The organism is Neorhizobium sp. DAR64862/K0K3, from assembly GCF_050500185.1.
GTDB classification, from domain to species: Bacteria; Pseudomonadota; Alphaproteobacteria; order Rhizobiales; family Rhizobiaceae; genus Neorhizobium; species Neorhizobium soli.
In genome coordinates, this window is record NZ_CP191450.1 from 65,001 (window position 1) to 122,671 (window position 57,671).

Annotated in this window: 50 protein-coding genes, 1 tRNA gene, 2 rRNA genes and 2 pseudogenes (2 of these 55 cut by a window edge); 32 read left to right on the forward strand and 23 right to left on the reverse strand. The window is 55.6% G+C overall.

Features of this window, described 5'->3' with window-relative positions:
- The 3 genes from ACQY1L_RS17240 to ACQY1L_RS17250 form a co-directional block, all read left to right on the forward strand.
- Positions 1 to 1,600, forward strand: a 23S ribosomal RNA gene (locus tag ACQY1L_RS17240); it begins 1,365 nt to the left of the window's first position.
- Positions 1,601 to 1,855: 255 nt separating this feature from the next.
- A 5S ribosomal RNA gene (rrf, locus tag ACQY1L_RS17245) occupies positions 1,856 to 1,970 on the forward strand.
- Positions 1,971 to 2,231: 261 nt separating this feature from the next.
- Positions 2,232 to 2,308: transfer RNA gene (locus ACQY1L_RS17250), tRNA-Met, on the forward strand.
- Here ACQY1L_RS17250 and ACQY1L_RS17255 read toward each other — a convergent pair.
- The 6 genes from ACQY1L_RS17255 to ACQY1L_RS17280 all read right to left on the reverse strand — a co-directional run bounded on the left by ACQY1L_RS17255 (position 2,265) and on the right by ACQY1L_RS17280 (position 10,280).
- A complete protein-coding gene (locus tag ACQY1L_RS17255) occupies positions 2,265 to 4,100 on the reverse strand; it encodes a recombinase family protein (protein ID WP_430262126.1) in 1,836 nt (611 codons plus the stop codon). The genes ACQY1L_RS17250 and ACQY1L_RS17255 overlap by 44 nt on opposite strands.
- Before the next feature lie 177 nt (positions 4,101 to 4,277).
- The gene (locus ACQY1L_RS17260; RefSeq protein WP_156466551.1) at positions 4,278 to 4,649 is read right to left on the reverse strand and encodes a hypothetical protein; all 372 of its coding nucleotides are present in this window, start codon (positions 4,647 to 4,649) and stop codon (positions 4,278 to 4,280) included.
- Between the two features lie 180 nt (positions 4,650 to 4,829).
- A complete protein-coding gene (locus tag ACQY1L_RS17265) occupies positions 4,830 to 5,543 on the reverse strand; it encodes a hypothetical protein (RefSeq protein ID WP_430245033.1) in 714 nt (237 codons plus the stop codon).
- 647 nt (positions 5,544 to 6,190) lie between these two features.
- Positions 6,191 to 8,146: an AAA family ATPase gene (locus ACQY1L_RS17270; protein ID WP_430245035.1), complete on the reverse strand. Its 1,956-nt coding sequence runs from the start codon at positions 8,144 to 8,146 to the stop codon at positions 6,191 to 6,193.
- Between the two features lie 175 nt (positions 8,147 to 8,321).
- Positions 8,322 to 9,224 carry a hypothetical protein gene (locus ACQY1L_RS17275; RefSeq protein ID WP_430245037.1) on the reverse strand — a complete coding sequence of 301 codons (903 nt, stop codon included), beginning with the start codon at positions 9,222 to 9,224 and terminating at the stop codon, positions 8,322 to 8,324.
- A gap of 489 nt (positions 9,225 to 9,713) precedes the next feature.
- Positions 9,714 to 10,280 carry a hypothetical protein gene (locus ACQY1L_RS17280; protein WP_430245039.1) on the reverse strand — a complete coding sequence of 189 codons (567 nt, stop codon included), beginning with the start codon at positions 10,278 to 10,280 and terminating at the stop codon, positions 9,714 to 9,716.
- A gap of 528 nt (positions 10,281 to 10,808) precedes the next feature.
- On the opposite strand from ACQY1L_RS17280, the gene ACQY1L_RS17285 reads away from it, so the two are divergent.
- The 8 genes and pseudogenes from ACQY1L_RS17285 to ACQY1L_RS17320 all read left to right on the forward strand — a co-directional run bounded on the left by ACQY1L_RS17285 (position 10,809) and on the right by ACQY1L_RS17320 (position 20,286).
- Complete coding sequence (locus ACQY1L_RS17285; protein ID WP_430245041.1) at positions 10,809 to 11,225, forward strand: hypothetical protein; 417 nt, start codon at positions 10,809 to 10,811, stop codon at positions 11,223 to 11,225.
- Between the two features lie 79 nt (positions 11,226 to 11,304).
- Complete coding sequence (locus tag ACQY1L_RS17290; protein ID WP_430245043.1) at positions 11,305 to 11,892, forward strand: hypothetical protein; 588 nt, start codon at positions 11,305 to 11,307, stop codon at positions 11,890 to 11,892.
- A 90-nt stretch (positions 11,893 to 11,982) separates the two neighbouring features.
- Positions 11,983 to 12,660 carry a hypothetical protein gene (locus ACQY1L_RS17295; RefSeq protein ID WP_430245045.1) on the forward strand — a complete coding sequence of 226 codons (678 nt, stop codon included), beginning with the start codon at positions 11,983 to 11,985 and terminating at the stop codon, positions 12,658 to 12,660.
- 248 nt (positions 12,661 to 12,908) lie between these two features.
- The gene (locus tag ACQY1L_RS17300; protein ID WP_430246045.1) at positions 12,909 to 14,048 is read left to right on the forward strand and encodes an RHE_PE00001 family protein; all 1,140 of its coding nucleotides are present in this window, start codon (positions 12,909 to 12,911) and stop codon (positions 14,046 to 14,048) included.
- 210 nt (positions 14,049 to 14,258) lie between these two features.
- Entirely contained in the window at positions 14,259 to 17,858 is a 3,600-nt protein-coding gene (locus ACQY1L_RS17305) for a P-loop NTPase fold protein (RefSeq protein WP_430262082.1), read from the forward strand.
- A gap of 284 nt (positions 17,859 to 18,142) precedes the next feature.
- Positions 18,143 to 18,967, forward strand: a pseudogene (locus ACQY1L_RS17310) (IS66 family transposase); the annotation flags it as partial.
- A gap of 258 nt (positions 18,968 to 19,225) precedes the next feature.
- On the forward strand, positions 19,226 to 19,558 hold the full coding sequence (locus ACQY1L_RS17315; protein WP_430245050.1) for a hypothetical protein: 333 nt from the start codon (positions 19,226 to 19,228) through the stop codon (positions 19,556 to 19,558).
- A 95-nt stretch (positions 19,559 to 19,653) separates the two neighbouring features.
- The gene (locus tag ACQY1L_RS17320) at positions 19,654 to 20,286 is read left to right on the forward strand and encodes a LysE family translocator (protein WP_430241037.1); all 633 of its coding nucleotides are present in this window, start codon (positions 19,654 to 19,656) and stop codon (positions 20,284 to 20,286) included.
- A gap of 104 nt (positions 20,287 to 20,390) precedes the next feature.
- Here ACQY1L_RS17320 and tnpC read toward each other — a convergent pair whose 3' ends face one another.
- From tnpC to tnpA, 3 genes are all read right to left on the reverse strand, one after another.
- Positions 20,391 to 21,947, reverse strand: a complete 1,557-nt coding sequence (gene tnpC / locus ACQY1L_RS17325) for an IS66 family transposase (protein ID WP_430241036.1) — start codon at positions 21,945 to 21,947, stop codon at positions 20,391 to 20,393.
- Between the two features lie 68 nt (positions 21,948 to 22,015).
- Positions 22,016 to 22,369, reverse strand: coding sequence for an IS66 family insertion sequence element accessory protein TnpB (tnpB, locus tag ACQY1L_RS17330; protein WP_430241035.1), 354 nt, complete (start codon positions 22,367 to 22,369; stop codon positions 22,016 to 22,018).
- Positions 22,366 to 22,755 (reverse strand): IS66-like element accessory protein TnpA, encoded by a 390-nt coding sequence (gene tnpA, locus ACQY1L_RS17335; protein WP_430241034.1) that lies wholly within the window; start codon positions 22,753 to 22,755, stop codon positions 22,366 to 22,368. Before tnpA ends, tnpB begins: the two co-directional genes overlap by 4 nt.
- An 11-nt stretch (positions 22,756 to 22,766) precedes the next feature.
- Here tnpA and ACQY1L_RS17340 point away from each other — a divergent pair, with 11 nt between their 5' ends.
- Positions 22,767 to 23,006, forward strand: a complete 240-nt coding sequence (locus tag ACQY1L_RS17340; RefSeq protein ID WP_430245052.1) for a hypothetical protein — start codon at positions 22,767 to 22,769, stop codon at positions 23,004 to 23,006.
- Between the two features lie 7 nt (positions 23,007 to 23,013).
- On the opposite strand, the gene ACQY1L_RS17345 is transcribed toward ACQY1L_RS17340, so the two are convergent.
- Both ACQY1L_RS17345 and ACQY1L_RS17350 read right to left on the reverse strand, forming a co-directional pair.
- Positions 23,014 to 24,501: a cobaltochelatase CobT-related protein gene (locus ACQY1L_RS17345; protein ID WP_430245055.1), complete on the reverse strand. Its 1,488-nt coding sequence runs from the start codon at positions 24,499 to 24,501 to the stop codon at positions 23,014 to 23,016.
- Between the two features lie 64 nt (positions 24,502 to 24,565).
- Positions 24,566 to 26,266, reverse strand: coding sequence for a GmrSD restriction endonuclease domain-containing protein (locus tag ACQY1L_RS17350; RefSeq protein ID WP_430245057.1), 1,701 nt, complete (start codon positions 26,264 to 26,266; stop codon positions 24,566 to 24,568).
- A gap of 343 nt (positions 26,267 to 26,609) precedes the next feature.
- On the opposite strand from ACQY1L_RS17350, the gene ACQY1L_RS17355 reads away from it, so the two are divergent.
- Positions 26,610 to 27,638: a hypothetical protein gene (locus ACQY1L_RS17355; RefSeq protein WP_430245059.1), complete on the forward strand. Its 1,029-nt coding sequence runs from the start codon at positions 26,610 to 26,612 to the stop codon at positions 27,636 to 27,638.
- A gap of 56 nt (positions 27,639 to 27,694) precedes the next feature.
- Entirely contained in the window at positions 27,695 to 28,447 is a 753-nt protein-coding gene (locus ACQY1L_RS17360; RefSeq protein WP_430245061.1) for a hypothetical protein, read from the forward strand.
- A gap of 205 nt (positions 28,448 to 28,652) precedes the next feature.
- Here the strand turns inward: ACQY1L_RS17360 and ACQY1L_RS17365 are convergent, their stop codons facing one another.
- The 6 genes from ACQY1L_RS17365 to ACQY1L_RS17390 all read right to left on the reverse strand — a co-directional run bounded on the left by ACQY1L_RS17365 (position 28,653) and on the right by ACQY1L_RS17390 (position 32,960).
- Positions 28,653 to 29,705 carry a metallophosphoesterase family protein gene (locus ACQY1L_RS17365; RefSeq protein ID WP_430245063.1) on the reverse strand — a complete coding sequence of 351 codons (1,053 nt, stop codon included), beginning with the start codon at positions 29,703 to 29,705 and terminating at the stop codon, positions 28,653 to 28,655.
- A gap of 591 nt (positions 29,706 to 30,296) precedes the next feature.
- Positions 30,297 to 31,280 (reverse strand): caspase family protein, encoded by a 984-nt coding sequence (locus tag ACQY1L_RS17370; protein WP_430245065.1) that lies wholly within the window; start codon positions 31,278 to 31,280, stop codon positions 30,297 to 30,299.
- A gap of 22 nt (positions 31,281 to 31,302) precedes the next feature.
- Positions 31,303 to 31,674: a TIR domain-containing protein gene (locus ACQY1L_RS17375; RefSeq protein WP_430245067.1), complete on the reverse strand. Its 372-nt coding sequence runs from the start codon at positions 31,672 to 31,674 to the stop codon at positions 31,303 to 31,305.
- 68 nt (positions 31,675 to 31,742) lie between these two features.
- Positions 31,743 to 32,093: a VOC family protein gene (locus tag ACQY1L_RS17380; protein ID WP_430262084.1), complete on the reverse strand. Its 351-nt coding sequence runs from the start codon at positions 32,091 to 32,093 to the stop codon at positions 31,743 to 31,745.
- Between the two features lie 4 nt (positions 32,094 to 32,097).
- Entirely contained in the window at positions 32,098 to 32,613 is a 516-nt protein-coding gene (locus tag ACQY1L_RS17385; protein ID WP_430245071.1) for an XRE family transcriptional regulator, read from the reverse strand.
- A complete protein-coding gene (locus ACQY1L_RS17390; RefSeq protein ID WP_430245073.1) occupies positions 32,610 to 32,960 on the reverse strand; it encodes a hypothetical protein in 351 nt (116 codons plus the stop codon). Before ACQY1L_RS17390 ends, ACQY1L_RS17385 begins: the two co-directional genes overlap by 4 nt.
- Positions 32,961 to 33,358: 398 nt before the next feature.
- Here ACQY1L_RS17390 and ACQY1L_RS17395 point away from each other — a divergent pair.
- From ACQY1L_RS17395 to ACQY1L_RS17425, 7 genes and pseudogenes are all read left to right on the forward strand, one after another.
- Positions 33,359 to 33,586: pseudogene (locus ACQY1L_RS17395) on the forward strand (transposase); the annotation flags it as partial.
- 617 nt (positions 33,587 to 34,203) lie between these two features.
- Positions 34,204 to 35,670, forward strand: a complete 1,467-nt coding sequence (locus ACQY1L_RS17400) for an aldehyde dehydrogenase (RefSeq protein WP_430245076.1) — start codon at positions 34,204 to 34,206, stop codon at positions 35,668 to 35,670.
- 203 nt (positions 35,671 to 35,873) lie between these two features.
- Positions 35,874 to 37,421: a GMC family oxidoreductase gene (locus ACQY1L_RS17405; RefSeq protein ID WP_430245078.1), complete on the forward strand. Its 1,548-nt coding sequence runs from the start codon at positions 35,874 to 35,876 to the stop codon at positions 37,419 to 37,421.
- Between the two features lie 294 nt (positions 37,422 to 37,715).
- Complete coding sequence (locus tag ACQY1L_RS17410; protein WP_430262128.1) at positions 37,716 to 37,979, forward strand: helix-turn-helix domain-containing protein; 264 nt, start codon at positions 37,716 to 37,718, stop codon at positions 37,977 to 37,979.
- A 154-nt stretch (positions 37,980 to 38,133) separates the two neighbouring features.
- Positions 38,134 to 38,415 carry a DUF1127 domain-containing protein gene (locus tag ACQY1L_RS17415; protein ID WP_430245082.1) on the forward strand — a complete coding sequence of 94 codons (282 nt, stop codon included), beginning with the start codon at positions 38,134 to 38,136 and terminating at the stop codon, positions 38,413 to 38,415.
- A gap of 237 nt (positions 38,416 to 38,652) precedes the next feature.
- Positions 38,653 to 39,528 carry an alpha/beta fold hydrolase gene (locus ACQY1L_RS17420; protein WP_430245085.1) on the forward strand — a complete coding sequence of 292 codons (876 nt, stop codon included), beginning with the start codon at positions 38,653 to 38,655 and terminating at the stop codon, positions 39,526 to 39,528.
- Between the two features lie 75 nt (positions 39,529 to 39,603).
- Positions 39,604 to 40,353, forward strand: coding sequence for an SDR family oxidoreductase (locus ACQY1L_RS17425; RefSeq protein WP_430246047.1), 750 nt, complete (start codon positions 39,604 to 39,606; stop codon positions 40,351 to 40,353).
- A gap of 91 nt (positions 40,354 to 40,444) precedes the next feature.
- Here the strand turns inward: ACQY1L_RS17425 and ACQY1L_RS17430 are convergent, their stop codons facing one another.
- The gene (locus ACQY1L_RS17430) at positions 40,445 to 41,419 is read right to left on the reverse strand and encodes a LysR family transcriptional regulator (protein ID WP_430245087.1); all 975 of its coding nucleotides are present in this window, start codon (positions 41,417 to 41,419) and stop codon (positions 40,445 to 40,447) included.
- Positions 41,420 to 41,565: 146 nt separating this feature from the next.
- Here ACQY1L_RS17430 and ACQY1L_RS17435 point away from each other — a divergent pair, with 146 nt between their 5' ends.
- The 7 genes from ACQY1L_RS17435 to ACQY1L_RS17465 all read left to right on the forward strand — a co-directional run bounded on the left by ACQY1L_RS17435 (position 41,566) and on the right by ACQY1L_RS17465 (position 48,427).
- Positions 41,566 to 42,321: an alpha/beta fold hydrolase gene (locus ACQY1L_RS17435; protein ID WP_430245089.1), complete on the forward strand. Its 756-nt coding sequence runs from the start codon at positions 41,566 to 41,568 to the stop codon at positions 42,319 to 42,321.
- Between the two features lie 121 nt (positions 42,322 to 42,442).
- Positions 42,443 to 43,078 carry an NADPH-dependent F420 reductase gene (locus ACQY1L_RS17440; protein ID WP_430245091.1) on the forward strand — a complete coding sequence of 212 codons (636 nt, stop codon included), beginning with the start codon at positions 42,443 to 42,445 and terminating at the stop codon, positions 43,076 to 43,078.
- A gap of 782 nt (positions 43,079 to 43,860) precedes the next feature.
- The gene (locus ACQY1L_RS17445; protein ID WP_430245093.1) at positions 43,861 to 44,739 is read left to right on the forward strand and encodes an MBL fold metallo-hydrolase; all 879 of its coding nucleotides are present in this window, start codon (positions 43,861 to 43,863) and stop codon (positions 44,737 to 44,739) included.
- A 596-nt stretch (positions 44,740 to 45,335) separates the two neighbouring features.
- Positions 45,336 to 46,244, forward strand: a complete 909-nt coding sequence (locus tag ACQY1L_RS17450) for a helix-turn-helix domain-containing protein (RefSeq protein ID WP_430245095.1) — start codon at positions 45,336 to 45,338, stop codon at positions 46,242 to 46,244.
- Between the two features lie 151 nt (positions 46,245 to 46,395).
- Positions 46,396 to 46,791 carry a hypothetical protein gene (locus ACQY1L_RS17455; protein WP_430245097.1) on the forward strand — a complete coding sequence of 132 codons (396 nt, stop codon included), beginning with the start codon at positions 46,396 to 46,398 and terminating at the stop codon, positions 46,789 to 46,791.
- Positions 46,792 to 46,857: 66 nt separating this feature from the next.
- Positions 46,858 to 47,373: a cupin domain-containing protein gene (locus tag ACQY1L_RS17460; protein WP_430245099.1), complete on the forward strand. Its 516-nt coding sequence runs from the start codon at positions 46,858 to 46,860 to the stop codon at positions 47,371 to 47,373.
- A 571-nt stretch (positions 47,374 to 47,944) separates the two neighbouring features.
- A complete protein-coding gene (locus ACQY1L_RS17465) occupies positions 47,945 to 48,427 on the forward strand; it encodes a MucR family transcriptional regulator (protein WP_430245101.1) in 483 nt (160 codons plus the stop codon).
- A 108-nt stretch (positions 48,428 to 48,535) separates the two neighbouring features.
- Here the strand turns inward: ACQY1L_RS17465 and ACQY1L_RS17470 are convergent, their stop codons facing one another.
- The 5 genes from ACQY1L_RS17470 to ACQY1L_RS17490 all read right to left on the reverse strand — a co-directional run bounded on the left by ACQY1L_RS17470 (position 48,536) and on the right by ACQY1L_RS17490 (position 53,803).
- On the reverse strand, positions 48,536 to 49,603 hold the full coding sequence (locus ACQY1L_RS17470; RefSeq protein WP_430245103.1) for a restriction endonuclease: 1,068 nt from the start codon (positions 49,601 to 49,603) through the stop codon (positions 48,536 to 48,538).
- Between the two features lie 287 nt (positions 49,604 to 49,890).
- The gene (locus ACQY1L_RS17475; protein ID WP_430245105.1) at positions 49,891 to 50,643 is read right to left on the reverse strand and encodes a GntR family transcriptional regulator; all 753 of its coding nucleotides are present in this window, start codon (positions 50,641 to 50,643) and stop codon (positions 49,891 to 49,893) included.
- Positions 50,644 to 50,788: 145 nt separating this feature from the next.
- Positions 50,789 to 51,919 (reverse strand): sugar phosphate isomerase/epimerase family protein, encoded by a 1,131-nt coding sequence (locus ACQY1L_RS17480; protein ID WP_430245107.1) that lies wholly within the window; start codon positions 51,917 to 51,919, stop codon positions 50,789 to 50,791.
- A gap of 78 nt (positions 51,920 to 51,997) precedes the next feature.
- Positions 51,998 to 52,870 carry an amino acid ABC transporter permease gene (locus ACQY1L_RS17485; RefSeq protein ID WP_430245109.1) on the reverse strand — a complete coding sequence of 291 codons (873 nt, stop codon included), beginning with the start codon at positions 52,868 to 52,870 and terminating at the stop codon, positions 51,998 to 52,000.
- 3 nt (positions 52,871 to 52,873) lie between these two features.
- The gene (locus ACQY1L_RS17490) at positions 52,874 to 53,803 is read right to left on the reverse strand and encodes an ABC transporter substrate-binding protein (protein WP_430245111.1); all 930 of its coding nucleotides are present in this window, start codon (positions 53,801 to 53,803) and stop codon (positions 52,874 to 52,876) included.
- A 621-nt stretch (positions 53,804 to 54,424) separates the two neighbouring features.
- On the opposite strand from ACQY1L_RS17490, the gene ACQY1L_RS17495 reads away from it, so the two are divergent.
- The 4 genes in view from ACQY1L_RS17495 to ACQY1L_RS17510 are tightly spaced (at most 20 nt apart) and all read left to right on the forward strand, a layout consistent with a single transcriptional unit that may run on beyond the window.
- Positions 54,425 to 55,540, forward strand: coding sequence for an ABC transporter ATP-binding protein (locus tag ACQY1L_RS17495; RefSeq protein WP_430245113.1), 1,116 nt, complete (start codon positions 54,425 to 54,427; stop codon positions 55,538 to 55,540).
- 20 nt (positions 55,541 to 55,560) lie between these two features.
- A complete protein-coding gene (locus ACQY1L_RS17500; RefSeq protein ID WP_430246049.1) occupies positions 55,561 to 56,601 on the forward strand; it encodes an extracellular solute-binding protein in 1,041 nt (346 codons plus the stop codon).
- 10 nt (positions 56,602 to 56,611) lie between these two features.
- Complete coding sequence (locus ACQY1L_RS17505) at positions 56,612 to 57,439, forward strand: ABC transporter permease (protein WP_430245115.1); 828 nt, start codon at positions 56,612 to 56,614, stop codon at positions 57,437 to 57,439.
- On the forward strand, positions 57,432 to 57,671 hold the start of the coding sequence (locus ACQY1L_RS17510) for an ABC transporter permease (protein WP_430245117.1). The gene runs 582 nt beyond the window's last position; only the first 240 of its 822 coding nucleotides appear in the window; it begins with the start codon at positions 57,432 to 57,434; its stop codon lies off the right edge, out of view. Before ACQY1L_RS17505 ends, ACQY1L_RS17510 begins: the two co-directional genes overlap by 8 nt.

Sequence of the window (57,671 nt, forward strand, 5' to 3'; positions counted from 1 at the left end):
TGAGGATATGCACGCAAGTGTATGTGGTAGCGGAGCGTTCCGTAAGTCTGTGAAGGAGGACCCGTGAGGGCCTCTGGAGATATCGGAAGTGCGAATGTTGACATGAGTAACGATAAAGGGGGTGAGAGACCCCCTCGCCGAAAGACCAAGGGTTCCTGCTTAAAGTTAATCTGAGCAGGGTTAGCCGGCCCCTAAGGCGAGGCAGAAATGCGTAGTCGATGGGAACCACGTTAATATTCGTGGGCCTGGTGGTAGTGACGGATCGCGTAAGTTGTACTTCCTTATTGGATTGGATGTGCAGCGGGGCGGTTCCAGGAAATAGCTCCACCGTATAGACCGTACCCGAAACCGACACAGGTGGTCAGGTAGAGCATACCAAGGCGCTTGAGAGAACTATGTTGAAGGAACTCGGCAAATTGCACGCGTAACTTCGGAAGAAGCGTGACCCCTTTTTACGCAAGTGGAAAGGGGTGGCACAGACCAGGGGGTAGCGACTGTTTATCAAAAACACAGGGCTCTGCGAAGTCGAAAGACGACGTATAGGGCCTGACGCCTGCCCGGTGCTGGAAGGTTAAAGGGAGAGGTGCAAGCTTTGAACTGAAGCCCCAGTAAACGGCGGCCGTAACTATAACGGTCCTAAGGTAGCGAAATTCCTTGTCGGGTAAGTTCCGACCTGCACGAATGGCGTAACGACTTCCCCGCTGTCTCCAACATAGACTCAGTGAAATTGAATTCCCCGTGAAGATGCGGGGTTCCTGCGGTTAGACGGAAAGACCCCGTGCACCTTTACTATAGCTTTACACTGGCATTCGTGTCGGCATGTGTAGGATAGGTGGTAGGCTTTGAAGCGGGGACGCCAGTTCTCGTGGAGCCATCCTTGAAATACCACCCTTATCGTCATGGATGTCTAACCGCGGTCCGTTATCCGGATCCGGGACAGTGTATGGTGGGTAGTTTGACTGGGGCGGTCGCCTCCGAAAGAGTAACGGAGGCGCGCGATGGTGGGCTCAGACCGGTCGGAAATCGGTCGTCGAGTGCAATGGCATAAGCCCGCCTGACTGCGAGACTGACAAGTCGAGCAGAGACGAAAGTCGGTCATAGTGATCCGGTGGTCCCGCGTGGAAGGGCCATCGCTCAACGGATAAAAGGTACGCCGGGGATAACAGGCTGATGACCCCCAAGAGTCCATATCGACGGGGTTGTTTGGCACCTCGATGTCGGCTCATCGCATCCTGGGGCTGGAGCAGGTCCCAAGGGTTTGGCTGTTCGCCAATTAAAGCGGTACGTGAGCTGGGTTCAGAACGTCGTGAGACAGTTCGGTCCCTATCTGCCGTGGGTGTAGGAATATTGACAGGATCTGTCCCTAGTACGAGAGGACCGGGATGGACATATCTCTGGTGGACCTGTTGTCGTGCCAACGGCATAGCAGGGTAGCTATATATGGAAGGGATAACCGCTGAAGGCATCTAAGCGGGAAACCCACCTGAAAACGAGTATTCCCTATCAGGGCCGTGGAAGACGACCACGTTGATAGGAGGCGTGTGGACGTGCAGTAATGCATGAAGCTTAGCCTTACTAATAGCCCGATTGGCTTCATCGTTCTCATTGACTATGCTCATCAAGGTGCTGCGCACCTCGATGATGACATCTGTTTTGTCCTGACGCGTGAAAAAACGCTCCGGACGGGCCGTGACACTGGTCACGACGGCCTCTGGCCTTGCGGAGCTGCGCTCCGACAAACCAGACGGCAAACAAGACGTGTTCAACTAAGACAAATGGGGGTTCGCCTCCGCCAGCTTCTCGACATAACGTTGCAATGGTCGCCCATTGCCACGCATACATTGCCCTTAATCGACCTGGTGGTCATTGCGGGGTGGCTGCACCCGTTCCCTTTCCGAACACGGCCGTGAAACACCCCTGCGCCAATGGTACTCCGTCTTAAGACGCGGGAGAGTAGGTCGCTGCCAGGTCTATTAAAGGCAATGCCATCCATAAGGATGGAACAAACAATCTTCTCATACACGAAAACAACCGGCCCCTGGCCAAACCAAGGGCCGCTCCCAAAGCGGCCTTTTGTCGTTGCCGGGGTTTAGAATTGCCGAAGGGACGTCTGGCTCGTAGTCGGTGCGTCCCTCACAGGAGACAAATCCTTCGCATTTGCTCCGGCACTACACGTAAACCGCAACGCGGTTTACGCAGACGCGAAATTTGGCAAAGCCAAATTCGCTTGGCGCGGGGTGGAGCAGCCCGGTAGCTCGTCAGGCTCATAACCTGAAGGCCGCAGGTTCAAATCCTGCCCCCGCAACCACCGAGACTTGTAACAGCATCCATTGCTGCTCACGCTCGGCCAGCAAGGCTTCGCAGCGGTGCAGGAATTTTGTTCTGTCGGCAAGTGACTTGAACTCTCCAGCAAAACGTATGCGGGCGAACTGCGAAGATTGTTGATGCCGCAGGTCACACGAGACCTCACGCCAGGCTTCCTGGGCGGCCAGAATCGCGGCGAGGCGACCGTGAATGGTCAGTTCCGCCGTCTTGCCACCCGACGATGGCGCGATGACCACCTTTTGCACGAGCTGGCGGGTTATCGATATCCAGGTCTCCTCGACACCGTTCTCTCGGGTTGACAGCATGGTCTTGACGGCGGCTATCGCGCCTTTGAGCAAGCCAGCATTGAGGGGTGGGCTCACGGCAGGCGTGGATGTGGTCGGTGCGGAAGTCAACTTCGCGGCCAATGACAGTCGCTGCTGTTCCAGTTCATCGAGCATATGATCAAGTGCGGGGATAGCAGCGTGCCCTGCCATCAGACGTTCCGCGATCTTCTCGCCGATTGCCTTTTGCTTCGTTTCAATCGTTTTGATCTCGCCACGGAGATGTTCAGGCTCCACCAGTGCCCGTTGCTGTCCGCGTTCGACGGCCGCCTTGATGTTGCGGTTGATCCGGTCGAGATTGTCGGCACCCAGCAAATTGTCCGGCACGGCGGACACGACCCGCTCTTCCAGTTCGAAGCGGCTGATGGTCTTGCTGTTGGTGCAGACAATTCCGCCGAGATGGTCGATCGGCAGCTTCTTCTGCCGGTTTGTACACCCATATCGATCCTTCGCCATAATGGCATAGGGCCCGAAACAGTGAGCGCATTCGAGGATGCCGCTCAGCAGATATTGCGGCCGGTGAGCCTTGTTCAGGCGGTTTGTTGTCGTATGGGAAAAGCTTTGCTCGACTTCCATCTGCCGCTTTTTGACCGCGGACCAGAGCGCATCGGAGACAATGCGCAGCTCGGGTTGTCCGCTTACGACCCATTCATCTTGATTGTTCGGGCGCGCAACCCGCCTCTCGCTATCGGGATTCTTGCGGTATTCGCGCCGGTTCCAGACCACTCTGCCGATGTAGAGTTCGTTGTTCAGGATCCCGGTACCGCGGCTGACATGTCCGCGAATGGCCGTGTCGCGCCATTTGGCTCCGCGTGGTCCAGGTACGGCCGGGACACGGCTGTTGAGTTCGACAGCAATGTCTTTTGGCGAACGGCCCTTGGCGTATTCCTCGAAAATCCAGATGATGATACGGGCTTCGGCGTCGGCGACCTCGCGCAGACCTGGAATGCGGTCTCCGCGTTCGTCATAGGCCTGCTTTACGCGGTATCCATAGGCAATGCCGCCGGCAGCCTTACCCTTCTGAACGGTGGTCCTCATACCTTCGCGCGTACGGTAACGTCCTTGCTCAACGGTCTCTTGACTGAGGACCGCGCTGAGGTGCATCTCGATATCGGATATGCGGGCGTTGGCTCTTGCGGTCCAAATCTCGACATCGTGATAGCTCAGCTTTTTGCCGATCTGCGCGCCGTGGGCAACGTCACGCGAGAGCCGGTCGACCGACAGGCAAAGCACGATGTCAGTGCCGCCGCGTTCTACACGCCGCAGCACCTGCTGGATGCCGGGCCTGCGCTTGTAGCTCGTGCCACTGACGGCGCTGTCGTGAAGGGTGTCGACGAGACGCCAGTCGTGCTGGGCAATGGTTGCCTGACACCGTTCAAGCTGCGTCTCGATCGACTGATCGTCCTGGCGATCGGTCGAATAGCGTGCGTAAACTAGGACATTCTTGGTCATGGAGCCCCCTTATCAGGTGGTACCTAGGGAGAAGCCAGGCCCGATACAAGCGATGGGCTCCGGTGGCGGGCGTAGATACTAAAGGCCTCGCCGATACAATCGCAAACGCCGTTAAATGAAGTAACGGGGGGAGATATCCCACTTGCCTGAAAACGACGTTTGTGAGAGTCCCCTAGGTCAAATGGTTCCATCCTTCGGTGCATCGGTGTCGCCGTCGTTGATGTGATTGCCTGCCCAAAGATGTGGTTTGCGGTGGAAATCCCAGCCGCCATCGACATAGCGGTCGATGAGATCCCCTAGCGCCCGGTCTGACGCCGCCGGATCAAATCCTTGCTCGACCAGTTTCTCTAAAATCGCTACCTCGACTTTGTTCATCCGGGCCGGATTTCCTTCCCGCTCGGCGAGCTTCGATGTGTTGACAATCAACCACTGCAGCGCGATCCGAGCGATATCGTCGCGGCCGGGGCGTCGTTGCATCTTCTGCTCATCGCGATATTCCTGTTGCCTCGCTCTCTGCTCTCGCAGTCGTGTCGCCTTGGATTTAGCCATCATCGCCTCCCGCAAACGCCGTTCGCCCGAGAATCGAATCTATCGTTCGTTGAATCGATGACTGTCGATGTTGAGACGAAAAAGATTGCGCATGGAGCACGGCAGACAATCGGGTCGGAGCATGGCCGCTAAGGGAGGCTGCCGCATACCGGATGAAGTCGATGGCCTGATTGGTCATTGTCATGGCCATTCAACTCCGTTCAAATGGTCAACAAAGGCGATGTCAGGAAATCCCTGGCGGAGCACCTTGATCATCCAGTCACAGGTGTCCATCTCGGAAAAGCGTCCAGGCTCATAGGGAACGAAGATCCCTGGAAGATATCTCGCCTGGTGGACTGACATCCAGCAGAAGCCCTCAAAACAAACAGCGTCATTCTCACTACGCGGATCTGATCGGATGAACGCTGCGGTCGCGTCCCGCGTTATCGTCTGTACTGCTTTGGCCGTATTTTTTTTGACGGAGACGACGAAGCGGGGGGTGCGCCCGTAGTCCTCCTCAAAAATCTGCATCTGATACGAATAATCGAAAATGCATCCGTCATCGATGGACACCAGTGTTCTGTAGATGTCGATGTACCCGGCAAGGTCCGGATGGGGCTGCACTAACTTACCCAGAAGTCGCACCGAGCCCGCCTTGAAGCGGCTCAAGGTCTTTGTCGCAAGGCTCTGGAGCGCGGCTTCGTGTTCCCTAGACAGCGTGGATACCCAGTCGCGGTCAAATGCGTCGCCGGTGCAGGCATTCTCCTTGATGTCAGTCGACGTCAAGGTCAAAGTGATGTCCGTGCCGACGGGCACCGGCTGGCTGCCGTAGATGACAGCATCGTCACTTAGAAATGGCTGGATTTGGCCAAACGAGTTTGACTTGTTGGTGTTGAGATCGTGCCTCAGCTCCATGGTGTGAGTTCCATGCTGACCAGTGGATAGAGTTCGGTAGTTCTCATCGAAAAGGAATACGAAATCGTATATATGCGCGCGGGCGCGACTGAGGTTAAGCGCTTGTTCATTTGGGGAGATCTGTGTTGAAACCTTAATTAGGCTGTGGCCAATCCGTAAGTCTGTCAAGTGTAAGAAAATCTTCTGGTAGCTTCTCCCAACCAAGGACTGGTTTGGATACCTTGTGTCTGGGCGACCGGGCTCACCTTTCCCTGGGGGAAGACAATAAAAGCCTCCAAACAGGTCTCGAACACATGGTGGGTTGAATCTGCGGCAAACGCGGTTACCGTTTGAATCGACTATATCCAATACGGAATCAGTAAAGTCGAAGCCGGTGTTTGACCGAGAAGCGCCGACGAATATATTTGAATCGCGTACTGCCCGCCTCGAATCGGAAGTATCAGGCTTTGAATCGACGGTGTGCAAAGTATTTTAACGTAAGTTAACGTGTCCTGATCTGCTCGTGCGGTAGCGCACGGTATCTTACGTTCGGATGCGTGCAATACGTTGGCAAGACCCATAAAATTGCTGCGTCTTACCCAGTACGGGGCCAAAGTCAGCGCCGCAAAGTTGCCCCCCGGACATTCGCGTCCGGGGTGTCGAAGCTGTCAGGCTTCGCGCTTCGTTTTATGCATTGTTGAGCGTATCGCACTGAGATGTGCCTGGCTCCGCAGTTCAGCTTCGATTGCTGAAACCCGTTCGGGCGACAGTCTGCCGGTAACAATCAGTTCCTCAATCAATCGGTCGATCAACAACCGTTCCTCCGAGAGGATCGCGCTGGCGCGTCGCAGTTCCATCTTCAACACGTGATCAACGCGAGCGCGAAGGTGGGGGTCGTTCCGCCGCAGACGCTCGAGATCGTCGTCATCGGCTACTTTGCTAAAAAGCAGCCTCTCACCCATTCCGAACTGCGTCTCCGCAAGCGTTGCCAATCGTGTCGCCATGCCGAGATCAGAGCGATCATCGCCGCCCGCGCCGTCTCCAGTCGTTCCGAGTATCAGTTGCTCTGCCGCGATGCCTGCGAGGCAGACAGCTATTTGATTGAGATAAAATTTTTGATCGCGGCGTTGAAAAGGGGTCATTTCGAAGACCGCTTGCCCGCCGGTCGATATCGACCGACCCGCCAGGACGCGATCCGCAAGCTCCGTTCCGAGATATATGCCGTGGTTGAGACGCAGCCCAACAATCGTGTGCCCGACCTCGTGAATTGCATTGGCTCGCAGGTACGCTTGGTCGAGTCGAACAACTTCCGGCAGTGCGGCGGCGACATCACCCAACAGGACATCCCTTCCCGCGCGCCGGGCAATCCGCTTGGCGTCGCGTACAGCCTTTGCGAGATCCGCTCCGGACATGCCCTCGGTGCATGCGGCCAGCGCCGAAAGATCGCCAACCGAAATTGTCTGATTCAGTTGCTGATTAAGGAGAGCGATCCGATCCGACGCATCGGGCAGGGGGACCTCGACATGCTTGTCCAGCCGTCCCGCCCTGACGATCGCGGGATCGATACGCCCTGGATTGTTAGTCGCGCCGACCACGATAACGCCCTCGCGACCCTCTATCCCATCAAGGCATTCGAGTAGCGCATTGATAACTTGAACGGAGTAGTCGCGACGATCATGCGTGAAGCTGTTTCGGTCGCCGAAACTATCCGCCTCATCAATGAAAAGGATCGAAGGCGCTTCATCCTTTGCACGCGCAAAATCCCTGCGCATGGCCTTGAGCAGGTCGCCGAGATGACCGCATGCTTGCCACTGCCCGAGAGACGCCGCGATCAGATTGGCGTTGCATTCCTTTGCCAGTGCTTTGGCGAAGATTGTCTTTCCGACGCCGGGCGGCCCGGAGAGGATAATCCCGCGATCGACTTCCGACCATGGCAGTTCACCTGCCGACCATGCCTGGAGATCCTTAGCGAGATTGAGGCCCCATTGTTTGGCAGCGCCGTAACCGAACATCCGGCCAAGCCGCAAGGTGTCAGAATCGGATCTTGCCTTCGGCATTTGGTTGGCGGCGCTCTCAAGGCGCACGAGCACATCCCGCGCCTGGCGGCGCGGTCGCAGTGTCGCCCAGACCAGCTCTAACGGATGGGCGAGGATTTGTGCTGCCTCGTCCAGACTCATCTCGACGCTATTGACCACACGCAAAGCAGCCTGCAGGTCGCGGGCAGAGATTTGAGGCAGATCGAGGATCGCGTCGGCGGCGAGCCGCAAGGGCGCGGGTATGGCTGCATGGCTCTCCGCAAAGGCAAGCAGGCGCTCCTTCGACTGATACTGCTCGGCAAAATCCGACAGGATCGTGCTTTCCTTGCGCTCTGTCCGGATTGAGAAATAGTCGAGGTTGTCACGGGCGTAGCGTTCTTGACCGCTGTGGAGAGCATCGATCGCACTGCACTTGTAGTAGCCGGTATCATACCCCTCTGGGACGATGAGAATGACAAAGCCCTGAGACCCCCGCAGGAAAGCACGGTTCTGCCTGAGTGTCCGGATGAGGCTACAATAGAGCGCATAATCTTTGACCGAAGTCATGCGGCGTGGGCGGCGATTGTGGCGAGGCATCTTTTTTTGCATGTTTAGTTCCTGTCTGCGGCAAGCGGCCACGATGACATGCCTCCTCGGCGAGCGAGGGTGCGACGCTCGGTACGACGGGAGAACGTGCTGGGATGTCGGAAAGATAGCCGAGGGCGCGCCGGAGCGGCGGCTCCGGACGCAGTCGGGTCAATGATCAATGACGGATTGAGGCGGTTTAGTGGATCGCGCTTGGGCCCGGTCGATAGAGCCCGACCGTGACCGTCCGTATCGGGGTCGTCGTCTTGCGTGGCCTCCCGCGTGGTCGTTTAGCCTGCGGTCCGGTCACAGGGGCTGGCTCCGCCTTAGCCGCGTTGCCCACGATAATATTCCCAGCACGTCCTACCGCATGCCGGATTGCCCTGGACCACAGCTCCGAGATCCCGCGCCGATATGCGGCGATGGCCGATTGCGCGATGACCCCTGCACCGGGCACCCCGGTCAGTTCATCGAGGCGAACCAGGGACCAGATCCCTTCGGTCACGTCGCTGTCCGTTCGTGACCCATCAATGATCGCCACGGAAACATGCTTGACCGCAAGGCGCTGGTGATCGCGCCACAGGATATCTGGCAGCACGAGACCTGCTGCCTGCATCCTGTTCTTGAGTTCGCTGAGCTTGGAGCCACCGAAATAGCCCCCGAGGCTTCGTTTGACGTCGATGACGATGGCTTCGGCCGTTCGACGGTTGGCCAGCACAAGATCGGGATGGTAGTGACGCCGCGATCGTCCCTCTGGATCCAGCGATAGTGAGCTAATGGTCCCTTCATCCGAATTGCGCTCGATCAGTGCCAATGCCGCATCGGACACCGGCAACTTCAATCCGCTGAGGACGACGAGATCACCATTGCGCCGCGCGAGAGCGATAACAATGCTCTCAAGGAGGCGGCCTTCATCGACGGTAATGCTGCGACCCAGTGCTGCCAAGCCTTCGGAATTTCCGGAAACCGCTTGTCGAGTGGCTTCTTGATGCATGGTGCGTTCCAGTGCTTCCTGCATCAGTTGATAAATATCGCCCGGGATAGGGGTACTTGCTGACGCGTTGCAGCATTCGGCCACAAGGCCGGTCAAAATGTTTGTCATGGAAAATCCTTGCCTGAAACTCAGTGAGCGACGCTCGAACGCGCAGATCCCGAAACGGTCGCGCAAGACATTGCGTCTGGCACGTCAGCCGATTGAGGCATGGACAGCGTTGTGGAGAACGAGATCGCTGATGCTTTCCTGCGAACAAAACTAGAGGTAAGGGTCATGTAGCCCGATTCCTTCTAACCAAGGGTAAGGGTAAGGCTCTCGTTCGGTGTTACTAGCACCGGCGAGAGCCGCTATTACGAAAGCCATGTTGCTCGCGCCGGGTACCTATAGATTCGAATTGTCGAGCTGGCAATTCTGCGGCATAACTTCCATATGGTATGGTTAATTTTTGGCTGGACGGTTCGCGAGAAGGATAGAGGCGAGGACGTTTTGCTCTCGGCTACTCCAGACTGTTCGTCGGCCTTAACGCGTCCGGGTTCGGCTCCAATATGGCTGCCCGGTCGATTTGCTGGCGCAGTGCGGGTCCGGGCCACTTCCATTTTACATCGAGGGCTGTTCGCGAAACTTGCTTATCGCCTCGAGCGTGAAACGCAGGCACCGCTCCTCCGTTGGTCCATCCTCTAAATCTTCACCCGCACCCTCGCGGCCAGTCTCTGCGTGGAGCCAGGCGCCAGATTGCTGGCCGCGCTGAATGATGAATGTTAGCAGCCCTGCTTCCAACAGCAAACGCCAACGATACCCATCGACCGTGCCCGAACCCAGTAGCTGCTCCGCTTCCACATCCAATGCTTCGACGTCAAATCGCTGTGTGGCCTCAAGGCGCTCCAGACATTCATTGCTGATGTCGTAGTCGTCAAAATCGTTGAGCCTGGGAAACCCGGCTTGCTCATTTGGCACCCACAACCACGTCATAACATAAGCGCCATTGCGCGTCCGCTCGATCGGTGCGTCATCATGCACATGAACGAAATCGCTGAAGCAGTCGGCGGCCCTCCGGAACGCGGCAGCATCGGCAAGCGGAAGGGCTTTCAGCTTTCCCACAATCGAACGGTGATCCACCCTGTCCAAAACGCCTGCGACTTCTTCTTTGTCTAGCTCTACCCACATTGTTGCGTTCCGTTGCGATGTCCACAGACAGGCTCACCCAATATTCTGTCGGTCGCAACAGCCTTTTTGAATGAGTTCGAGGCCGGCCTTATTGACGAGGCATGCCGTGGGAGGTGGATAGAGGTCGTCCCATTTATCGTTCGAGGCAGACTATGATGGCCTGGAGAAGGTCTAGGTTCCATGTTCACGTCCGGCGGACAGGCGGCACGTTGGACTGTCGACAGGTTGAATGTGATATAAGTAAGATTGTATGGAGTTGGCCGATGCTCCTTGGGAAAGAGTAAGGGAAGTTGATCGCGCTCATAAAAAATAAATTAACAATATCATTTACTTGATATTTCGACCGCTGGGATCCTCAATTTGGTGATTGACGGGCAGAGAAATTGGCCGAACACTTTTAAGTATTGCCACTCCCGGAAATTCAATATGCCTCGTCATCCTCTGAACGCATCCATCAATTAACGCATGGAGCGAGATCCCAAAACTCTTATTATTGTCGATGCTCTCGTGAACCAAAGATTATCTCCAGTGATAGACATTTATGATCTCGCGGAACATACCGGATTAAACTTCGACGACAGATATCAGGCTCTGGCTTATATGCGGCATGCTTGCCGGATTATCGTCGACCGCGAAAAGTTCAGTTTGCTGCTCATCACCTGTGACAGCCAGGTCTGCCTTGGACAGGTCGATCGATCACGCGGCGAAACCGAAGATGAATGCGGCGTTGCGCTTTCTAAAATTGCAGCCGATTACGTCAGGCAGTGCGCGGCAAAAAATACCGAGATCGAGTCTCTCGACATCATCGCGATGCCGCTGGGCCAATATCAGGCTGAGCATGGTATGGTCGCCGACCAATATGGCGTCTCGCTTGGATCTTATCCCTCCGACTACCTCGAGGATATGCAAGCCGCATTCAGCCTGTTGCTGCCTGACGCGGCATAGATCCGACTCCCAGTCACCTTCCAATCCTTATCGAACAAATTAGTCGGATCTGCCTGCCCGGTGGTCCGCAGGAGAACCTATGTCTGCATATCTCAATCTAGTCCTGAACAAAAAAATCCTCGCAACGACGAAAGTCGGCGATGGCACTCATGATGCTCTTGAGCAAGCCGAACGCATGATCAGCAATCTGGATCACTTCATCAACATCGAAGAAGGGCGACACGAGATCATTGATCTGCCTGCGCCAGTTGATCGTGAATCGGTGCCCGAATGGATCACTCCTTTGAGGCTTGTGACAACAGCCGAGCCGCCACGAGGCCGAAAGATCAAGGATAAACGCCGGGTTGCGCCCGATCGCTGGATTGGCATTCGTGACCATTACATTCTCATAGACAGGTTTACCCGGCCGTTCGCCGAGACGCTTAACAATGCCTTTGTAGAAGGTCGCGATGTTTACAACGACAGCACCATTAACGAGTTGCTCGCGGCCAGCTTCGACGCATTCGTCGAGCACTGGAATCTGCCGGTTGCCGAACTGGTCAAGGCGTTCGTCCTTCCAGCCCCTTATGCTTGGAGGCTTGAGAAAAACAGCATTCGCATTGTGCGGGAAAGCGAGGGGTCGCTTCATCTAGCGTCGGATACCACCCCTTCTGTCACGCTGCACTAGAGAGCTGGCCGGTCTTTGCGGAGGCCACGTCTTCTGCAAAGCGGCGGCAAAATTGCTCGTCTTTTTCAAACTCCAAAAAGGAAATACGCCATGTTAACCGATCACCATGTTCATGACCTGCCGCTCCTAAGCCTTATGTCCTCCGAACTCGGGCGTGGATCGAGTCTCCAGATGATGCCAAGCCTGCCTGACAGTCGCATGACGATCACCAGTACCTCAGACGCACGCTGGTATGCGATCGATCCAGACCTTAAGCGCGCTAATGAGATGTTCCTGCGGAAGCAGCGCCTCTTTTTTGACGAGTTTGCAGAGAGTTGCCTGAGAGGCTTCCGGCGCATCTTCCCCCGTGTGGCACGAACATCAATAATTTCTACCGCAGGTCAGCTTGTCGTCACCGGCGACCACGTCGAATATGCCGGTGACATCATCATGATCGGCTATCGCGACGGCTCTCGGCAGTATTTACCATACCGGCATCCGTTCGGTGTCACGCGCCGCCAGGAGACTTGGAATATGGTGTCCAGAGACATAGAGAGCCATGGCATAACAGGCCACGATGCGTTGATGTCACTCGTTGATGCGGCTTCGCACTGGGCGGCAAGTCGGGATAAAAAATGGCGACTGAGCTTCTTTGATCCCACCGGCTTCTGCTGGACCGGCACAATCTGCCCATTCGCACTCGATGAGGACCCGGACCACACACTGTATGCTCTCCCAACCAAAGACACCGGAGGTGGGATGCTGGACCCCTTCGCCTCGGTGTATTGATCTGTGGCGAGCGCCCGTCAGTATACGTCAGTCGCCGCAGGAATATGCTTATAATTGTGTAATGAGCTTATGTAAAAAGCTACGAATTACATTTCTCACAATATAATCAACAATTGCTGTTCATTATTTTACTTTTTGGTATGACCATCGATAAGAGATACTTATCGATGGTTAGCGAACTAACACGCAATCATGCCATGTGAGGAACTATAATTTTCTTATAGCGTTCGTTTAGGAACTCATTTACCATAATTTCAATGGCTTACGATCTCGCAAAAATCAGCATGACGACATTGATGTGGCCTGCGTTCGACGCCGGCGTCGCGTTGACCCGTCTCGACGAGCGCATTGCCCGCTCGCCGGTCGGCGTGGGCTTGATCGAGCGGCAAAACTTTGCCGATGCCTGTGCCTCGCTGTGGATCGACGGCGAACTCGTTCACCTTGAAGACCTCGTCCTCCATGACGCTACCCGCGATATTCGCACGCCCACCCATGAGCTTACAATCGCCCGCGATGTCTTGCGCACCCGCCGGCGCATTTCTGGCCAGTCACCCGGCTGGGCACTTTCGGCCGACGGCATTCGATCACTGAGACAGACGTCAGAAGTCATGGCGACCACAGCAGACTCGGAGGACGTGCTAGGCTCCACCAGACGTGTGATTGCGACCGATCCAGAAGGGGATGGGGAAGATGTCGATGACATCGAGAACCTTCCTGGCGTCGACTATGCCGCAATCGATGCGGTGCTCGCCCGATCGGAGGCTGCAATCGAATACGCAACGCGGCCCGGCCGTGGCGGCGCGGCAGACAGAGACGAACTGGTCTATGATCTCGACTGGGACGAGGATGCCCGGCTGGAGGAATGGCGCGGCGTGCTGCGACAGGTCGAAAACTTGCCGGCGGTGCTGCAGGCCATTGTCGCCCTCGACGCCTGGAACGAGCTGGCCGTCCTGCAGCACGCGCCGTGGCTCGGCCGGCTGTTGTGCGCCTCGATCCTGCGTCAGGCCGGCGTCACCACCGGCGGCCATCTCGCCGCCATCAATCTCGGACTGAAAACCATTCCCGTCGATCGGCGCCGGCATCGCGATCGGGAGACCCGGCTGCTTGCCATCGCTCACGGCCTGATCGCAGCCGCCGAGCTCGGTCTGAAAGAGCACGACCGGCTTGCGTTGGCGCGCAAGATGTTCGAGCGAAAGCTGGAAGGACGCCGGACGTCTTCAAAGCTGCCGGAGCTGGTCGAGCTGGTTATGGCGAAGCCACTGGTATCGGCCGGGATGGTAGCCAAGGAGCTTGGCGTCACGCCGCAGGCGGCGCGGCGGATCGTTTTGGAGATGGGCTTGAGGGAGATGACGGGCAGGGGGAGGTTTCGGGCATGGGGGATTATTTGAAAGGTGCCCTTGCTGCGTTGGAACCGTTAGCTGCATTCTTGAGGATTTTTCGTATCCGTTGCTCGGACGCCGTCAAACTCAGAGGGCCATCAACAAGAATCGCATCACTTGGAAAAATCCCGTTTTGCCCGCAACTTTAAATAAGTTATCGGTAGTCATTCGCGCGTCATCCTGCGAATAGGGTCTTTGAGAACTTGGAGCCTTAAGAGCTTGGTTGGTTACCTTTTAAAATTTGCAAGGACACTTGCTGCGATCACATCAAGATTTACTCGACGCCGTAACGACGAAGGTGACATATCACGGTTCGTTGACCTTGCTCCAACCGATAAAGCAGATCCGGCCGGTGTATATTCAAGCGCTTTGATTGAGGCGACTGAGAATCCTCGTGTGATGAATATCGCTCTCACCGGACCGTACGGGTCCGGGAAGAGTAGCATAATTAAGTCGTTTCTAAAGCTCTACAGGCGCCCGGTTCTACAGATCTCGCTCGCGGCGTTTCTGCCTGAAGCCGTAACCCCGGGCGGCGGAGTGAGCAAACAGGAGATTGAGCGAAGCATACTCCAACAAATGCTCTACGGCGCCGACGCGAACCGGCTGCCGCTCTCTAGGTTCAAGCGTATCCAGTCGCCTGGCCGGTGGTCGGTTGTTGCTTCATTTTTTATTGTCATAGGCGTGTTCGCCTGCTGGCACCTGATACAGAAGCGCGACGCGATTATAGCCGGCGACTACTTCCGTCCGTTCGACTTGACTAACTGGTTTAATCTGGCCGCCTTTGCGGTTGGTGGAGCGTTTGTATGGCTTGTCTTCCACCATATCTACGTCACAAGTTTTGGGATTTCGTTCAAAAGCATCTCGCTCAAGGATATCGAAATCACTCCTAAGGCGGCGAGTGAGGAATCAATCCTAAATCGTCACATGGACGAGATCATATACTTCTTCCAGTCAACGAAATATGACCTCGTGGTCATCGAAGATCTGGATAGATTTAACAACGCCGAGATTTTCGTTACTCTTCGTGAGATCAACAGCCTGGTAAATGCCAATTTAGGCAAGAAGAGAACAGTCCGTTTCCTTTACGCTCTTCGCGATGACATATTTGTAAATACGGATAGAACGAAGTTCTTCGAATTCATAATTCCTGTCATACCTATCATCAACAGTTCAAATTCTATCGATATGGTATTGGAGCAGGGCAAGCGGCTGTCACTCGACAGCAGGCTAGACAAACAATTTCTGCGGGAGGTTTCGAGATACCTAGATGACCTGAGATTAATTCAAAATATATTCAACGAATATACAATATACGCTGCTAGCCTCGAGACAGATGACGAAATCAATTTAAACGCGAATAAGCTGCTGGGAATCTTGATTTACAAGAACGTTTTCCCCAGTGACTTTGAGAAGCTCCACCGCGGCCAAGGCAATCTTGCACAAGTTCTCCGTAGTCACGACCGCTACGTCGCCGCTAGCGAAGCCCGCTACGCCGCTAAGATCTCCGAGATTGAGAAGTTCGTGGACCTTAGCGAAAAACAACTGCCGACCGACCTGAACGAATTACGCAGAATCTATGCGATGGCTCTAATCGAGCAGCTTCCCGCGAATTATGGAAGTATCTCGTCAGATCAAAGCAACTACATTCCAGTGGCTGATTTGGTTAAACACGAGCGATTCGAGGATTTCCTTAATGCGAGCCAAGTTTACGTCAGAAATCCAAATGGATACCAGCAGCAAGTATCGCTCTCTGGTTTCCAGAAAAAGGTTAACTCGAATAGGACTTTTCAGCAACGCAAAGAAGATGTCGAAAATAAAGGCACGTCATTTAGGAACGCGGCATCCAAGAAAGTTCAGGAGATAAGAGGCAAGCTTTCTAATGTCCGGATGGCGAAATTTAATGAAATAGTTCGAGACGGCTTGGACGAACTGGATGACATTTTCGACGCTTTTGGGGACCGCGCCGAATTGGCTCGGTTTCTCGTCCTAGAGGGATTCTTGGACGATACCTACTATCAGTATACTTCGTTATTCCATTCGGGACGCCTGTCGCCAAGCGATAACAAGTTTCTGATCCAGATTCGCAGCTTCAGCAATCCGGGTCCAGATTTTCAGATCGACAACCCGAAGGAAGTCGTTGCCGCAATGCGCGACGAGGACTTCAGCCGGAACTACGTGCTCAACGTAGAGATCGTCGACTGCCTACTTTCTGATCCATTGTTGTACGCGGCGCAGACAAAAAAGCTGCTCGAATTCATCGCATCCGATTTTGACGACTGCGCGGATTTTTTTGCAACCTACTACGTCCGTGGGCGCGGGGTGCCAACGCTGATCACGAGGCTGACTCGATCGTGGCCGGGTTTCGTGACGGCTGCGATAGAGAGCTCCGCCAACCTTACACATGTGGCCCGCATCATAACCCATCTGCCTGAAACCAACTTGAAGAGTGTCGCCGGCAAAAATCCAGCGCTGGCTGAATTTGTGTCTGAGAAGCTACCCGACATTCTGGCTCTCGGGATCGACTTCCCCCCAGAACGGTTAGAACTTCTCGGGATTGAAGCCACCGATCTGTCTGCGATAGAACGCCATCCCGGTTTCATACGCGTGATATTCGACCGAGGGCTCTACGAGCTTTCGATCGAAAACCTTGCTTTCATATTCCGAACCGTCCTTGATATTAACGCGGGCGCCAGGCCACGGGAGCAGAGTTACACTGTGATGCTGGAGGCAAACAGTGCGCCGCTTCTAGCCAAGGTAAACGACCATTTCGGTAACTATCTGGAAAACGTCCTCCTCCGTCTGCCGGACAATCGCTTTGAAAGCATTCCTGCCATTCTAAGTGTCCTCGGTCGGGGAGATGTTGATCTCGAGCAGGTGGTAGCCTTCCTTGAAAAGCAGACGATTTTGTTACCGACCTTGGATCAGGTTCCCCAGAACCTCCATGCGGCGCTTTTCAGGACCGAGAAGATCGAGCCGACTTGGGATAATTGCTTGTCTTTCCTCGGCAGCGAAAGATCCGACGCAGATATCCTCACGCAATTCTTAAACAGACCCGCTACATTGGCCGCGCTTGCGGATCACTGGGTTCCAGATGGGGACCAGGCACGCTCGTTGCGCAACTTCATCATCGAGAATGATCAATTGAGCGCACAAGCCTATGCCACTTATGTCAAGGTACTTCCGAGGCCCTTCAAAGCATTCCCAAAAGGCCTCGGCTCTGAAAAGACCGGAATCTTGGTTGATTGCAACCGGGTAAGCTTTTCAGCGGCGAATCTTTCCCATCTTGGCAACGACCTTCCTTTGGCCGTCAAATTCGTGGCGAAGAACATCGACGAATACTTCAAGGTCGAGGGGGAGTGCGAACTGGACGACGATTTCCGAGAAGCGCTGCTGGAATCGAATATATCCGACGAAAATCGACTGAAAATAATGCGCGCGATGGACCTGAGCTTGCTGGAGGGAATGCCAGCCCGCGCAGCGATTATTGGAAGGATTTTTTCTCGCACTGGCGTCGTGACCGAGAACTTAGGGGTGGGCGCCGCCCGCGCGGTAATCCTGAAATCTCGCCCGTTCGATACGCAGATACAGTTGTTCAACTTGGTTCATGAGAAATTCGAAGACGACCAGGTGCGGGAGATATTGCAAGCACTTCCGGCGCCACTGCCCGATATCAAGCCGGGATGGCTTACGCCGAAGCTTGAAGGCAACGAGGCAAACCTGAAATTCGTTACGTGGTTAAAAAGTCGAGGGTTCATTTCGTCTTGGAAGCAGGGCGGACTGTTAGACAACGACATACGCATGAACCTATTCAGAAAGTGAGGCGTCCGCATGACGCCAGCCTCGCGATTTGATAGGCGGCAGGCAGGCCGAGCCAATTTTTCAAGGAGAAGTGAGGAACTTGGACATTTCCTGTCTCATCCCGTGCGATTTTTCGAGATGCGTGAAGTGTGGGGACGTTCCGCCTGCGTAAGCACGCTCTCGACACCGACGAACTCGGAGGTTTGCAGCCATCATAGTTCTCGCGGAGCTGGTCGACGCTCACGCCCTTCTTCCTGAACCAGAATTCGCGCTGAGCGGAGCTGCTGGAAAAGATGATGTGGACGCTTCCGCTCTTTCGGCAGGAGGCAATCTGTGCCCGCGATCAGGTCGAGCTTGACCGCAAGCTGATGGCCCAATGGATGGGCAAGCTCGGCTACGAGCTGGATATTCTGGCCGACCACATCCTCGCCGAGATCAAGACTGCTGAGCGTATCTTCGCTGATGAGACAACGTTGCCCACATTCGCGTCCGGATCCGGATCGGCCAACAGGGCCTGGCTATGGGCTTATCCACGAGATGACAGACCCTTCGGTGGCAGTGGCCCGCCGATGGTCGCCTATCGCTTCGAAGATAGCCGCGCTGGCGATCGGGTCGCCCGGCATCTGAGTGGCTATCGCGGTATTTTCAGGTTGACGGCCATGGTGCCTATAACAAGCTTGCCAGATCTGACGGCGGCAATGACGGCGTGATACTGGCCGGCCGTGTCGCGGCGCGCCGGGCGACATCTGTTGCGGTTGTCACGGAGCTCTTCACCCTGTGGCAGAAAACCCTGCCGTGGATCTCCGGCAAGTCGAAGCTGGCCGAGGCTATCCGCTATGCCACCTAGCGTCGCTCCATCTTTGAACGCTTTCTCACCGACGGCCGCATCGAGCTTGACAACACTAGTTGAGCGCGCAATCAGGCCTCAGACGATCACGAGAAAGAACAGTCTCTTCGCCGGCAGCGATGTCGGCGGATGAACTTGGGCGACGATCGCTACGCTGCTTGAGACGGCGAAGATGAACAAAGGCGATCCGCAGGCTTGGCTCACCCAGACCCGCGAGCGCATCGCCAAAGGCTGGCCCAGCATCGATTTCGATGCACTTATGCCCTGGAATTACGAGCGCTGAACGGTTTCAGCTTGCCGCTTACTGATCATGATTGTCTCCCTCAGCTTGATCACCAAAATCCCCCTTCCGACCATCGGAAGGAGTATCGGCGATGACGCCCCGCAAGACCGGCGGCCGCAGCACGTGGGGAAGATGCAAACGGCACTATTGGGGAGTATTGCTCCGATACTGACACCGCGAACGCGTCGGATGGGCCTTAACCTTCGTAGCCGCAGCCTATGATCTGGTGCGGTTGCCGAAGCTGATGGCGGTGTCGCCATGAGCGCCGCTTCCAACTGTCACCTGATCGGTCGCTGGCGGATCGTCGAGGCCGATCTGTGGGATCGCGGTTATCTCGACCTGGTCGATCCCGCCACGATCAAGATCGGAGCCAACGGACATGGCGAAATCGCATTCGGGGCAATGCAGGCCGGCTTCGATCTTGGCTACAGCGTAAGCGCTGTGTCGCTCGCACTTTGTCCACCATGCTTTGTCTTTTCGAAGGCTTGCACCATGAGGAGGCGGCAAGTTCGCGCCAATGGGAAGATTTTGGCTTCCGCAAAACTCCCTGATGTCCGACGCCGCAACAGTCGGCCAAACAAGTGTCGCTAGGTTAGGGATTTTCGCGATAGTCGCTCCAAGAAAGTTGCTATTAAGCGTGGCGATGATAAACAGGAATTCCGGCTCCATTCAAAAAGGAAGATGTTATGCCGGATTTTTCCACTTTCATGCTGTTTGCCGCTGCGTCACTTGTGCTGACTGCCACACCCGGACCAGACATGTTGCTCATCGCCTCTCGTAGCGTGAGCCAAGGACGCTCTGCCGGGTTCCTCACATATGCAGGAATAGCTGTCGGCACATACTGCCACGCTATCGCTGCGGGGCTTGGTCTGTCACAGCTCTTTCTTGCAGTTCCCATTGCCTATGAAGTCGTTCGATGGGCGGGCTGCATCTACCTCATTTATCTTGCCTATAAGACCGTTCGTTCGGAAGGAGCAGCTTTCGCACCATCTTCCGCGCTCAAACGCCTCTCAAACAGGCGGATATTCACGGAAGGTCTCGCTACAAATATTCTCAATCCGAAGATGGCGCTGTTTGTGCTGGCACTCTTCCCGCAATTCGTTGCCCCTTCGGGCGGCTCGATGCTCGTGCAAATGGTCCTACTCGCCACTGTCTTGAACGCCGTTGGCTTCCTTGTGAATGGCACGGTAATACTTTTGGGAGGCCACATCCGGAATCGACTTTCCGCCATGCGCCGCTTTCCCAAGCTTCCTCAGTTTCTGCTTGCAACCGTATTCGCTGGATTGGCGTGCCGGTTGGCCCTCAGCACCCGACCTTGACCTGTTGAACGAAGGCCGGTCTGTAGCGACAATCGAAGTTTCTCGCCCGAGTTTTGCAAGGATATGATGTCCACCTCAGGTCGGATAAATTTTTGGGCCGGTTGTTATCCTGCCTGATAGTTCCACGGTAGGAGGACATCAATCTGCCTCTGTTTGTGGCCATTGACGATGGCGGTGAGAGTGCTGGCCAGGTAGGCCATCGGATCGACGGCATTGAGTTTGCACGTTTCAATGAGTGACGCGATGGTCGCCCAGTTCTCCGCTCCCGCGTCGTGCCCGGCGAAGAGAGCATTCTTTCGATTCAAAGCAATCGGCCGGATGGTTCGCTCGACGCTGTTGTTGTCGATCTCGATCCGGCCGTCGGTCAGGAAGAGCTTCAAACCATCCCAGTATTTGGTGATGTAGGCCAGAGCCTCGCCGAGTTGGGATTTCGTCGCAACACGGGCACGGTGATGAACGAGCCACGTCTGCATGTCGGCGACCAGCGGCGCTGATCTTTCCTGCCGTCCAGCAAGGCGAGCTTCCGGGTCAAGGCCGCGCAATTCGGCCTCGATCCGATAGAGTTCACCGATCCATTTAACGCCGTCTTCTGCAATTGGTGCTGTTCCGTTGCGAGTAATCTCGACCAGCTTGCGACGGGCGTGTGCCCAGCAGTAGGCAAGCTGAATGTCCGGGCCGATGCGGTTTGGGGCGATCAGCCTGTTGTATCCGGCATAGCCGTCAACTTGCAGGATGCCGGAGAAGCCCTGCAATATCCGTTCGGCATAAATGCCCCCGCGACCGGGAGCATAGGTGAAGGCCACCCCTGGCGGAGCACCGCCGCCCCACGGCCGGTCATCCCGCGCGAGCGCCCAGAAGTAACCTGTCTTGGTCTTGCGGGAGCCAGGATCGAGCACCGGAGCACAGGTCTCGTCCATGAACAGCTTGGTCGAGTGCTTCAGGTCGGCAATCAGCGCATCAAAGACGGGACGCAGTTCGAACGCCGCCCGACCGACCCAGTCAGCCAGCGTGGAACGGTCGATATCGATACCCTGACGGCTCATGATCTGGGCCTGCCGATAGAGCGGAAGGTGATCGGCATATTTGGAGACCAGCACATGGGCGACGGTGGCTTCCGTCGGAAGCCCTGCCTGGATCAGCCGTGCTGGAGCTGGGGCCTGAACAACACCGTCGGTACAGGCGCGGCACGCATATTTGGGGCGACGGGTGACGATCACGCGGAACTGTGCCGGGACCACGTCCAGCCGCTCGGAAACATCCTCGCCAATGCAATGCATGCATCCGCCGCAGGCGCAGACCAGGCTTTCCGGCTCGATGATCTCTTCCACACGGGGAAGATGCTTTGGAAGGGAACCGCGATTGATCGCGCGTGGCTTGGCGGTCCTGTTCCCGACAGGAACGTCCGCTTCATCCTCGGCATGGATCGCGGCCATGGCCATTTCCAGGTCTTCCAGAGCCAGATCGAACTGGTCGGGATCGGTCTTCTCGGACTTGCGCCCAAAGGCTGCGTGTTTGAAAGCCGCGACCAGCTTCTCAAGCCGTTCGATCCGCTCGTCCTTGCGAGTGATCTGCGCGTCTTTGCCTGCCTCGCGCGCCTGTGCGGCAATCAGCATTGCCTTCAGGGCGGCAACATCATCGGGAAGATCGGCGGCATCAAGCATGGCCAGAACCTACCAAAATCCCGCTCGTTTGCCTTCGGAATCCGTCGCCCTGAGTCATCATGCCGCAGCTATTCGATAGCCTCCGGCGTTCTCGTCTGGACGGCATGAACCCGCCGCCAATCGAGGCCCGCAAACAGGGCCTCAAACTGGGCGTGGGTCAGCGTCATCAATCCATCCTTGATACCGGGCCAGGTGAAGCTGTGCTCTTCCAGCCTCTTGTAGGCCAGGACGATACCGGAGCCGTCCCAGTAGATCAGCTTCAGCCGGTCTGCCTTGCGCGACCGGAACACAAAGACCGTTCCGGTGAACGGGTCCTTGTGCAGCTCGTTCTTCACAAGCGCCGCCAGTCCGTCATGCCCCTTGCGGAAGTCGACTGGTTTGGTCGCTACCATGATCCGAACGCGGTTCGATGGAAAGATCATGTCGCCGCCGCCAAGGCACGCGCGATGGCGGCGATCCGGGCAACAGACGCACCTTCCTCAAGACGGATGGTGACAGGGCCGACGAGAATCTCGGCGCGGGAGACTGCTTTGGCAGCAGGCGGCTCCGGTGCGGGCATCTCGACAACCATGGCCGCGAATTCGACTGCGTCTTCCGGCTCCGGTAAAACCAGCTTGCCCTGCCGCGCCAGCGTTCGCCAGGACGACAGATGATTGGCTTTCAGCCCGTGACGTTCCGCGACCTCGTTCACCGTCATGCCCGGACGCAAGCTCTCTGAAACGATCCGTGCCTTGATGTCGTCTGGCCATTGGCGGTGAACCTCCCGTCGGCTCCGTCGCTTCGTGAGAACCTCCAACGTAGTCTCCATGGAGAAACTCCTTGTCGCTCATCCATGGAATGTCGATCACAGATCAGGCGGCTGCAGGCAATGTGGGGGCAGAACAGCGGTTACGCTACAGCCAAGGCCCTGTCCACTTCAGGTGGGCTGGATTTGATGAAATGGGCGAAGTCTCCGGCGACGGACACGCCGAACTGCTCGATGATGGCGTGATCGAGATCGTGCTCGCCTGTTACAACGGCGAAGAGGCCGTCCTCAAGGCCGAAAAGAGACTTCCTTAACAGCCTGCTAGTCGGCTTCGGACAGCCACATCGGAAGTTCTTTTAGAAGAGCTACCCCGAGGGCTTTCGCGGTCGTCTTGGGTATGCCATCTGCATAGTATCGGCTCGTGTCGAACTCTAGACCGACGCCGTAAAGGCGAAGCGCGGGGATTCCGCTCATCCATTTAATCGTCGAAAGAAGATGTTTTTCCAACATGTAGCCAGGATTGACAGACAACGTGGAGTCATCGACCGGTGCGCCGTCACTGATCATGATGATGATGGTTCTTGATTGCCCTATTTCCCGCGAGCGGTCGTAAGCCCAAAGAAGCGCTTCGCCATCTATATTTTCCTTCAGTAGGCGGCCAGAGGCCATGAGACCGAGGTTAGCATGCGTGTCCGTTGCTCCGCGCTCCGCACCTTTATAGATGATATGTCGCAGATCGTTCAAACGGCCCGGCTCGCTCGGTCTTCCATTCGCTAGCCATTTCTCCCGAGATTCTCCCCCTTTCCAAGCCCTGGTTGTGAAGCCGAGTATTTCACTTGGGATCGCTGCTTCCTCAAGAACCTCAACTATGACCTGAAGCCACGCGGCTACCAGGGGGATTCGGTCTTCTTCTCTCAGGCTTCCAGAGTTATCTACCAAGAAGATAACGACCGGCGGATTGGTGATAGCAAGGGATTTCAACGTCGATCTTGCTTCCAAGATGGGTCCGCTGTGGCCCTTCTTAAGAGCTCTTGTTTTCCGGGAGATCAGAGCTCGATGTTTAATCTCGCTGTCGTTGTCAATTAATTCCTCTGCACCGATGATCTCGTCGTGGGCCTTGGTGTAGGCGTAATAGGCAGAACGAATAGAAGACGGTTTTCTGGTTCCGCCTGGTGTTAACATCTCAGGGATCTCCGGAGAGTAGTCAGTCATATCAAGAGAGTAGGAAGTTTCGGGCGGCGGCGTTGGAGGCGTCGGCTGCTTATGCTGTTCGTCCGACGCTCGAATTTCCGATTCCAGCGACTTCATACTTGTTTTTATAGTCCGGGCCATCTGCGCGATTGACTGCTCAACCTCTGGAGCTTCGATGGGAGTGAAACGCAGGCTTCTCCAGTCAGCCCAATTCCGTTGCAAGAGGATGGCAGCGATACCATCAGGATTCTCGGCTCCAGCCTCGTTGATCTCATCAGACTCGAGGTAATAGATCGGAAGGATCAGCGTGTCTTTTCCGAGCTGCTTCTCTCTTATTGCAAATTTTTCGAACTCGTCTCGGCACGCTGAGCTGCGAAAATAGCTGGGAGTGATAATCGGGATCAGGAAGGTCACATTAAACAGCTCGGAATCCAGCCGCTCGCGCCACTGCTGGCCCCAGAGTACGTCCTTTTTATCTTGGAAGATCGCAAACGGGCGTCCCGTCTGCATGCGTACCTCGCCCTCCAAGCGCATACGAAGCGCTGTGATCCTCCCGCGCTCGTGATCGTCGTCGGCTCTGACATAGCTAAGAAAAGCAATAGGATCGGTGTCGTTCACTGATGGCCTTTATTGAGCGGAGGAAAGTTCGCGTTTGAGATGGCGACTGATTCAGTCATTTTGTTCAAACTATTGTCTCGTCCTCATCATCAGCGGATTCAAAGAGTTTGAGTGAGAGTTTCGTGCGTCTTTGCAGCCTGTTGACAATCTTTTCGCCGCGGTCGTTTAGAAATTGCTGGAACCTGCGGTAATCAAGCATGCTCCGTTCGATCAATGCCTCTTCTAGCAGAGCGTCATCAACTGGCTTGAGGAACTCGCGGGGATGCTTGTCGCTCTTATTTCGATTGATCCCGCGAGGAAGAAACCAGAAATTGGCGAGGTCGTCGATTTTTGCCCAATCGACGTTCTTCTCACTTAAAGTCCCTTTGGGGAAGATATGGTCGATTTCTGGAATGTTCCCGGAAAACGCAACCGTACCCCCCGCGTAGTTCTGCAAGAGTGCAAGAGCCAGTTCCCGGTTGCTGCCAAAAAACTGGCGGTCGGGGGACCACATGTTCGTTTTCCATCCAACGTGCTGAATACTCTTTTTCAGCGGAAATTTCCTCCCAGCTTTGATATCTGCGGTGTCGAATACCTCCCGAACGTACGCCGCAGTCCGACTTTCAACATGCTGCGAGAACACCTTTGAGAAGGCAAATAGGTAGATAGCCCGCGTAAGGTCCGTTTTTGCCGTGAGCGGAACAACGTTGCTTGGCGAGTGGAAGATATAATAGACCACGGGGACGAGAGTGCTAATGCCGCCTAGATACTTGATGTTGTCAATTTTACATTCTTGGCGAACGAAATCCCTCGATGAGCGTATCGCGTCGAAGCACCGAGCATAACTACTCCGAATTTTTTCGATGTTACCCCTGTCGCGCAACAGGTCGAAGTCAAGCCGCGTCCCCAGGCCCGCCACGCAAAACATGCATCGGATGACGAAGTCGTTGTCGAAAGACAGCCCACTTTTTGCGTTCAGCTCTGCAAGAAAGTTCGGGATCAATTCGCTCGCGTCCGGCCAATACAGACGCAACATGCTTACAATGAGATCCGAACGCTTGAGTGGGACGCCCTGGCGGTTCACCCGCACGAAAATCTCTAGAATATCGAATACGGTCTTTCGTTGGGTGCTTTCTACGGGAAGGTTCGCATCGATTATTTGTGTTTTCAGCAACTCCGTATTGTCGGAGAGGGCATACTTTGCTGTGGCAAGGTTGACCTCCACACGGAGCTTCTCCTCCTCGCCAAGTCCAAGAAACTCAGCAACTGACGCCCGCAATCGAGCTACCTCCATGGGGTTTAACGCGAGAATTTCTGAAAGCAGGAGCCAGTGTGATGCGGAAGCAGCACCGGTGTGTTCAGCCTCGTTTTCTGCTTTTGCCCGTTGACGATCAAAAAACTTAAACCGGTACTTCTGCTCGGAATAATCGTCAGAGTGCCTTCCACTGAGGATGTCGAAATAGAGCGCTCGCCCGCTGTAAGTGCCCTTCAGCGCCACATAGAGCGAGTTCAACCGCTGCTGCCCATCGAGGACCATTCGGATACGAGTTCCGTTGGGATTGTCGCTGAACTTGTGAACGGCGTCGACGTGATGATCCCTGACGAACCGACGGATTTGGATCGGCGAGTACGTCTCCCACAGAAGCGCGATTCCAACCGGATATCCCCTGAACAGAGAATCCAAAAGAACGGCGACTTGCTCTTCGCCCCAAACGAAATTTCGCTGTATCGCGGGTAAAACGATGTCGCCGTTATCAATTTCCTGAACGAGCTGCGTGACTGACAACAACTTCTCCTCTCGGTGATTCCCGTAGGATGTTAGCAACTTTGGGTGGAAGCCTGAAGCAGTAACAGGCTGGATTGTTGGGAAAGGTGAAGGCCGCCGAAACGGTAGTGGAGAAAGCGTGCGGAAGCCCGATTGACTGCCCTCACACGAGTTCTTGAGAGAGCGGCCGAAATCGTAAATGGCGCAGACCTCTCGGTCTGTAAAAAGGGAACGTATTCATCTGAAAATAAGATCGGGTTGCGGGCAACTCATCGCTGGATGCGACACAACTTGGCTAAGCAAGCATGGGGCTCGTCGCCAACTGCCTAAATCCTGTGGGCAGAGGGGCGAGAGCTGTGGCATCATGCAGATCGCGGCTGATTTCCGACTGAACTCGTGCAAAATCGTTATGAGAACGAAAGCGTCGCCCGGCGAAGGTCATTGCCGCGTGATCATTTTTAGATTGCTGGGCCACATGTACAATTTGCTGATGAGCGGGCTTGATACGGCGTTTGACGGAACAACCTGGGAGATTGAGCGCGGGCGTTTGGGCGAATACACAGACGCTGAAGTCGTTGAACGGTTTGAACGTCTCGATGAAGATGCCCTAAGCCTACTGAAATCCTTACCGACGCTTTTTTGGTATGAGCGATCAAACGAAAAGGGAGCACGTCTCGGTTGGCTTGACGAGGTTCGCCGCGTCGGTGGAAACCTTTTCGTCCAATTTTCGTTCGACCCTTTCGTTCAAGAGATTCCATTTGCAAATATAATTGACCTTGCCCCCGCGCTCGATATCCGGCTCGGGTCCCGCCAGCTTGAGGGGCATCGGACACACTGGGCCGTAAAGAACGTCGATCTGTTGAACGTTCTAGATCGCTCGAAGCTTATGAAGAGGACTAGCGTCAGTCCATACGCACCATATGTTGTGTCTCAGACGAGGCATCAAAATCCGGGGATCTTGGTGCGGCCCCAGTTTTTTGAAATACCGGCCCAGCCGATTAATAATAAGCTGGTATCAGTCATGATGCCGTTCAAATCACCATTTGATCCGGTGTACTCCGCGATCACTGACGCCGCAAATAAGGCCGGGATGCATACACAGAGGGCTGACAACATCTGGGAGCATTCGGTGTTAATGCAAGATTTGTTCAGTCTGATTTACCGCTCACACGTCGTGGTATGTGATTTCAGCGAAAAGAATCCGAACGTCTTCTACGAGGCCGGTATCGCTCACATGTTGGGCCGCCATGTGGTGCCGATAACTCAGTCTCATGATGACGTTCCATTCGATCTAAGGCAACATCGGTATCTTCACTACCTGAACAACGGGGAAGGGTTGGCCGGGCTAACGGGTCAGCTGACGGCGAGACTAACGACCTTAGCGAGAAGCTAAGGTCTTCGTCATTCCAGGGCCGTTCATCCTCAAACCTCTGACACAGCGAGTATTCGATGTACGTAGATGCCAGTATGCGACGCGCGCTTTTACCTTTGAAGGATAAGATAGCCGCTACATTCTCGGAGTCGAACTGGATCGAACTCGCAACGCTAACGGACACGTACAGTCTGGTTCGGCATCATCCCAGGCTGCTCAGAAGCCTCTCCTTTGGCGACGATGACTATGCAGGCAATGTCCTCTCGGTTCTCAATGCCATCATCGAGAAAGATGCTGCGAATTTTGGCGAGATCCAAAGATATGTCGATAGCCTCGAGGGGGGTGGAACGCTTCTTTCGAGTACCGCTACCGAGGGGCCACGCTACTATATCCAACCAACAGTTTTCAAAATACCCAAGGAAAGTCAGGATCCGAATTTGGTTTCAGTGATGATGCCTTTTTCGCCTCAATTTGCCCGGGTCTTCGACGCCATAAAAAACGCCGCTCGTTCCGCGGGTCTGCAATGCTTGCGGGTTGACGACATCTGGCAAGATTCAGTTCTCGTGCAAGATATTTTCAGCTTGATCGTCAGATCGCGCATTGTCGTCTGTGATTTTTCGGGCAAAAACCCCAACGTTTTTTATGAGGCCGGGATTGCGCACACTCTGGGAAAACTCGTGGTCCCCATAACGCAAAGTGGCGGGGACGTACCTGCCGATCTCCGGCATCACCGGTATCTTGAATATTTAAACAATGGCGAGGGCTTGGCGGATCTAGAGAAGCAATTATCCACGCGGCTGACGGGCGTTCGAAGTCAGTGGACGAATTAACAAGATTGCGAAGATGGAGCGCACAATTGGGAATTCGGCTTTAGCCGCGCGGTTTCGCATTCTTGCTGACCTGCGCAAAATCATTTCAGCGCGCCTTTTGGGGCATCAGGCACGTTCACCCGGAGCATGTCGCCTTGCAGCCCGCTTCGCTCCGGGCACACGAATTCCGGGGGTCTAAATTCGTCAAGATGTCGATGCCGCCAAACTAATCCAGCGTCTCCGCGTATATTGTTTTGCGGCCTTTCGAACCGATTTCAAAATACTCGGCTCGACACGTTTCGCCTGCGAGAGAGAGCAGGGAGTACCCGTGTTTCCATAACCGAGGACCAGTCCCCATCTTTGTCCCGTCGATCAACGCTGGTACGTCGTCAAGTTCATCCACGACTTTGTAGACGTCGTCGTTATTTGGGACCGGAATGGCACCATGCCCAATGCATCGGCCCCGCTGAATTCCGTTGAATGGCTGATAGATGCTCAGGGTGTGCTCATGGCCCCAGAACCAAGCCGAAATTTTGCCAAGCGCCGCCATGGTCTGAAACGCCTTAATGAGATGCGGATTGGCCGCAGCTTTCTTGCCCTGAGGGGAGGTTGGCCCGATCTGTGCAAAGGCTGAAAATGGTTGGTGGTGTGAAAGTAGGATCGTTTTGCCTTTGAACTCTCGAACTCGGTCGCAATGCCAGGCCAGTTCGTCCTCCTCGATCCACGTCAAGGCGTCCGAGACGGCGTAGGGGCTATTGTCGTGGAGACCCGTGTCGATTCCCAGGAACTGCCAAGCTTCGTCCTCCGACCGCAGGCAAAAGAAGCTTCCTCGCTGGGCAACGGGCTCTGGATTCATTTGCTTTATCAGCTCAAAGAAGCCTAGGCCGCCGCAGTACATGTCATGATTGCCGGGGATCACGTAGACCGGTTTCTGCCGACCCTTGCGGTAGAGCTTATCAATAGGGTCAAGAAAGTTGGCTTGGCATTCCTCTGGCGTACCGGAGTAATAGATATCGCCAAGATGGAGCAAGATCGTCGGATCGAATTTGGCGATATCGATCAGGACCTCTTGCGCAGGTCCAGCACCGGTGCCCCAGTCGGCCACTAATCCAAGTGTAGCGTCGGGTGGAATTGCGATCACTTGCGGACCGACATCCGCCGCTCGGATATATGGAATGGCTGCTTTGTCGCCCGATATGCCGAAATAGCGGTGATACTCTTTAAGGGTGGATAGCCAGGCGGCGTCGCAGGTACTGCCTATATAGTCCGCTTCGACCAAGACGAGAGCCGACCCATCGCCCACAGCCGCCGCTTTCACGTACCGCCATGCCAATTCAGCGCAAAGAGAGGCTGTCTGCGTTTTTGATAGACCCCGAATGCCCGGCGACGGGGGAGACTCGGGTAGCCCAATCTCCCTTCGTGCAATCTGAGCCGCAATCTGAGGTAGCTGAGACCCGGCCGAATGCTGCGGTCGCCTGCTTCTGAGCGTGGTCGCCCCATCTATCCGGCTCGCGACCTCCGTCACGGTGGACTGAAAAACAGAAATAAGCGGATCCCTGAATGTTTCGGTGTCAGCGCTCACGCCTTGTCTCCATTCTCCGAGAACCAGCGCTCAACGACCGGAAGGTAATTCATCACCTGTTTCCGATCACTGTCCTTCTCTTCCTCCGTCAGGATTTGGTATGGAGAATTCATCTGTTTTTCCCAACGTTCGACATCTTCCGCAGCGATCATAAGAGACCCGTCAGGTTGCCTTTCCGCTTTTGAGTGCAGGTATTTTTGCCAATGGGACCACCTGTCGTGCTCTATTGACGCCAAGGCTTCCAAGAGTTCCGCTCGTGTTGAGATCGGCAAAGTGTGCTCTGCTCCCTTAAATGAGGCCCTTCGAAACCAGACGATGATAGTGATGCCCGAGAATCGTTAGCTCACAAGACTTACTGTACCACGCTGCATGCCACATGTGCTCAGCGTTCACCGGACGCACCAGGCTCACGCGAGCGTAGGCCTGCAAGATTTTGAAGATCTTGGTATTCTTGGGGTCCGGCGGAGGAATGGACTGATCAAGCTTCTGTTCGTCGGATCGCTCGGGTTCGAAGGTCGGATCGAGCGGAAATTGCTTTTTGGCGTCGGGAAAGATTGTTGAAATCAGGCGAAGGTCATCGGTCGAGAGAGGTGGTCTGGCCTTCCGCAATGAAACGAACGATTTCACATTTGTTTTAAAGACCGGCCTCTGTCCGCCCCATGCCCCCAGCGATTGATCAATATGCGCATAGACACTGCCAGGGGTAATGTCTCCGACGAGATTGGCTGCGGAACCCTCCAACGCGTCGACCAGCAGATTTGTGAAAACGCCGGGCGCACCATTTCCACCCTCAAACGAATACTGCTGTTCCGACGAGGCCGTCAGCAGCGTCATTCCCTCATCAATTTCGGCAGTACCTGTATCCGCCTGATAATTCCCAAGGATGCCGCCGTGGCAACTGTCCAAAATGATGATCTTGTTCTTCGCTTTTGACTTCCGGGCAAAATTCACCACGTCCACGAGAGGGACGCCATCGCTTCCGTCTTGACATTCGCTAGAACAGAGATAGCCACCAGCACCGTCAATGAACCCGTGGCCAGCAAAATAGAGGAGGGCGATATCGGGATCGTCATCGAACAGCGCTTCGATTGACGAGCGAAGCTCTCGACGAGAAACCGAGGCGTACTGGTCTTCACCCAAAAGCAGTTTTGGTGTCTGAAAATTGATATCGTTGTTGTAATGCCGACCTAGAACTGCAGCAACTGATCGAGCGTCGTTTACGCAACCCTGCAGCGGAGTAAAGGCATCGTAATGGTCGATGCCGACTATCAATGCTTTCCTTCGTTCCATGAGTTCACAGACTATCGATGAACGCGCTGATGTTGGCGTCGCTCCACGCGACCGTTGTTATCGCCGCAATGGTCGAGCGATCATCCGAATAAGCCCAGATGCCCCGTATCGGCTTTTCCTCTTCCTTGGCGCACTGGATTTCCCACTTCTGACCGGTAGATGTGGAAGAGTTCTTACTCACGAGCACTATCACACCATGGGACCGCTTGATTCGAGTGCGCACGCGGTCTTTCCAGTCTTTATCGTACGGCTCCTTGACGGACATATCGACAAACTCGAAAGGCTCGCGTGGGTGCAAGCTTTGCCCCTTTAGGAAGTCTCGCTGCCGTTCATCCTCAATCGCAAACGCAATAAATAGTACCTTTTTGTCGGCCAAGTTGATGCCCTCCCTCAGTACGCAATCTTTATATCTAGTTGAACTCTGTGACGTTGGCCTTTTTGCAGTCAAGCTTCTAAAAGCTCAACCTTGTGCCCCTCGGGATCTCGCCGAACACATCGAGTTCCCCACTCGGAAATCCTTGGTGCCGAAACGATATCCGCGTGAGATCCAAGTCTCTGAAGGACCCTAGCTATGGAGTCGACTATGAACCCAAGCCTTACCGCAGTCGTATCCGCAGAAGCGGGCGTCCTGGGATAGATTTCGAAAACCGATCCTCCCACATGTGACGAGAGGTGCTCAGGGCCTGTCCCGTGCCGCTCCGATTGAAATTCGAAGCCCATATTCCCATAGAACTCTGCTAGTTCGGGAGGGTTGCTCGCGCGAATAACAATGAGATTGAGTAGGGGAGCCTGCATCCGATCAGCCAACCTTCAGAGCAGGAAGCTCCAATCTGGCCTCCATTTCGTCGAACAAGACTCTCATTTCTAATCTTCCGCCCATAGCCTCAACATGTTTGGCCAACGTGTCAATTTTGACGTTCTCTCGCTTCTCGATCCTAGTTACCGACGGCTGCTTGATCGAAAGAGCGTTTGCCAGCTCAACTTGGGAGAGCTTGTTCAACTCTCTCATTTCGAGGAGCGACAGATACCCAACAGTGCCCGATTTCACGAATTGCTGGAAAAGCTGGTCAGCGCGTTGAACCGCCTTCTCAGCGCTACGATAAATCTCATCCGGCCTTTGACCAAAAGCTGGTTCAGAGATGAAGACCCCAAGGCCCACTCCCGGGCGAAATGAGATTTGCGTGCTGAACTCTCCCTTGGCGATATCGAGGAAAGACTCGCCGTCAGGATCTTTTGGGCTATCCACCTCAACAGTGAATCCCAACTTTTCAAGACCAATGACCGTATCGTTCAGGAGTGCGATTGTCGTTGTCATAGTTCGAGCTTCTTTCCGTTGGCTCCAGATTTTTCCAAGAGCACATTCTTGCTTATGTCCTCAATCCGGATCGCTCCATTTATAGCGATGTACGTATTGTGGGATCGCGATCTAAGCCGGGTCAAATCACTACGACCAACCACGTCCCTCGCGCTATCGGCTTGCGGTGGGTACATTCGACCATCCTCGTAAGCCCCTCCGTTATAAGCAGGCACACCTGAGAACTCATTTTCGACCTGATCCAGCGTTGAGCAGAGCATCGAATAAGCCTCCTCTTGCGTTGCAGCCGGAGCACAGGCCTCCAGGCGGGCTAGAAAAATCGTCAGGCGCTCTTGCCTGTCCTTCATAAGCTAATCCTCTTCACTATACCTTGCAAGGTATATCTTCAAAAAATACCCTGGAGGGTATATTGAGGTAATGGCCCGGTAAGAGGATTCAAAGCACACCATGCTCGTGATCCATTTCACGAAAAATACTAAGCAACCTGATTGTATTTGCCGAGCGGGACAACTGTAAGAAACTCTCCCGAATCGTCAATGAGTTTGGTTGCGGCGAAGGGAGTGATGTGTCCTCGGTCCGGCACAGTTTCCATGGTTTGCAGGGGTTTTTTTCGAGTGCGGACATTGACGTCCGATTAGGTGGATGAGCGCGTCGCTAGTCCCAGGTATTCGTGTGAGTGCGATTGAATAGCCCCGAGATTTGTAGACGCCTTCTTTCCTAATTGAGGCAAGAGCATCATGAGCAAATCGAATTCAGCGATGATTTTAAGCGGGACGCGGTGCGTCAGATCACGGAACGGGGCTATCCGGTTGCGGAGGTTTCGCAGCGGCTGGGTGTGAGCCCGCACTCACTCTATAAGTGGAAGAAGAAGTTCTCCTCCGTGTCTGGCAACCAAGGCAGCGACCACGCCGACGAGATCAGGCAGCTTAAAAAGGAATTGGAGCGTGTCACCGAGGAGCGCTACATACTAAAAAACGATCACGGGCCTTGGTCCGCCTGTGCGGAGTAGAAACAGGTTGTGCTAGGCATTCGGAAACCTACAAGCAGCAATTGCCCAGCCCCTTCCTTGTATCGGAACCTGCAGGTCGCCTTATCAGCAAGCGGCAGGGCATTCAGGGCAAGCGCAATGAAATTCGATTTCTCGAGGATTGGTTACCCGATCGCCGATGCCGCTTGTTCCGTCAGTATGCATCTTCGGCTCCATTTTCAGCCATTTATCTCCAAGACGCGGTTGGTCGATGTTTCGAATCCCTTCAAGACGGAGGGTTTGGTTCGAGAAGAGCGTTCTACTATTCCTGTCGCAAGGCACGCGTCGTAGCAACGACGGTGCTCAGCGAAGCATTGGCGCTCGATTGGCGATATCGCTGCTTCAGTCTGAGCAGGTGACGGGAATGAACTAGACAGGACGATGGAAGTTGATCGCAAAGCCTTCTGAATTCGAACAATAGCACTTCCCTGCAAGCAAGAGATCGGCGTGAAAGCAAGCGCACGTCCGCATATGCGATGAAGCTCTCGCCGAGATGTACGGCTGCAGCGAAGCTCAGAGATATCCTCGAGCAACTGTAGACTACATCCATACGAGGAGCTCCTATGTTCAGCCCTGAACGCGATTTGTCGTCTAAAATACGCAAGAAGTTCTTCATTGATGGCGCGTGGGTTTCGAGCGGCTCAGATCAGCGCGTATCGCTTGTGAATCCTGCAACCGAGATGGTTCAGATCGATCTTCCGCTTGCAAACAGCAGGGACATTGAAGCTGCCATTGGCGCCGCAAGGCATGCGTTTGATCATGGCCCCTGGCCCCGTCTGTCCGGGACTGAACGTGCCGATTTCATCCAGCGACTGGCCGACGCACTCGCCGTCCGTGTACAGCTCATGGCAGACCTCTGGACCTTCCAGGTCGGCGCGCCAATTTCTCTGACAAGCGCGCTTGCCCCGGTCAGCGTGAACCGCTTGGCCTATTATGCAGATCTCGCAAGGGAATATGCGTTTGACGAAACCCGTTCGACAGAGCGCGGACATGCGAGGATCAAACGCGAAGCGGTCGGTGTGGCGGTCCTCATCGTCCCCTGGAATGCCACGTTCCCGATCCTGGCACAGAAGCTGGGTGCAGCTTTGGCAGCCGGATGCACATGTATCGTTAAATCCGCGCCGGAAAGCCCGCTTGAGGCGCTCATCTTTGCCGAATGCGCAGAAATTGCCGGCTTCCCACCTGGTGTGATCAACGTCGTCACTGCTGACCGCGAGGAAAGTATTCTTCTGGTCGAATCAGAGGACATCGACAAGATCAGCTTTACTGGCAGCTTTGCCGTCGGATCGCAGATTGCAGCGACGGCCGCCGCCAAGATGAACCGGTTCACTATGGAACTCGGCGGGAAGTCTGCGGCCATCCTGCTGGAGGACGCGGATCTTGAAGCTGTTCTTCCGATCCTCAGTCCGCTGTCTATGCCATTTTCCGGACAGTTCTGTTTTGCCCAGTCGCGCATCCTCGTGCCCTTTTCCCGGAAGGATGAGGTCGTTGGCCGGTTTTCGAATGCCGCACGCAGTCTTGCGGTGGGCGATCCCTGGTGCAAGACGACGCAGATCGGCCCAGTCCTCAACAAAAGGCAGCAGGATCGGATCGAGGGCTTCATTCAGTCAGGAATCGACCAGGGTGCGAGGGTTGCCAGCGGCGAAATACGTTGCGAATTGCCCAAGCGCGGCTTCTTCGTCAATCCGACTGTCTTCGACGACGTCACACCCGATATGGCGATCGCGCGAGAAGAGATCTTCGGACCGGTGGTGACAATCCAAGGCTACGAGACAATCGAACACGCCATCTGCCTGGCAAACAACACGGATCTGGGACTGAGCGGCATGGTCTTCAGCCAAAACGTCGAACTGGCTTACGATGTGGCGTGCCAAATCCGGACGGGTCAGGTTGGGATCAACGGGCTCGATCAGTCCCCTGCGCTCCCATTTGGCGGCTACAAGATGTCAGGCGTTGGGCGTGAGGGCGGTCCCGAAGGACTCGAGGCATTCCTCGAGACAAAAGCCATCATGATGCCAGCAGCAGGATGACACTGACGGCGAGACTGCGAGACCTAATCGAGTAGCCGGCACGCATCGTTGATGATCGCCACTCGGAGGGGGCTTGTTTAGCGCGTTCTCCACCGACAATTCTTACACTTAGAGGTTCACATGCCTAACAATGGTATGCAGCCAGCAGCGCGCTACGCGCTACTGATGATTTCGCTCGCCAGGTCAGCGAAAATCAAGATCGGTTGAAGCGCGAACTGGCTTCGCATTACGACTATATCGTTTGTGGATCCGGTTCGTCTGGATCCGTTGTCGCCCGACGCCTCGCCGACAATCCCGATGTATCGGTTCTACTGCTGGAAGCTGGTGGCTCGGATGCCGATGCCGCCGTTACCGAGCCGGGCATCTGGTTTGCGAACCTTGGCAGCGAGCGTGATTGGCAATTCGTCGCCGAGCCTAACCCGCACGTCAATGGGCGTTCGCTCCCTCTATCGATGGGAAAGGTCCTCGGGGGCGGCTCCAGCATCAATGTCATGATCTGGGCCCGTGGCCATAAGACAGACTGGGACTATTTCGCAAATGAAGCTGATGACGCAGCCTGGAACTACAGGTCCGTCCTCGAAATATATCGCCGGATCGAGGACTGGGCCGGTGAGCCGGATCCGCGTCGCGGTGTGGGCGGACCGGTCTTCATGCAACCGGCGTCGGAACCACATCCGATCGCAAACGCCATGCTCGATGCGGCCGCGTCGTGTGGCATTGAGAGTTTTGCCGACCAGAATGGGCGGATGATGGAAGGCGCAGGAGGGGCGGCTCTCGCCAATGTCCGGATCCGGGACGGGAAGCGCCTTTCGATCTTCCGTTCCTATGTCTATCCGGCGATGGTGCAGCCCAACCTCACCGTCCTCTGCCACGCCACGGTCAATCGCATCCTCTTTGACGGAAACCGCGCCACCGGCGTCGAGGTCGATTTCGAAGGACAGATCTTGGCAATCTCGGCCAGGAAGGAAACCATCCTGTCTCTTGGCGCGATCAACACACCGAAAGTCCTGATGCAGTCCGGTATCGGTCCGGCGGAACACTTGGCCGAGCATGGTATTCCGCTGGTGAGGGACCTGCCGGGCGTCGGGCAGAATTTCCAGGATCATATCATGGTGGCGGGGCTGGTATGGGAAGCTGGAGAGGAAATCGTGCCTCGCAACAATCTCGGGGAAGCGACATTCTTCTGGACGAGCGAGCCGGATTTGCCGGAGCCCGACATTCAGGCATTCATCGTTGAAATTCCCATTACCACCCCGGAAGCAAGCGCCAAATTCAACCCGACAGCAAATTGCTGGTCGATCCTTCCAGGGCTGACGCGACCGAAAAGCCGAGGTCAGATTACATTGACAGGCCCGAACCCGAGCGATCCGGTTCGGATCGAGGCAAACGCGCTGTCGCACCCGGATGATCTGAAGGCGCTGGTGCGAGGCGTCCGGATTTCGCGTGAGATCGGCAATGCGGCGGCTCTCAGCCGATTTGCACAACGGGAAGTGATGCCGGGGGCTATGGGTGCGGCGGACTTGGAGGATTTCGTGCGCAGTACCGCATCGACTGTCTGGCATCAGTCGTGCACGGCAAAGATGGGCACGGACGCAATGTCGGTGGTCGATGCAAAGCTCAAGGTCTACGGCATAGAAGGGCTTCGCATTGCCGACTCTTCAATAATGCCCCGCGTGACGACCGGAAACACCATGGCGCCTTGCGTTATCATCGGTGAGAGGATGGCGGAAATTTTGGCCGCTGGAATGTAGCCATATCGAACGTCCCAGACGCCTTATTCTACAGGCGGCTATTCGCGTTCCGCCCGCCGGAGCGCGGACAGATTAGCAGTCGTCGATCCGTATCCGTGTCTCTCAAGTCACATCGCCGATCATATACTTCTCAGAAAAGCCTGAATATGAGAACGCCTCAAGGTTTAGGTTGGCCGCTTCCCGTTTGAGTGGTGTCTCATTGCCGATCCATAACCCTACCTGTCCAAGCCGCGGCGCCGCCGTGTTCCCGATCTGATACCCGCCAACTTCTCAGAAAATCGCAGCCTCGAAACGCTGGCTGCCAAAAGCGCATATAGCCGGGCGCAGATTCTTCGGATGTTTCGAAGCGCGACCGGCAAGACACCGTATCGATATCTCCAAGACGTCCGTCTGGAGCATGCCAGGCGACAGCTGCTCGCGGCATCCATGTCGATCACCGAGATTGCCCACTCCTCAGGGTTCGCAAGCCATGCGCACATGACCAAACTGTTCCACGAGAAATCCGGTCTGCCGCCGAGCGTATATCGCGCATCGAATAGCACCAGCATGACAGCCTGACACCGGTGTTATAGCGCCAAGCGCCTGGCCTGATAGTTTGAGGCCAAGAGAACGGCAATCCTATCCAGCGCTCTGACAGTATCGGGCCCTCAATAATGGGACCTGGTTGGAAGAGGGAAAAAGCCCGCCTCCCGTTCAAAAAGGAGAGCACAAGATGCTTGTACACCTCACGCAGACATTGCCTGAGAGGCGGCCTCATGCCGCCTACGCTATCCCCAACACGATCTGGCGGTTCACCCGCCAAGCGTGGCAGCGATATATAAATTGGAACAGCAATCGGATCGCACTTCAGGCGCTCTGCAGCCTCGACGATAGAATGCTGAAGGATATAGGCATTACCCGACCTCAGCTGAGACTAGCGAAGGACCAGGGAGTATCCCACGCGACGTACGGGTTGCAGAGGCACGCCCGTGGACAATATGGGTACGAGGTCTGATGAGGCTTCGACCTTTGCTGGGGGACTTGCAGACGTCACGAGCTCTCCGATCCGCCGGCGTATGAGCGGGTCAGATTTCCGTCCCGGCAGATCATCATGCCTTAGCGACGACGCTGCCGAACACGGCACTCAACTCAAGACTGCAGTCAGCCTCTCGGCAAAGTGACGGCTTCAAATCCGGTTCGAGCCGATCGGTCTGGTGCCATACAGACCTTCTCGATTTTAAAGGAATTCGTCTTGTCCATCAAAAGCCATAACCCGCAGTCTATCCAGACGCCGGCACGCTATGACGCTCGCCATCTCGATGGAGACGGAGCGGACATTTCCTACAGTGTCGATGGTGTCGGGCCAGCGCTTGTACTGGTGCATGGAACGGCACTGAACTCGCACACGAATTGGGTGTCGCTTGTCGAACCGCTCTCGAAAATACGGACCGTGATACGTCCAAACTATTCCGGATCGGGGAGCACGACCGACACTGGTGCCGCCTTGACGGTGGCAACGCTTGCGGACCAGGTCGTCTCTGCTGCCAAAGCTGCAGATGCGATACCCTTCGATCTGGTCGGGTTTTCACTCGGCGCTGCGGTGGCTGTCCACATCGCCGCTCATCATCCGGAAAAGGTTCGTTCGCTCGTGCTTGTCGGCGGTTTGCTCACCTCCGAGGATCCGCGGATGCAGCTTCAGCTTCGCCTCTGGCAAGCGTTGATTGGAGATGATCCAGCGGCACTTGCCAAGATCATCGTACTGACGGGTTTCAGTCAGTCGTTCCTGGCGTCGCTCGACGAGACGACACTGAAGGGAATGGTCGACACGATCTCGACTGACACCGACTGGCTCGGAATGGCGCGCCAGGTCGCGTTGGCACTTTTTCTGGACGTCCGTGCCGAGGCGCAGCACGTCCAGGCGCCGACACTCAGCATCGGCCTGACGCAGGACCAGATCGCTCCCCCGTATCTCGCGGAAGCTGTGGCAAAGCGGATCCCGGGCGCTTCCTTCGCACAGCTGGACAGTGGGCACATGGGCCCCTTGGAAAGGCCGGACGAACTGGAACGTCTAATTTCGACGTTCCTCCAGCAGCATATGGCGCTCCGCACAACTGGCCAGTCAAGTTGATGGATCGTCGTCGCCTATATCGTCGAGCCCGCGTTCGGGAAGGCTATCAGTCTCCAGAACACAGTTAGGAATACCATCTTGAAACTTAGAGATAAGATCGCCGTCATCACGGGCGGAAGTAGCGGCATAGGCCTCGCCACGGCCAAGCGCTTTGTCGCCGAGGGCGCCACCGTCATCATCACAGGTCGTCGGAAGGATGGGATTGAAGACGCCATCGCCGAGATCGGCGGAAACGTCGAAAAGATATGCGGCGACATCGCAAACCTTGCCGATATCGATCGTTTGTACACAGAGGTGAGGGATCGCCACGGTCGGATCGACGTGCTGTTCGCCAACGCCGGGGCAGGGCAGGTGACGCCGTTTGCCGCCGTAACCGAAGAAAATTTCGACATGACCGTCGATACCAACTTCAAGGGGACGTTCTTCACGATCCAGAAGCTTCTTCCTCTGATGCCGGATGCCGCCTCGATCATCATCAATGCTTCCATTGTGACCGGGATGGGTGCCGCCGGATTCAGCACCTACGCCGCCAGCAAGGCAGCCATCCGTTCCCTTGCTCGAACTCTCACGACGGAACTCAAGGCGCGGAAGATCAGGGTCAACGCCGTCAGTCCAGGCACTTTCGTCACGCCACTGGTCGCCGCCGCCTTCCCGACCACGAAAGACCTCGATGCTTTCGTGGCTCATCGAGCGACCACTATACCGCTCGGTCGCGTTGGTGAAACAGAAGAAGTGGCCGCTGCCTTGCTCTTCCTGGCGTCGTCGGAAAGCAGCTACATTACAGGAACGGAACTGGCCATAGATGGTGGTGTTTCGCAGGTGTAGCCGATCATGGTCCGGGCGGACGATGTGCGACTGCTCGGGTCGTTCATGAACGTTATTGGGCCCCTCCAACCGAGCTTAGCCACGAAATGATCTATTCTTCCTTCACCTGTTCCACAGCGCGAATGACGAGCTGACGTAGCCACAAATGGGCGGGGTCATAGTCGTTGCGGCTGTGCCAGATCCCGCGGAACGTGGAACTGGCAGCCTCATAAGGTGGAATTGACAATACGAAATTCTCGTCGGCCACCAGATGGCGCGCGAGCGACCCGGGGAGAATACTGATCAGCTCGGTGCCCATCATCAGCGCTGGTATTGCAAGAGAGTGTGGCACAGTTGTCTGGTAGCGCGGCATCTCCGCGATCTCGGTCAGGGCTTCCTGAAGTGCGCTTCGGTCAAACATCTCGGACTGGCGTGCCAGGCCACGCTCAAGGATAAAGCCGCCAACGGCACCTTCTTCCTCGCCCCCGACCGAGACGGTCAGCAAAGGGTAGATTGCCATATCCCTGAGCGTCAGTTTCCTCCCCGCTGCTGGATGCGCCTTGTGCATGACGATTCTGTCGCCTTCCGTCATGAGAGCGCAGGACCTGAAGTGTAAAGGGACTTGCTGGAATATACCTAGCGCCAGGTCGATCCGACCAACGTCGATCTGCTCTGCAAGATCAAGCCGTGTCGATGGGCGTACGACCAGATCGATGCTGGGCGCTTCGACCGCCATAAGCCTGGTCAACTGCGTCACGATCACAGCCGTGAGATGATCGTTTGCGGCGACAACAAATTTCCGGGTCGATGTCGCAGGATAGAACGCATCTACGCCTAAGGTCGCAACGATCTTGTGCAGGGAACTGCGAAGATCTTCGGCCATTGCGATGGCGCGCGTGGTCGGCATCATTCCCGTTGCCGTACGCACGAACAACTCGTCCCCCACGACCTGTCGTAGCCTTGTCAGGGCGTGGCTGACTGCGGAGGGACTCAAGTTTAATCGGCGGCCGGCGCGCAGCAGGTTGCGATCTTCAAATACGGCGTCAAAGACCCTGATCAAATTAAGATCGATCCGTCCGATTGCCATGGTCGCCTCCATACTGAATTCTATGCATCAGTATCATGAAGAGCCATCGTTTCCGCTGAAGTTAAATCCATGAAAGACGTCTCAGGCGAGAAAAGAACCCTTAACCTGACGCATCCGACGCTTCATGCGGGATGCCGGAGAACGCCATGACCCTTTCCAATTTAGTTCTGACAGCTTTATGTGCCGCGTCCGTTGCAGGATCCGCCGCTGCCAATCCTGCTGCGGCCCCTGTCCGCAACGTCGTGCTTGTGCACGGGGCCTTCGCCGATGGTTCGGGCTGGAAGCCGGTGGCCGACTTGCTTCGCGCCGATGGCTACACCGTTAGCATCGTCCAGCAACCCATGACTTCACTTGCAGATGACGTAGCCTCAACCAAGCGGATCCTAGACATGCAATCAGGCCCAGCGGTTCTCGTTGGCCACAGCTATGGCGGTGCTGTCATCACGGAAGCAGGGCATCATCCGAAGGTCGACAGCCTGGTGTTCGTCGCGGCCTTTGCGCCTGACAAAGGCGAGGTCCTTGGCAAGGTATCCAGTGCCACGCCGCCTGCGGCGCACAGCATTTCGCCGACAGACGACGGCTATCTGCTAGTCGACGCTGCCCAGTTCCCTGCCGACTTTGCGGCTGATCTGCCTTTGCCGGTGGCAGAGTTTATGGCGATCTCGCAAATGCCGATCAACGGCAAGATCTGGGGGACGCCAATCGGTGCTCCCGCTTGGCAGGACAAGCCAAGCTTTGCAGTTGTCACGACAGCGGACCGGATGATCAATCCGGAACTGCAGCGTGCCATGTATCGCCGGGCAGGATCTAAGGTCACCGAGATCGATGCGAGCCATTCCGTGTTTCTGTCGCAGCCACAGGCAGTTGTCGAAGTAATCAAGACGGCCGCATCCGGGAAATAAGTGGGAGCCGGACGTGTAGGACACGTCCGGCGATCTCGGCACGCAGGCGAATAGCCTTCAAGACCGCCGCAGAATGTCTGGCTGCAAGCCCTTGCAAATCCAACCCTAGTTAGGAAACAACATGAAAATCGGTATCATCGGAGCGGGTTTTATTGCCCGTGCTGTCACCGCAGTTGCCATGGAATGCGGGCACGAGGTCATGGTGTCAAACAGTCGTGGCCCTGACACCTTGTTCAGTCTTACGGGCACGACTGGCTGCATGGCCGGAACACCAGCAGAGGCTGCTGCTTTTGGCGACTTGGTGGTGATCGCTATTCCTCTGAAAGCCTATAAGTCTATTCCCGACGCGGAGTTGGTCGGCAAAATTGTCTTGGATGCCAACAACTACTACGCGGCCCGGGACGGGCAGATAACTGAGCTGGATCTTGGCCGCCTAACGAGCAGCGAACTTCTTGCGCAGCATTTGCTAAAATCCAGGATCGTCAAAGCATTTAACGCAATCACTGCTGCGGACATTGAGAAAGATGGCCGACCTGCAGGAGCGATAGACCGTCGGGCACTGCCGATTGCCGGCGATGACCTGACGGCGAAGCGGATCGTCAGCGAGCTCTTCGAGGAACTGGGCTTCGATATCGTAGACGCTGGACCATTGAAAGAGGGCTACCGCTTTCAACCCGATACTCCCGCTTATTGTATTCCACTCAGCAGGGGCGACCTCCGTGCAGCGCTCGACGCGGTGTCACGCGAAGGCGATTAGACTGACCAACTGCAGCCCTTTTCGACGAGCGGAAGTTCAAAGAAACCGCTCGGCGGAAAGGCTGCCACTATAATTGAAGCAGAGCATTCGACCGGCAACCGCGCAACGGTTGATCGCAGACGTCATGATGTTCACATCGGCAGAGGCGGGTTTTTGCTAGCAGTATAAGCGGAAAGTGCTGTGAGCAAAGTGTGTTCAGATAGCGATAGAAAACGTGGCTCACATCAGCAACTTTTGATTTGCAGTCCGACGGATCACATCGGTTCAAGGCGGTGGAGGGTTCGACATTGGCTCGAAGCCGCGTGATAGCACTATCATGACAACATGGAACCCACGTTATAGCGCGAGCCGCACGTCCTGATAGTTTCCGCTCAATGGACTGGCATTGTTATCCAGGCCTTCTGACGTAACCACCAAGCATCAACAGGGCACTACGTAAGGTATGGCGCGCCAATCGCCTCACCGCAAAAGGAAGAGCATTCATATGCTTGCACATCTCTGTCCAGAGTTGCTTGAACGGCGCATCAGCTCCGCCTGTAGCGCTACCGTCAAGAAAAAGATGACTGTATGTCTGTCCCGCACCTTCATAAAGCATTCCGAACGTCACCGTCCGAGGCTGAACAATCGCTCGAATATCGACACGCTCACAATAACTTCAGCGCTTTCGCTTTAGGTGAATAACTAGCGGGCAAAAATAACCAATGACCTGTTTCCTTTGAGCAAACTATCCATTCCAAACAGAAACCTCTGTTCGCTCCTGCGACGTCGCAAAAGATGAAATCATGAAGCAGTCTGAAGTCGCTGGGTTCTACGACACCCGTACGGGCAGCATCCAGTATGTTGTTGCCTGCCCTACCACGCGCAAATGCGCTATAATCGATGCCGTGCTCGATTATGACGAAAAGTCAGGTTCGACACGGACGACCAATGCCGATCTGCTCCTCGCATATATCGCAAAGCATAGTTTGGAGCTTGAGTGGATACTTGATACCCATCCGCACGCAGATCATTTCTCAGCCGCAAGCTACCTTCGGTCGCGAACTGGTGTGCCCATTGCGATTGGCGAGCATGTCTGCCGGGTTCAGGAAATCTGGAAAGATATCTATAACTACGCGGATCTCCTTTGTAACGGCTCGCAGTGGGATCGTTTGTTTAGCGATGGCGAGAGCTTCAAACTTGGAGATCTGACGGCTCGCGTTATGCACTCACCGGGGCACACGCTGGCTTCGATAACCTACGTTATCGGCGATTCAGCCTTCATTCACGATACGGTTTTTATGCCGGACAGCGGCTCGGCCCGTGCCGACTTCCCCGGCGGCAGTGCCGCCGCGCTATGGCAATCGATCCAAGACATCCTGACCTTGCCCGAGGAGACGCGCCTGTTCGTTGGACATGATTATAGGCCCGGAGGGCGGGAGGCAGCCTGGGCGACAACGGTGGCAGAACAAAAGAAAAAGAATGCGCACATCGTTGGTCAATCGCGAGAGGATTTCATCCGTCTCCGCGAGAGTCGCGATAAAACATTACCGATTCCAAAACTGATGCTGCATGCGTTGCAGGTTAACATACGCGCAGGAGCGCTGCCTTATGTTGAGGAAAATGGACAACGGTATTTGGAGATCCCGCTCAATACGTTGCCCGGCTCGGCATGGGGTTCGTAACGGCGTGGATGGCTTCTTGCGGCAAATCCTACCGGCGATGCTTCGGAATTCTGTTTAAATCCGCAATTGGCCCGATCAATGGCGGCAGCTCGATCGAGGTCGACTTCGCGCGAAGCGACCGTTTTAGCGCGCAATAGGTTCATTATTATGCGTAAAAATAACTTGTGTCAGGGCGAAGGCCATCGAGGTGTTGAGCTGTGCCCAGTCAGAGGCTCGGAACATCCTAATGACAAAGTCGAGCCCGACTGCGACGATCGCGACATCCATCGGTTCAAAGAGGCTACGGAGCTCAAGATTGCCATGATGCTGATCGAAGTACTGACGATCGGCTAAGTCCGGTTCTCGGAGCGATCCACTCTCGCTAGACCCAGTGTCACTTATACGATTTGGATTGATGTGTGGATGCAGTTCCACAGGACAATGGAAATCAAAACGCGGCTGAGTACGGGCGCAAGTCTTTCTCAGACAGATTCGAAGTCGCACCTCAGAAAAACCTTGGATGTGACTATATCTCATAATTTAGATCATTCGTGTTACCGTCTGGCCAGCATCAAATTCGGTCTACTGACGCAAGAAATATTTTGTAAGGCCCTGTAATGAGCAGCAGCAAGAACTCGACAGACAAGCTAGATGTCCTACTTGATGGCACGACTGCTGATGGCCTGGCTGACGACGGGCCGAAGTGGCACGGACTGACCATAGACAGACGATGGAGTGACACTTTTCAAAAGCGGGAGGAGGTCATTGTCGATCACCATCATGTTTTGGTCTGGGAAGGCGAACCATCAATTTGGGAATACAAGCAGCGATCGGGTAATTTCGCCAGGCATGTCAAAAAGGCAGGCAGCCTCTCGGTCGGGCCAGCAGGAATACAGCCCGAGGTGCGTGCGCACACGCCTTTTAAAATGATCGCTTGTTTGATTGATCCATCAATTGTTGTTCAAGTTGCGGAAGAAGCTGACCTGCCACCACCGAAAGACTTTCATGAGCATCTCGGCGGGCATGACTCGGCTTTGTCACAACTGGTTGCGCTTTCAGCAAACGAAGCTGTCGACGGTGGAATTTCCGGAAAGCTCTACGCCGACTCTTTATCCATGGCGATTGTTAGCCGCTTCATCAAGCTCGCACATGATGTCCCAAACATGGGGGTTAATCACGAGCCATACCTGTCGAAACCTCGACTCCGGCGTGTACTCGATAGGATTGCCAGCGATTTTTCTGAAAATCTTAACCTCGAGGCGCTGTCAGCTGAAAGCGGATACAGTCGGTCGCATTTCCTTCGAATGTTTCGAAGCGCGACCGGCAAAACCCCACACCGCTATCTACAAGATGTTCGGCTCGAACATGCCAGGCAGCAGCTTGTTGGGGCGTCCATGTCGATCACCGAAATTGCGCATTCTTCGGGGTTTGCAAGCCATGCACACCTGACAAAACTATTTCACGAAAAATTTGGGGTACCGCCCAGCATCTACCGCATATCAAATAGCACTTCCATGACAGCGTGATACCGGTGTTATAGCTTGAAACACTTGGCCTGATATTTTGCCCGGACAGAACGGCATTTATCTAGGCCTCACGATTTGCTCCATTCAATAAGATACGGGCTGCAATGTTGGAAGAGCGCGAGCCGGTCTCCTATGAAAAGGGGAGTATCAGATGCTTGCAAACCTCAAGGCCGAGTCGTTTGAAAAGAGCCTAAGCGATGGCTCCACAATATTTGTAAAAATTGGCTTTGCCATGCGCCACTACTGGTGGCGCTATCATTGCTGGAACTCGAAACGGATTGCGCTGCTGTCGCTTTGTGACTCTGCTGAAAGGATGCTGAAGGATATCGGGATCACACGACCGCTTCTCGAACTCTCGATCGACTGGGGTTTGAGCCAAGCAACTAGCGCATTGCAGAAGCGTGCTTGCAAACATTACGGCTGCGTGCTCGGCACCAGGCGCCCTGGATACAGCGAAAGTTACATCGTCCGATCCGCCTTCGATCGCACTTTCACGGACTCTGCCTGCGGTTGGTTCGGACCGAAACTTTCCAGCTCAACAATCTAATTCAACGGAAGGCGTCGCGTCAGCGTGCCAACTTCAACTCGGCCCTAAAACCGAAGGACTGAAATCATGTCTAATCTAAAGCACCGGATCGGAGCGATCGATATTCTCGGTCCATTGATGGAATTCAAGACGGAATTCTTACCCGATGCCGGCTCATATTGCTTGAGCACGTCGATCATTCCTGCTGGCGTAGCCGTTCCACTGCACAGTCACCCGTCAAGGGAAACATTCTATATCACATCCGGTATCCTAGAGGTCTTCGACGGAAATGAATGGCAGGCGCTAGGCGCCGGGGATGTCTTCGATGTCATGCCCGATGTGAGAAACGCGCTGCGCAATACGTCTGCCCACCAGGTATCTACCGTGCATGTCACGACGATGGCACTGGCATCATTTTATTCCAGCGTCGGACGCTCTTATCCGGCTGGTCCACCCCAGCCGCAGGACTTAGAGGCGTTCGGTGCAGCTGCGGCTGAACACGGTGTTTGGTTGGGCAGTGCACAGGACAACGCGGCTATCGGTATCTCCATGTTCACGCAAATGGCGCCAAAGATGAAGCGCCCTGCAAACATGACGCATTGAGACAAGTCAGCAGGAGTTTGGCACTCAGCCGTGGTGGTCCAGTAGTCCCCATCGCTTCTCAACAATAAAGGGATTCATTTTGCTTATCAAAGTCCCGACACAGCCATCCCACGGGACTATAGCACGTTATGAGCCCGCCATCTTGATAACGAAGGATCAGATATACAGTGTCGTTGGTGCTGGCCCTGGGCTCATGTTGGTGCACGAAACGGCTCTCACAAAACGGATCCCAGACGCTGTTTTCACGCTGTTGGATAGCTGCCCCATGTCTCCTATGGAAAGTCCAGATGAGTTAACAGTTCTGGTAACGAATTTTCTCCAGCAGCAGATGCCGCTTATTCGGCTGACGAACTGAGCTAAAACATCCCTTTCAGCTCCGCGGCGGAACGCCATGGACAACCATATAGATTGCGACCGGATGGTTCAGCTCAGCCCCGCACAGGCTCACTAAGCGCCTAAGAGAGCAGACAGTGCAGAAGGTGATTTGTATGACATTTCAGATTTCACTTGATAAGCGTTGATAATGCTTTGTCATAACGGTGGAATAGAGGCTATTGCAAAATCGAAGTGCATGTTTGGTTCGGATAAAATGATGCTTGCAGATGCAACTGATGAAAACCTTGGCGCCGCTGGACCCGATCCAGTGGTTGCTCTGACAGCCCGTGTAGTAGCAGCCTATGTCGTGAAGCACACGGTTCCGACTGCCCATATCCCGGATCTCATCAAGCGGACGTTTAGCGCGCTGAAAGACCTTGGGCAGGAGCCGGTCGCGTCCGAGGTCCCAGAGATCAAGAAGCCAGCCGTCCCGATCCGGCAATCTATCAAAGACGATTACCTGATCAGCCTTGAGGATGGACGGAAGTTCAAGTCTTTGAAGCGCCACTTGATGACCGAATACGGCATGACCCCCGCTGAGTACCGGTCGAAGTGGGGCTTGCGTAGCGACTATCCAATGGTTGCCCCAAACTATTCGGCCAAGCGATCAGAGTTGGCTAAAGAATCAGGACTGGGACACTGGTGGCGCGAACTCGCCCACGACAAAGACGAAGGCTGACAGCACTAACGACCGGCGAGATTACCGCTGTTCACAGCTGCTAAGGGACATTACATTTTTTCAGCATCTTAGTGTCATTGCCCAAACGGGTCGTAGGTTCGATTCTTTTCAAGGCGTAAAACAACGCAACCATTCTATGAATGCACCGATCTTCCTGTTTTTGGACATGAGTCGATCAATACTAGCGTTCTCGGCGGCGAAAATGGCTGCTGATCTTTTATCCAGCCGCCGAGGAAACACGCTCGCCCCGTCGAGAGCGCTTCCCAGCATTTCCTCCAGGTTGGGCGTGACGACGAGATAACGACCTCCAGAGGCCGCAAGAATCTCGACTACCTCCGCAAGATGATCAGAGGGCATATCGCTCTCGATAACTGCCGCGGTCGCGAATGCTTCGACAGTTTGGAGACGCCGTAGTAGGCTTGCGACGTTCAGCTGCCCTCCAGCTGGCCAGATACGCGTGACAGCCGCAATCGTCGGGTCGATGCGCTGCAAAAGAATTTGCAGTACCTGCTGATCCAGGGGGCCTTCGACAACTATATTGACGCCGCCCTTCGCAGAGGTGACTAAATCTTGATTTGAATCCGATTTCGCAGGCTTCGTTGCAGCGTCGGAACCTGCCTCTAGTGGCAGATATGGCTGTCCCTCCACCGCGGCGTACCGCAATTTCGTTCTCAAGGCGTCCCGGAAGGTAACCCGGCCCTCGGCGACTAGCTGAAAGTCGCTGCCGCTAAAGAGGATAAGGTTAATATCTTTGCCGAATTTCAAAGCGTCAATCGCATCTTGCGCAAAGCCTGTCATCGAGATGAATATTCCAATGGTGCCGACAAGCTTCCCATCGACTTTGCCCTTGAAGGCATAAAAATCTGAGGCGGGGACCGGGTCGGCTTTCCATTTCGCCTCAAGCAGAAAAGTCCGGTCTGCGAATTCGAACGAACCATCGATTTCCTCGCCCTTCGGGCGATGATGAATTTCCGGGGCCAGCCCTTCGTTGTCCAGGAGACGCTGAATCACGCGCTCGAGCGCGTAACCTCGCCGTTGATACCAACCGGTCGGCACCGGATCGGGAGGCGTTATCCAGTCTTCAAGCTTATCATCCGGCTTCGGTTTGCCACGTCGGCTATGTCTTTGTCCTCTACCTGTCAATTCGACAACCCCGTTCCAGTCAAGCACGAGCATCTATTATTTCGCGATTTACTTGCGCGTATCTATCGCCCACGAGCTAGGCTCGCTCTTTATGCGTTTCGGAGAGAGTTTCCGAGCGTGTCTCTTCGTGTTTATGTCGAAGCATTTGGGCGCAGTGACCCAGATCGTGTGTATAAAACTCGCCTGATGGCGTGCTTCCAAAGGAACTTAGCCGATGTGGCCAGATCGCCATTGGCCGCGCGGCGACGCACTCCATAAAAATTCTGTCTCAAGCGTGCGGAATAGCGGGTTCTTGGTTCGACTCCCTTCAAGACCACTGGTTAGGAAAAATTCTCTAACACAGCCAGGAACGTATGCCGATCGCCCTGTCCCTCGGTCAGCCGAACGCGGCCCTCGATGTCGGCCAGATGATGGTCCATCAACTGCTGCGCCTTGTCCAGATCATTGGCTTTCAAGGCGCCGACGATCAGGCGGTGATGATCCGCGCCGCAATCGTCTTTCCGCTCCTCCTCGTAAAGCGCCATGACAAGCGAGAGGCGGGCGACGATCTTCGACAGTATCTCCGTCAGGACGGCATTGCCGCCAAGCTCTGCCAGAACGACGTGGAACTTGCCTGACAGCACTGTCTTCGACTTCTCATCACCATGATGATGGATGTGCTCTTCCTCGTCGGTCAGTTTTTCAAGTGCGTCCAATTGGTCGGCGGTTGCGTGATCCAATACGAGTTCAAGGATGACGTGCTCAAGCTTGCGACGGGCCTCGAACAAGGCCTTGGCCTCTTCGATGCCCGGTTCGGCAACGAACGTGCCGCGGTTTTTCTTGCGTTCCAGGAGATGGTCGCTTTCCAGAACGCCAAGTGCACCACGTACGACCGTGCGGCTCACGCCGAAGTGGTCGGCAATCGCATCCTCAAGGATCTTGACGCCTGGCTTGAGCGCACCTTCGCCGATCGCCGTGGCAAGCGTTATCCGGATGCGTTCAGTCACGTCGTCATGGGTGTTTTCTGCCGCATCAATTGAGCCATTGGCCTTCGGTGCGGTCTTGGTGCCTTGACGTCGTGTCGTCCTCTTCATTTCCCTATCCAGCTCCGATCAAGCGACCTAATAATTTCCATGAGAATATTCCTGCGTATATGCGCTTGGTGTCAAAAGTCGAGATTTTTCCAATGTTTTAAGGAGCACCGGTGACACATGTCGCCGGTGCTGAACCTCTGGCCTGTCAGGCGGCTCGCTGCTTCGAGGAAGGCGTCGACAGCGAAATTCCATTCTTTGTGCAGACCTCTTCGATGTGGCGTGCCGAACTTTTGATAAATTCTACCGCTTCACCGTAGCCGTAGGACTGCTGTGTATAGGTCGGGTAGCCATACTGGCTGGTCTCATAGCTCTCCCAGTCCGGGATCTCCCCGGTGGCAACACGCTTCTCGAACCCTTCCACCAGTGCCAGATAGGCCTCGAGTTCTTCCGAGGTCAGGTCGGGATGGCCGGCTCGCCAAGTCGGATCGTTGATCTCGATGCACTGACGAGGATTGGCCTTGCGCGGCTTGTCCTCGACGGAGGCTGCGACCTCCAGGGAGAGGTTCAGGTCGGGATTGGCCTTGGCGAGGATCGGGATGATTGCCGCGAAATCAACAATGCCGCGCCCAACGGGCCTCGTCTGGAAATCGAGACCGCCCTCGGCATGGCCGACATAGGCATCCTTGATATGGGTCTGGCGCACATAGGGAGCGACGCGTTTTGCGGCAAAGACCGGATGTTCCGCCCGCTGCAAACCGTTTGCCGTGTCGAAGACGACCCCCATGCAATCCTCGCCGACCTTCTCTATCAGTCGAAGGATTTCGAAGGAGGTGATTTCGTCATGGGTCTCCATGTTGAGATGGACACCAGTGGAGCGCGCCACAGGGGCGAGCTTCAAGAGCACCTTTTCGATGGCCAGCAACTGCTCGTCCCAGGTGACGTCGGTACGGAAACGGTCATTGGCCAGTCGCCCGCGATATTCCGATTTGAAGTTTCCCGGCGACACCCAGAGCTCGCGGCAGCCGATGGCGGCACTCGCTTCGATCATGCGGGTGAAGCCCAGGATAACGTCGCCATCGCCGATGGCGCGAAACTCTGGGGCCTCGGCGCTGCAATAGGGGTTGATCTTGCCGACGCCGGCTTCGAGATACAGCCCGAGTTCGTCAGCCTTCGCCCGGATCTCAGCCAATGCGCCCTTGTCCAGCGTCGGGGTCATGTCGAGGATGGTGCTGAAGAAAATGCCACCGAGACCGAGTTCCTTGACGTGGTCCAGGCTCTTGAGGGGGCCGCGCTTCCTCGCTTCAGGCAGCTTCTGCCCGTCGATGCCCAGTCTCATGATCTGCTCCTTGATGTTTCCTGATCGGATGCGCTGCAATGGCGACCCTGGTTGGTTGATGATTGAACGGGTGATGTGTCAGGCGCGTCGGGGCGCGCCTTTCTGCGTACCGGCGGTCCTGCCTTTCGGGGCGAGGCGCTTTTCCAGAAAATGCTGGCCGATCGATGCCACGCTGGTGATGAGGAGGTACCAGAGCGAAGCGACGCACAGCAGCTCGATGACAAGGAAGTTGCGGGCGTAGATGGCCTGGGCCTGGGTCAGCAGGTCCTGCATGCCGATGACGGAGACGATGGCGCTCGCCTTCAGCATGCCGATCGCCTGGTTGCCGGTCGGCGGCACGATCAGCCGGATAGCCTGGGGCAGGACGACGGTTCGAAGGATCTGGAATGGGCGTAAGCCCAGTGACGAAGCTGCCTCTCGCTGGCCACGATCGACGGCGGTCAATCCGCCACGAATGATCTCGCTCATGTTCGCGGCTTCATGCAAGCCAAGCGCCAGGAAGCCAGCAAGCGCTGGGGTGACGAGCTCGTTGATCGAGATCTGATAATGGCCGACGCCGACCATCGGGATAAACAGTGCGATGTTGAACCAGAAGAAGATCTGGACGATCAGCGGAACGCCACGGAACCACCAGACGAAGGCGACGGCGATCGCTTTAAAGACGATGTTCTGGCTTGTCGCCATCATAGCAACGATGCAACCGACGACAATGCCGAATACCATCGCGCCTGCGGTTAATTGCAAAGTCAGGACAACGCCGTCGAGGATCACCGGATCGACCATGTAACGGGGGATCTCACCCCATTGAACGCTCTTGTTTCCAGCGATCATCGTGATCATGAGCACTACCGCGAGGATCGCGACGGCGCCTGATGTGATCTGCCCCCACCGGATCGGCGTGCCGACCGGTGGGGCGATGCCCATGCTGACAGGTTGAGCAAGGAAGGCCATGGCTCAGTTCACCGGCATGCTGGCGGCGTCGTTGAACTTGACGGTCGTCACGGCCAGCGGCCCGAGCCCCCATTTCTCCATGATCGCCGTGTAAGCGCCGCTATCGACCATGTGCTGCAGCGAGGCGATGACCGTATCGCGAAGTTCCGGATTGTCTTTTGATGTCAGCATGCCGAGATAGCCGACAGCGAGGCGCACTTCCGGGATCGCCTGCAGGCCGACACCCTTGCCGGTCTGGTTCTCCGTTGTGTACACACTCGTCGCATAACCGTTGACGGTTGCATCAGCGCGGCCTGTGCGAACGGCCTGCAGGACGTCAGGCATTTTTGGGATCGACATGATGTTCATCGGCGTCGCGCATTTTTCCGATGCGGCGTCTACCAGACGCGCCTGGAACGTGCCGACCGGCACCGCAACCTTCTTGCCGCAGAGGTCTTCCATGCTCTTGATGCCGAGCGGATTGCCCTTGATCGTCATGATGGTGGTGGCGTCATACATGTAGTCGATGACATCGACCTGCTTTTCCAGCTCCACATCGTCGTTGATGCCGGAAATGGTCATATCGAAACGCTTGGACAGGACCGCCGGCACAATGGCGGCGCCGGCGCCGACATTAGTCATCTGGACATCGATGCCGAGAATGACGCCAAGGGCCGCCGCGATATCGGCGTCGATCCCGATCAGCTTTCCATCCTCTGCCTGGAAGCTGATCGGCGGTGTCAGGTCCGTCGCCACTTTCAGGATCTTCTTGTCCTTGATGGCAGATGGCAGCCTGTCCGCGAGCGCATGGTCGAAAGCGACGCCCGGCAGTTTGGCGAGGTCCGCATCCGGCAACATCTTGATGGCGGTACCCTCCGCGGCCTGGGCCGACGTCGCGAGCAGTATCATTCCGATGCTGGCAAGGCCGATGTTCAGGGTTTTGAAGCTGCGCATGTGATCCCCTTGTCGCTTTTTTATCGACGTGAATTTACGCAAACCTCGATGCAATCGGCGTGCCAGCTCGGTGGCCGTCTCAGCAGGAGACTGTAATCAAACGCTAATTTCAACTCATGCACGTTTCTCCTTAATCCGTAACAATATACGAAGAAAGTTGCGAACAGGCAGGTTCCCGCGCCTTACTCAGGTGTCGTCCGTGTTGTTCAGAGCGGCGGGCTTACGCCTAGCCTATTGCTTTAGCTCGATTTATTCTAATGTCCTGGTTTTTGCCCCGCAGTGCTTCACGGGCTAAAAGTCGCCAGCAGATCCATGATCAGTGTTTTGGATCCTGCTTAAAGTGTAAGCTGTATATCCAATGGCCTGCACATTTTTTAGATTCGACAAATTTTATATCACAAAGATTATTTGAAACTTTCGAATTTAAAATAAGCAGAAATACGCGATTCCTATCAGAGAGTTAGATTGGATGCGTAGTGCAGTTTTGAAAACTGGCATGACGCTTGCAATTCCCTTGTTATGACCGAAACAGCAGTCCACATCGTCGACCGACCGCATCGCTGCCTGGTGCCGCCAGGCGCTGAGCGCTTTGGCGGCCCGGCGCAATCGAAGGGGATATCCATGGCAGAGACCTCGAAGGCTCTGGAGGGTAAGCAGCTCAGCGTTCGGGGTCTGACCCACAGCTATGGTGGGCAGAACGCGATCAGCGACATCACGTTCGAGGTTGAGGCTGGCGAGATCGTCGCGCTTCTGGGGCCAAGCGGCTGTGGCAAGTCCACCGTCCTGCGGGCCATCGCCGGGCTGATCCAACCAAAGAATGGGGCCATCCAGCTCGGTGGTCAGGATCTTGCAAATGTGTCAGCACGGTCGCGCGGCATCGGCATGGTGTTCCAGAACTACGCCCTGTTCCCGCATCTGACGGTGGCTGAGAACATCGCCTATCCGCTCGCCTGCCAGCACATGCCGCGAGCTGAGCGCAGGGACCGCGTGGAAGAAATGCTCTCGCTCGTGCAGTTGAAGAGTTTTGGCAATCGGTTGCCGCGTGAACTGTCCGGCGGCCAGCAGCAGCGTGTCGCGGTTGCCCGTGCCATTGCCGGCCGGCCCTCGCTTCTTCTGCTCGACGAGCCGTTCGGGGCGCTTGACCGCGCGCTTCGTTTCGATCTGCAGGTAGAACTGCTGCATCTGCAGAAGACCCTTGGCATCACCACGCTGATCGTCACCCACGATCAGGAAGAGGCGCAAAGCCTTGCCGGTCGCCTCGTATTGATGAACAAGGGCAATGTCGAGCAGATCGATACGCCCATGGCCGTCTACGACCGGCCGAAGACGCTGTTCGTCAACACCTTCATCGGCCAGGCCAATGTGCTGCACGGGACGGTGGAGCGGCTGGATGCGGAGGCAACCACCCTTGCGCTCGCCGATGGCAATACGGTCGTTCTGCCCCGCCGTCTGAATTTCACGATCGGCTCCAAGGTCACCATCACTTTCCGTCCCGAAGACGTCCGTCTGTTGACGGCCCCCGGTGGCTTTTCATTGCCTGCTCGGCTGACGGTGTCCGTGCCACTTGGGCCGACGCTCGTCCACGACCTTCTTCTCGAGGATGGCACGGGTCTGCGCGCGTCGCAGGTCCGTGGACCCTCCACGTTCATTCCCGAGCCGGGAGCCCAGCTCTTTGCCGAGATTGACACCGCGAGGTGTCACGCCTTTCCGAGCGAACCGGAAGCATCCAGCGAATGAACAACAACAGAGGTGAACAGATGCAAGACTTCAACATCACAAGACGTCATTTCGGACTGCTCGCCGCCGGTGCGGCCGCAGCCGCCACGTTGCCTTTCGCCGCCCGCGCGGCCGGCGGCACGGCTGTTGCCGCCGCATTCCCCGGCAACTGGGAAGATGCCTATCGCACGGCGCTGACACCGCTCGTTAAGGAAGCCGGTTTCGATCTCACGGTCGCGCCTGCCATGGCGCAGGATCAGCTTGCCAAGGTCATGGCGAGCCCTGGCAACCCGCCCTACGACACGCTGCTGATGTCACCCGGCCAGATGGCCGTCGCCGTCGAGAATGACCTGATCCAGAAGATCGATCCGTCAAAGCTGAAGAACTGGAGCCTGCTCGATCCGGCCTTCCAGGGCGAGTACGGCCCGACCGTGACCGTCGAAGTCAACGGCATTGCCTACAACCCGGATCTGGTGCCGGCACCACAGGGCTATCGTGATCTGTTCGAAAATCCGGCCTACCAGGGCCTTGTGTCGTGGACGGGTTTTGCCTCCAACACAGGCGTCATGGCCTATTCCGAGATTGCCAAGATCTTCGGCTCCGGCCCGACCGACATGGACGCCGTGTTCAAGCTGTTCAAGGAGCATCCGGAGCATCTTAAGGGTGTCGTTGCCAGCACCAACCATCAGATGACCCTATTTCAGCAGGGCGAAATCGCCGTCTTCATGTGCTCGACGGGCAATGTGGCAAAGTTGAAAGCCCTGGGCATGAAGGCCGAGTTCGTCCAGCCCGAGACCGGTGCTCCGGCAGCTCCGGTCAACATCCACCTGACCAAGGGCGCAAAAAACCCTGATGCGGCTTACGCCTTTATGGATGCTGCCATCTCCAAGGCCGCGCAGGACAAGCTCAAGATGCCGCCGACCGAGATGTTCCCAACCAACAGGGAGGTCGAACTGACACCCGGCATCGAGGCCTATGTGAAGCGGGAACAGCTCGCGTCTCTTGTCTATCCGGACTGGGCGGCGATCAATAAGAACCGCGCGGAATGGATCCGCCAGTTCGACGCTCTTGTAGCCGGTTGAGGGTCATAAAATGAAAGCGAGCGGCTTCCCATACGTTCTCCCGATGCTTCTGCTGTCGGTGGCGTTCTTTGCGACGCCGCTCGCTGTTCTCGTCGGGTTCAGCTTTATCGGCCCCGACGGCCCGTCCCTTCACAACTACGCGCGCTTTCTCGGCGATGCGTTCAATTACCGCGTTCTGGTCAACACCGCCACGCTCGGTCTCCAGACGATCGCCAGCACGACTTTGCTCGGTATTCCGATTGCACTTCTCTATTGGCACAGTGGCAAGACCGCCCGACAGCTCATCATCTTCCTGACGCTGATCCCGATGCTGACCAGCAATGTGGTGCGCACCTTCGCCTGGATCGTCATCCTCGGGCGACAGGGCCCGATCAGCGAGACCTTCGTGGCGCTCGGACTAGCCGAGCGTCCGTTCTCGCTGATGTCCACCGAACTCGGGCTCGTCTTGGCCATGTGCCAGATCGATCTGCCGTTGATCATCCTTCCGCTGATCGCCATCCTGTCGCGCACGCCGGTGCAGTTCACCGAGGCGGCACAAGTCTCTGGTGCCGGCCCGTGGCGGATCCTCGTGACCGTTCTCTTGCCGATGATGCTGCCGGGGCTGCTGGCGGGCTGGATTCTGGTGTTTGCCAGCACCAGCGCTTCCTTCGTCACACAGGCTGTCATCGGTGGTGCGCGCAATGTCTATGTGCCGCAGCTCATCTATCGCGAGGTCGGCACGCTGTTCGACTGGCCGATGGCTTCCGCCATTGCCGTTGTCCTGCTTCTGTCGACGGGCATCCTTCTCGTCGCCATGACCATGATTTCCCGCCACAGGAGGCTTGTCGGCCATGCATAGTCCGCGCGAAAATCCGTTGCCGGTCTTTCTCTACAAGGCATTCGTCTTTGGCTTCGGTGGCCTCAGCCTGATCTATCTGGTGGCGCCGATTGTCATCGCGATCACGATGTCGTTTACCGCAGGCCAGACGCTCAAATACCCGCCTGAGGGATTTTCGTTGCGCTGGTACGAGGCACTCCTCGATCCCGTCCGCTCCGGAACCGAACATATCGCAGCCGGCAATTCGTTGAAG

Excerpts from the sequence above, each read along its gene's own strand:
- ACQY1L_RS17255 (WP_430262126.1), bottom strand. The coding sequence starts at position 4,100 with ATGACCAAGAATGTCCTAGTTTACGCACGCTATTCGACCGATCGCCAG.
- ACQY1L_RS17260 (WP_156466551.1), bottom strand. The coding sequence starts at position 4,649 with ATGGCTAAATCCAAGGCGACACGACTGCGAGAGCAGAGAGCGAGGCAA.
- ACQY1L_RS17265 (WP_430245033.1), bottom strand. The coding sequence starts at position 5,543 with ATGGAGCTGAGGCACGATCTCAACACCAACAAGTCAAACTCGTTTGGC.
- ACQY1L_RS17270 (WP_430245035.1), bottom strand. The coding sequence starts at position 8,146 with ATGCAAAAAAAGATGCCTCGCCACAATCGCCGCCCACGCCGCATGACT.
- ACQY1L_RS17275 (WP_430245037.1), bottom strand. The coding sequence starts at position 9,224 with ATGACAAACATTTTGACCGGCCTTGTGGCCGAATGCTGCAACGCGTCA.
- ACQY1L_RS17280 (WP_430245039.1), bottom strand. The coding sequence starts at position 10,280 with ATGTGGGTAGAGCTAGACAAAGAAGAAGTCGCAGGCGTTTTGGACAGG.
- ACQY1L_RS17290 (WP_430245043.1), top strand. The coding sequence starts at position 11,305 with ATGTCTGCATATCTCAATCTAGTCCTGAACAAAAAAATCCTCGCAACG.
- ACQY1L_RS17295 (WP_430245045.1), top strand. The coding sequence starts at position 11,983 with ATGTTAACCGATCACCATGTTCATGACCTGCCGCTCCTAAGCCTTATG.
- ACQY1L_RS17315 (WP_430245050.1), top strand. The coding sequence starts at position 19,226 with ATGAGCGCCGCTTCCAACTGTCACCTGATCGGTCGCTGGCGGATCGTC.
- ACQY1L_RS17320 (WP_430241037.1), top strand. The coding sequence starts at position 19,654 with ATGCCGGATTTTTCCACTTTCATGCTGTTTGCCGCTGCGTCACTTGTG.
- tnpC (WP_430241036.1), bottom strand. The coding sequence starts at position 21,947 with ATGCTTGATGCCGCCGATCTTCCCGATGATGTTGCCGCCCTGAAGGCA.
- tnpB (WP_430241035.1), bottom strand. The coding sequence starts at position 22,369 with ATGATCTTTCCATCGAACCGCGTTCGGATCATGGTAGCGACCAAACCA.
- tnpA (WP_430241034.1), bottom strand. The coding sequence starts at position 22,755 with ATGGAGACTACGTTGGAGGTTCTCACGAAGCGACGGAGCCGACGGGAG.
- ACQY1L_RS17355 (WP_430245059.1), top strand. The coding sequence starts at position 26,610 with ATGCAGATCGCGGCTGATTTCCGACTGAACTCGTGCAAAATCGTTATG.
- ACQY1L_RS17360 (WP_430245061.1), top strand. The coding sequence starts at position 27,695 with ATGTACGTAGATGCCAGTATGCGACGCGCGCTTTTACCTTTGAAGGAT.
- ACQY1L_RS17380 (WP_430262084.1), bottom strand. The coding sequence starts at position 32,093 with ATGCAGGCTCCCCTACTCAATCTCATTGTTATTCGCGCGAGCAACCCT.
- ACQY1L_RS17385 (WP_430245071.1), bottom strand. The coding sequence starts at position 32,613 with ATGACAACGACAATCGCACTCCTGAACGATACGGTCATTGGTCTTGAA.
- ACQY1L_RS17390 (WP_430245073.1), bottom strand. The coding sequence starts at position 32,960 with ATGAAGGACAGGCAAGAGCGCCTGACGATTTTTCTAGCCCGCCTGGAG.
- ACQY1L_RS17400 (WP_430245076.1), top strand. The coding sequence starts at position 34,204 with ATGTTCAGCCCTGAACGCGATTTGTCGTCTAAAATACGCAAGAAGTTC.
- ACQY1L_RS17415 (WP_430245082.1), top strand. The coding sequence starts at position 38,134 with ATGCTTGTACACCTCACGCAGACATTGCCTGAGAGGCGGCCTCATGCC.
- ACQY1L_RS17430 (WP_430245087.1), bottom strand. The coding sequence starts at position 41,419 with ATGGCAATCGGACGGATCGATCTTAATTTGATCAGGGTCTTTGACGCC.
- ACQY1L_RS17435 (WP_430245089.1), top strand. The coding sequence starts at position 41,566 with ATGACCCTTTCCAATTTAGTTCTGACAGCTTTATGTGCCGCGTCCGTT.
- ACQY1L_RS17440 (WP_430245091.1), top strand. The coding sequence starts at position 42,443 with ATGAAAATCGGTATCATCGGAGCGGGTTTTATTGCCCGTGCTGTCACC.
- ACQY1L_RS17445 (WP_430245093.1), top strand. The coding sequence starts at position 43,861 with ATGAAGCAGTCTGAAGTCGCTGGGTTCTACGACACCCGTACGGGCAGC.
- ACQY1L_RS17450 (WP_430245095.1), top strand. The coding sequence starts at position 45,336 with ATGAGCAGCAGCAAGAACTCGACAGACAAGCTAGATGTCCTACTTGAT.
- ACQY1L_RS17455 (WP_430245097.1), top strand. The coding sequence starts at position 46,396 with ATGCTTGCAAACCTCAAGGCCGAGTCGTTTGAAAAGAGCCTAAGCGAT.
- ACQY1L_RS17460 (WP_430245099.1), top strand. The coding sequence starts at position 46,858 with ATGTCTAATCTAAAGCACCGGATCGGAGCGATCGATATTCTCGGTCCA.
- ACQY1L_RS17465 (WP_430245101.1), top strand. The coding sequence starts at position 47,945 with ATGTTTGGTTCGGATAAAATGATGCTTGCAGATGCAACTGATGAAAAC.
- ACQY1L_RS17470 (WP_430245103.1), bottom strand. The coding sequence starts at position 49,603 with ATGCTCGTGCTTGACTGGAACGGGGTTGTCGAATTGACAGGTAGAGGA.
- ACQY1L_RS17475 (WP_430245105.1), bottom strand. The coding sequence starts at position 50,643 with ATGAAGAGGACGACACGACGTCAAGGCACCAAGACCGCACCGAAGGCC.
- ACQY1L_RS17480 (WP_430245107.1), bottom strand. The coding sequence starts at position 51,919 with ATGAGACTGGGCATCGACGGGCAGAAGCTGCCTGAAGCGAGGAAGCGC.
- ACQY1L_RS17485 (WP_430245109.1), bottom strand. The coding sequence starts at position 52,870 with ATGGCCTTCCTTGCTCAACCTGTCAGCATGGGCATCGCCCCACCGGTC.
- ACQY1L_RS17490 (WP_430245111.1), bottom strand. The coding sequence starts at position 53,803 with ATGCGCAGCTTCAAAACCCTGAACATCGGCCTTGCCAGCATCGGAATG.
- ACQY1L_RS17495 (WP_430245113.1), top strand. The coding sequence starts at position 54,425 with ATGGCAGAGACCTCGAAGGCTCTGGAGGGTAAGCAGCTCAGCGTTCGG.
- ACQY1L_RS17500 (WP_430246049.1), top strand. The coding sequence starts at position 55,561 with ATGCAAGACTTCAACATCACAAGACGTCATTTCGGACTGCTCGCCGCC.
- ACQY1L_RS17505 (WP_430245115.1), top strand. The coding sequence starts at position 56,612 with ATGAAAGCGAGCGGCTTCCCATACGTTCTCCCGATGCTTCTGCTGTCG.